This is a genomic window from Peribacillus sp. N1, from assembly GCF_054600815.1.
In genome coordinates this window covers 230,686-288,356 of record NZ_BAAHZO010000005.1, presented here as the reverse complement: position 1 = coordinate 288,356, position 57,671 = coordinate 230,686, and the positions used below count along the sequence as shown (strand labels likewise).

Genomic DNA, 57,671 nt, shown 5'->3' with positions numbered 1-57,671 from the left:
TGTTGTGGAAGTAATGATAGCTCCCATTTGTGCAGTGGATAGCAGTGTACCGACTTCCTGGGTTACGATGGAAATTGTGTTTCCAACAAGTCCTATAATGAAAACCAAAAGCCAGTCTCGTTTTTCAATCCGCCAAGATTGTTTTGTTATAAAACCAATTGTCATCAATGCTAAAATCGCAATTACATATCGTATTAATACTAATTCAAGTGGCGGAACAACATCTACCACAACTTTTACCACAACATACATCCCGCCCCAAATGCTAGCAGCGAGTGATAAATATAAAGAACCTAATATAGTGTTTTTCATTTTGTACCCTCCGTTTTAACTAAACATTTCCAGTCCTTAACGGAGATGCAATTTTTCTGCCGTTAAGGAAGAATAACTGCAGGTACATCATTTTCGAATAGTGGTGACCACATCATCAGCTTTCAGCTCACTTTCAAAAAAAATTTATTTTCAATGTTTTTAGCTAACATCAGTAAGTTACAAAATATACTCATTTAAATATACAAGATTTTAGATTGATAAAACAACAAATAATAGTATTAAAGCTAGCGTATCATTAAGGTAATCCGTCAATCAAGATAGTATACTAAAACATGAAACACATGAAAGAACCCCACCTGATCTATTAGCAACGGGTGGGGTTTCTATTTGGCTTAATGGATTCTATTTGGGATAAAAAGAGGGATTTATAGGGAAGGGAAGCAAATGGTACAGTAATAATGCTGGAAAGAAAAGGTGGATTAAGATTAAAGAGCTCCCTTAAAGAGTTTAATCCTAATCCACCGTTAAGTTAAATTTGGTGCATGACCTTTCCGGAAGCATCACAATCCGTTATATTTTCTTTCAATTTTCCTGAACTCATCTGATAGTTCAAATAGGGTGTGTAATACGGCTGTTTGAATATATAGATTCATATAATTATCATTGCTCTTCTTTTGAAAAGATAAATCATGTTTTTCATTAATTTTCCTAGTAATACATGCATTAATTTCGCTCCACATTTCTTTCGTTCCTTCTTTAATTTTAGTCTCCATAATCTCCCACTCCTTTTTTATTAGTTTATCCAATCTATTACATTCTTATACTTATTTTTTGGCCAATCTGGTAACTTTTTTATCTTAAAGTTAATGTCTACAGTTTTTTTGGGTATCCTTCTTTTTCTTTGCTTCATAAAGAAAGAGTTAGCATAAAGAATAAAGAAAATGATAAAGAGGAAGATGACCACTGAGGCAATCGACACCCCCGTTTGAAAACTCTCCTTATTATTAAGTACATCCAATATATCCTGGTTATACATCAATGATGAGAAGGTGAAATGGACCATCACACCTGTAATCATGGCAAACAGATAAATCGTATAAACACGGAAATTGCGCTGAACGTTCCGGAACGTCATATTCAGTAAGTTCACCTTTGATTCCCTCCCATGGCACTCTGGATGTGAAGGATTCGATCAAAGAAGTCACTTTGACTTTGGTCACCTTTATAAAGCTCGTTTACGATTCCTCCATCACGCAAGAAGATAACTCGTTTACAGAAGCTTGCTGCATAGGAGTCGTGAGTAATCATAAGATCGTTTGAAACGTTTCATTTAAGCTCGATAACTGTTCCAATAATTGTGTTGCTGATCTCGAATCAAGAGCGCCTGTAGGTTCATCTGCAAAGACAATCGCAGGGTTTGTAATAATGGCGCGCGCAGATGAGGCCCGTTGTTTCTGACCGCCTGAAACTTCTGTAGGGTATTTATCCTCGATTTCTTCAATATTCAATGCCTGAATGACTGGTCTCAGCCGTCTTTCCATCTCATCCGTAGAAAATTTTCTTAATGAAAGGGGCAGGAGAATATTCTCTTTAATCGTTAAGGTATCAAGCAAATTGTAATCTTGAAAGATGAACCCCATTCGTTCTTGGCGAAATGTACGCAATGCTTTTTTGTTTAAATCCAACAGGGCCTGTTCTTCAAGCCAGACCTCCCCGCCAGAAAATTTATCAATTGTCGATAGCACATTCATCAGTGTGGTTTTTCCTGAACCGGATGGCCCCATAATAGCAGTAAATTCACCCGAAGTAATGGTAAGGTCAATATTTTTTAAAACCTGTGCCTTTCCATAGGATTTAGATAGGTTTTTAGTTTGTAATACTTTTTTCAACGTAAATCTCCTCCTCATGTTACATACTATAAAATTCATCCCTTATCCCACCATAGATGTAACAGGAAGTAAGATTACAATTTTGTCACATTACAATTTGAATATGTAAAAAAACGTGTGAACAGTGAATGTAATAAATGGAATTCCCTAAATCAATTATGCATTTTCAGCAACTTGGTAGCAACAAGTGGAAATAAAGAGGGATAAGTGGATCTCAGCCAAAGGGAATTAAATTGAAAGATAAGGAATAAAAACAAATTTTCTACAGAGAATACTTCTATTAATTACAAGTTAGGAGTGTATATATGGAACAAACACTTTATGAAAAAGTCGGCGGAGAAGAAGCTATAGCAAAAGTTGTGGACTATTTTTACTCTGAATTGGTTCTTAAGGATGAGACAGTTAATCATTTTTTTGAAAACACGGATATGGAAAAGCAACGCCGTCATCAAACAAAGTTCATTAGTTTTGCATTAGGTGGTCCAAAACAATATTCTGGACAATCCATGGCAAAAGCTCACCAAGGATTGAATCTGCAACCAGACCATTTCAATGCCATTGTAAAACATCTTAACGATGCACTAGCTCACTTTGGAGTGAATGAAGCTGACATAGATACAGCTTTAACTAAAGTTGCTACACTAAGAGATGATATCTTGTATAAATGATTGTTATTGAGCTAGCAGCTCCTTTGCAACCAAATTAATAGTAATAATATTTAATGGATTAGAAAAAAATAGTGTTAGGGAAGGAGGGATTGCGAATGTCTTTGAAAAAGCGGGTAACAGGATTGGTCGTTATGTTTGCAATGGTTGTAGTTGTGACAACTCTAGGCTCACTCGACGTATATGCCGAATCCGGTGTTGTAAATCAGCCTATGGATACGGTGAAATCGATTGAGGTCGAGTTGAACGATGATAACTTTAATCCGAAAGTCATCACTATTCCGAATGGAACAGCCACAACGTTGATATTGAAAAACAAAGGCACAAAAGAGCACACCTTCACAGTGGAAAAGCTCGGAATTGACACCGAGGTCCAACCAGGTAAAGAAAAAACCATTACCGTGCAACCGAAACAGCCCGGTACATATGAACTGATATGCCGGTACCACTTCCAGGAAGGAATGGTTGGAGAAGTAATAGTCAAATAAGAGGCAGGGCCCAATAAGGCCTTGTTTTTTTTATAGGCGATTATGTTTTAGAGAGATTTTTTTTATTAAGCTATTTTTCATTACACAGGAAATTGATGTTTAGATAATTAATAATTGTTCCACCCCTAATAAATGGTAATATAATGTATCGTAACGTATAAACCATTTGGATTGAGGTGGAAAGGTGTATTTTTTTAAACCTATTTCTGATGAGATTCGTTTAGCTCAAATAATATTCAATAAACATAAAAAAACGATGAAGCTCATTTTAGGGTCTATTTTTGCCTGCATTGCTGCTATTCTACAAGCTGCTGCTGGCTTTTTACCAGGTATAGGATATTTTATAAGTCCGCTAGCCACTGCACCTATTCTGTTATGTTCCATGTTTTCCATTCCATATGGTGTGATGACCTACCTTCTGACAATAATGTTGTTATTCATCCTACAGCCAACTGAACTGATTGTTTTTCCTTTTACAACAGGATTGTTAGGACTTGGCATAGGGGCATCTTTTTACTTCTTTAGGAAGAGATTAAGTATTATTGCTGCAGGTGCAATTCTTTTAATGTTAGGGATTATGAGTCTAATGTTTATTTTTCACTTTCCGGTTTTAGGTCCAGCCGTCTCTGTTTCCAATTCATTTCTTATAACTGGCTTTTTATTTGCTTTCATTTATAGCTGGTTATGGGTTGGAATTGCTTTAATCATTTTTAAAAGATTAAAAATGATTATAATTTAGTGATTCTCCATCACTTGGTTTTAATTTCGATTCATGGAACAATTTCAAAAACAGTACCCTGGTTGAAATCAGTCACTTTCATAGAGCCATAAACCCCTAAATATAATCTGCTTTGGTCCAGATTCGTTCCCAAATTAACATAATAAGCTGATTGAGACCCAAAATCATAATCGGTTTGTATCACACTAAAATCATTTTGTTCACCATTTGGTCTAACGGTGGTATAAGCTAGAGCCCCTCTAACCTGAGGTTGAGATTCTTTCCGGGCAAGATCGGTAAACACAACGCTTCCTGTTAAACCAGGGATGCTTTTCCCCATATAGGCTTGCACTCCTGTAAGCGCAGTTCCTCCAAACTTATCGGGTCTGTTATCTTTATGAAAATAACTAGTTAAAGGCTGAAGACGACTCCCTGAAAGTGATACTGCTTCATTGTAATAAGCAATTGTTTTTTCATCCGAATTCTGATTTTCTGTGCAGCCTTTTATAATCGAAGCAGGAAAAGCACCTTCCCAACCTCGCCAGCCAAAGTTAATAACTCCTTCTTTGTCAGGTTCAGAATTCATGAAAGAAGTTTGAATAAGCTGAGTAACCGGAATTGGTTTATAATGAACGAATGAAAAAATCGACTCGACCAAATTCTGGCCGACATTTCCCGCATATTTAATATACTGATTATAAAACCTTTGAAATGAAATGCCTGGTATATTGCGAACTCCTTTGGCCATTACTATGAGCGCTTCCTGAATGGTTGTGGGAAGTTCATTGAAGCGTGTGACAATGGGTGGATCATTGACGTACATATTCTTACCTACATCAATTTCAATTATTTTACCAGCGATTTCTAGATCGTCCTGGCTTAAGTTAAATGGATCATGGCCTGATCCACCATCTCCGGTTGTTAAAACAAGTTTTCCTGTTTCAGGTGAAAAGTTTAAACTATTGAACCCATTATGATTTGAAAATGGTCTTCTTAAGTTAAGTAATGTCCGTCGTTTTTGGGGTTGACCATTCGATTGTAAAATCCATTCTTCAATTGTATCAATATGATCATATTGTGTTTCTCTATTTATCCACCTTAGGTTTAAAGTCTTGGGATCACATGGATCAGGCTTAAAAGATTCAGGAAGAGCACCTGGTCCTTGTGTTCCAGCCGCTGAATAATGAAGATAAAACAGACCGTTATAATAAAAATCGGGATGAAACGCTAGCCCTAGCAATCCCCGTTCATCATATCCGCCACCAGAAGCACCTAATTTCAGGATTCGCGGGCGAATATCCAAAAAAGTCCTTATATCTCCGTTTCCTATGTAAAAGATCTCTCCTACCTGGGTTGCAATAAATAATCTTTCAATTGAGTCACCTGGAAGTATGGTTGTTTTCAAAACAGTAGGTAAATTTATTTTACTTACGATGGGCCGTAAACCAACCTTGACTTTTATCAACTGACTTTGCACCCCTTCTTATTGTTTTCTTTTTATAAGAATATGATTAGAGCTGTCCATTAGTACCAAATTAGGCCGGGGAATCTGATAAGGCATTACACCATTTTCTGCGTAATTAAATGGGTAGAAAAATGGGAGCTTTTTTAAATAAAACTGTATTTATTGCTAGTCAAAATCTTAGCAGATTTCTAAATGTTAAGCCGTATGAGTATTTAAAAAAGCTATGCATGTACTGGGTTAATTTAATAATTATTATATGAAATATAACAAAAAATCACGGTCCCTTTATACGGATATAAAATTCAAGAGTTATTCTTAATTTACATCCAGAGGGAGGGATCGGAAATTGTCAAAATTTCAGGCCATATCTTCTTTGTTCATCTTGGTATTCATCATCATTTTCGTAACTTATAAAATCACAGCATACTCATCCAATCATTCAACGAACCATTCCACATCCAACCACTACATTCAAGTACATTTGTTAGGAGTTAATGATTTTCACGGCCAACTAAACAAATATCAAATGGTTTCAGGAACCATGGCAGGTGGGGCTGAATACTTGTCTGCCCATTTAAAAAAATATAAACAAGAAAACCCAAATACACTACTTGTTCATGCAGGTGATATGGTAGGAGGAAGTCCTCCAATCTCTTCTCAATTTAAAGACGAACCGACGATTGAATTTTTAAACCTTCTGCACTTTGATGTCGGGACACCTGGAAATCATGAATTGGATCAAGGTGTAAATGAAATGAAACGCCTTATTTATGGAGGATTCAATAAAAAAACAGGCTATTTTCAAGGTGCCAATACTTCTTACAGTTCTGCAAATATAATCGATAGAAAGTCGGGTACTCCCTTGTTACCACCGTATGTTATTAAACAAATTGACGGAATTAATATTGGATTTATCGGGGTGGTCACAAAAGAGACCAACCTGTATGTGACACCTGAAAATCGAAAAGAAGTAGAAATTACGGATGAAGTTACAGCTATTAACCGATCCGTTAAGATTTTAAAGGAAAATGGGATTAAAGTGATTGTTGTATTGGCACATGATTCAGCTAAATCAGATAAGGCAGGAGCAAATACCAGTGGAGCTTTAGTGGAGATGGCTCCAAGAATCGATGATGAGGTCGATGTCATTTTTGCGGGTCACAGCCATGAATATGCCAATACCGTTGTAGCCGGTAAACTGATCGTTCAAGCTTATTCTAATGGGAAAGCCTTTTCTCAAGTAAATCTTGAAATTGACCCACATTCTAAAATTATCGTTAAGAAACAAGCAAAGATTATTGTCACTTCACATCATCATATAAAACCGGATAAAGAAACGGTTGCCCTTCTAAATAAATACAGAAAAAGATTGGGGAGCCACTTTAATCAGGTAATAGGACAAATGCCTGAAGAAATCAAACGAAATCAAGATGCAAACGGTGAATCCCCATTAGCGAAAATGATTGCAGAATCTGAGCGGGAAGCCATGGGGGTAGATATAGCTTTTGTCCATCAAGGCGAAATGCGGAAAAGTTTTAAAAAAGGGGAGGTCACTGTAGAAGACCTTTATACAGTCTTGCCTATGGGTCATAGTGTCAGTAAGTTAATCTTAACAGGAGACCAAATAAAACTTGCTTTAGAACAGCAGTGGGCGAAAGATTATGAAAATAGGCTGCAAACGGTTGGTTTAACGTATAATTGGGACCCCGAAGCTCCAATTGGCAACCGCATTGTTGCGCTGAAAGATATGAAGGGTCAAGAGATTCAGGCAAGCAACGAATATGAAGTGGCAGTTAGTAATTATTTAGCTTCAGGCGGTGATAACTTCACTGCATTTGAACAAGGTAGACTCGTAGAATCCGGTCCGCAAGTTGTCACTGCACTAATACGCTATATCCAACAGAAGTACCCCCACGAAATTTTTCACCCTTCATTGAAAGAATGAAGGGAAAATACAAGGACTTGCATAAGTAAGTGAGCCCAAAAAATTATATTTTCGACTATTGTTAAGGTACTCTTTCAAAGGAGTTGCTTCGGCAGCTCTTTTTCTTATGGAATAAAAAGGTGCTGCCCGGTTTGTAAAATTCAGAAAAATAAAAAATATATTATTGACTTATGTCTGAGGTATTATGTATTATGTATACATAACACATATCAGGTTTTAGCCAATCATGTAGATTTAAATTGTTCATAAATATTGTAAAGACTTATCAAAAAGGACGGATTAATATGGCAGGAATTCATTTAAAACCAATCGAAAAGGAAAGAACAACACAAGATAAAGTTTATAATCAAATAAAAAAAGCAATTTTATTTGGTGGTATTACCAGTGATGAAATATTTACTGAAGTTCAATTAGCGGAAAGGTTAGATACTTCGAGAACTCCGGTAAGGGCAGCTATTCAAGATTTGGTGAAGGAAGGATTACTTGTTTCCATACCAAGGAAGGGTTTAACTGTAAGAAAGATTACACCAGAGGAACAGGATGAAATCTTTTTACTAAGAAGTGCAATTGAAGTTGAATCGGTGAAAAAACTAACAAAAGAAATGACATCACCTGAAAAGCTGAGGTTACTTAAATTAATTCTGAAGCAACAAGAAGAAGCGTTGCAAAACGATGATGCTATTAGTTTTATCAGGCTAGACCATGAGTTTCATCTCTCGCTGACAAGGCTAGCAAACTTCACTATAATAGAGCAAGTTTTGAACAATCTTCATAACCTTACTCAGCTTATGGGTTTAAAAGCAGTCAGTAAACTTGGGAGAATGAAAAATGTTTTAATGGAACATACTCAGATTATCCAGGCTTTAGAGGAGAAAAATCCCGAACTGGCTTCACAGGCGATTTTAAACCATTTAGAAAAAACAAAAGAAACATTGATTATGGTTGATAATTCCTGATTTCTATCAAATGCTTGAAGGGGGGTGCTCCTAGTAAAAGGCAGTTTATTAATCTTTAGAAAAAAAGGGTTTAGAATCAACTTCAGACTATGAAGTTGAAGCAAGGTTAAACCGATTCTTTTTTTCACGTGTAGAGCAAAGCCTTGGAGAAATTCTTCCGAATGCTTTTTCCTGGGTTTTTGCTTAGATAGTAAGCCTTATTGTTGAAATAGTAAGAGAACAATCTATAATTCATTGGAAATGAAAGCGTTTACCCATCGATCCCGATGTTAATGTTCATAGGTAAAGAGTTAAGGTATAAAGGAATAATGATCCGATATGGAATGTCATTACCTACCTTAATTACAGATTGGAATTGGCAAAACCTTTAATGTATACACAATACATAATACATAACGCGAAATACAATTAAGGTTCGCCTGTTAAATCGTTTTTGTTTTTAAAACATGTACTTATTCAAACATATAGGAGGAATCAGGTATGGTTAGAACAGGTAAAGAATATTTACAGTCATTGAAAGATGATAGGGCAATCTACATAAATGGGGAACGAGTACAGGATGTGACGACCCACCCAGCTTTTACAGGAATTACACATACCATTGCAGGTTTATACGATTTAGCATGGGATGAATCTCAGAATATGACATACAAAACTGAGGACGGTACACTAGCAAATAAAATTTATATGATTCCAAGGAGTCGGGAAGAACTTAAAGATAGAAGATTGGCGATTTCTAAATGGTCTGAAGCAACATGTGGATTTGTCGGAAGAAGCCCTGATCACGTCGCCAGCTTTTTGGCTGCTTTTGCCAGTTCACCCGATGTGTTTGATCGTGGAGGAGAAGGTTATGGGAATAATGTTTTGAATTTCTATAAACATGTGCGAGATCAGGATCTATATGTAACATACGTTATTATTCCGCCACAAATCGATCGAAGTAAAGCAGCTCATGAACAGGAAGATAAATTTCTTCCAGTTGGAGTGTACGAAGAAAGAGAGGACGGAATTATTGTTCGAGGTTCTCAAATGCTCGGTACTGCATCAGCAGTATCAGATTACTTATTTGTAAGTTGCCTTACACCACTCAGACCTGGTGATGAAGATTATGCTTTGTCTTTTGTACTGCCGATTCATGCAAAAGGATTAAAATTTTATGCGAGGCCTGGTTATGCTGAAAAATCTCCAAGCACATTTGATTACCCATTGTCCTCTCGTTTTGATGAAAGTGATTCATTAGTTGTTTTTGACGATGTATTCATTCCTTGGCAAGATATTTTTGTTTACAAAAATATTGACATCGTGAGAGCTCAGTTCCATGAAACACCAGCTCACGTATTAGGCAATAATCAGGCGCAAATAAGATTTAGCAATAAATTGAAATTTTTGATTGGGGCTGCTCGAAAAGTTTCTGCTATGAATGGAATTGATAAAATCCCTTCAGTCCAAGAGAAGTTAGGGGAACTTGCTTCTATTGCGGCTTCTGTAGAAGGTAATCTCTTAGCTTCTGAATATAATTGTATCATCGACAAAAACGGTGTGGCACGACCGAATCCACGTTTTCTCTATGGTGTAGTAGGTCAACAGGAAACTATATATGCTTCCACTATTAAAATTTTACGGGAGTTATGCGGTGGAGGTGTTTTACAATTACCATCTTCATATAAAGAACTCATCAATCCTGAAACGAAAGATGATATGTATCAATATATACGTTCTACGGGAGTTGGGGCTGAGGAGAAAATTAAACTATTTAAGTTAGTATGGGATATCATTGGTTCAGAATTCGGTGGCAGGCATCAACAGTATGAAATGTTCTATAATGGTGCACCTTTTGTCACGAAAGGCTTTTCATTTAGAAATTACGGCTATGATGAGCCGGTTCAAATGGTGGATGAATTTTTAGGAAGCTATTCACTTCCCACTCAGGTGGAAGAACTAATATAAAAAAATATAAATAAAAGGATGTTGCAGAAATGAAAATTGCATCAATACAATTAGAGATTAAAGATAGCGAATCTAAATCTGCTCGTATAGATCGTGTGGAGTCAATGATTGATGGATTAAAAGGACAAGATTTAATAGTTTTACCAGAAACGTGGGCAACAGGGTACTTTTCTTTTGATCGTTATATTGACGAATCAGAAGAATTGAATGGGGATTTTGTCCAACGATTCTCCTCAAAGGCTAAAGAAGTTAAGTCATATATATTTGCAGGTAGTTTTATAGAAAAAAATAATGGAAAATACTACAACACAAGTGTTCTATTTTCTCCGGATGGGAAACTTATAGGAACCTATCGAAAAATGCATTTATTTCGTTATGGTTCAAGAGAAGGCCAAATATTGACGAGAGGAAATGAAACAACTGTAGTCGATACAGAATTCGGGAAAGTTGGCTTATCAACTTGCTATGATTTGCGATTTCCTGAATTGTATCGTGCTGAAGTGGATTTAGGAGCAGAGTTACTTCTTGTTACATCTGCTTGGCCGCATAGAAGGCTGGAGCATTGGAAATTATTCAATTCAGTTCGAGCATTGGAAAACCAGTGTTTCTTGATTTCGAGTAATTGTGTTGGTAATACTAATGACGTCCTTTTAGCTGGTCATAGTCAAGTGGTTGACCCATGGGGGATTGTTGTGGCTGCTGGAGGAGACGAAGAAACTATTATTAAAACAGAGATTGATCCATCTCAGGTTACTAAGATTCGAGATGTATTCCCTAATTTGAAGCACCGAGTTTTGGATAGAGAGGAGGAATTCAGTTGATAAATATTAATGTTTGTGGAAGAAATATTGTCGCAGACCCTAAACGATTACTTATTGCCGGCTATACGGGAAAAGACCAGGAATCTGTAAAAAAACATATTGATGAATTGAAGGAGATCGGCGTACCGGCTCCTCCACAAGTTCCGATGATTTACGATCTTTCAACAAATCTCATTACGACAAATAACTCAATTTCAGTTATTCAAGAAAGCAGCAGCGGAGAAGCAGAAGTGGTCATCATGAAAATTCAAGGGAAATGGTATTTAGGACTTGGCAGTGATCACACGGACCGCGGGCTTGAAAAAGTGTCTATTCAGAAATCCAAACAAGTATGCAGCAAACCTATTTCAACACAATTTTGGGCTTTGGATGAAGTACAAGATCGATGGGATGACATTGAAATGAGAAGCTGGATGATTGTTGATGGGGTGAAAAAAGAGTACCAAACAGGCAAGCTGGGAGAATTCTTGCATCCTGAAGACTTGCTTAAAATAATCGAGGAACGTGGATATGATAGTGAGGATATGATTGTGTTTTGCGGAACATTACCGATTAAAAATGGTGAATTTATTTATGGGGAAGCATTTTCAGCAGAATTATATGATCGTTTAACGGATAACAAAATTCAAATGTATTATCAAGTTCATATTTTAGTGGATTCGGAGGTAGTTTGAAATGGAAAAATCAAAAATGAAAATTGATAGAAAACCAGAATTAGAATTTGTTGAGTATAAAACCTTTGAGGCTGTTCCTTCAAAAACTGTAAAAGGTGCATCTCAACGAATTATTGCACAGATTCCAGATACTAATGTTGCAACTCGAATTCTTGAACTGGAGGCAGGTACTGATACATCCCCTGATGGAGTCCAAGTCCATGATTTTTGGGAAGAATTATATATTATAGAAGGATCCTTAATTGATTTACGTCTAAATGAGGAATTTACAGCAGGAATGGTTGCATGCCGTCCTCCAGGGATGGAGCATGGTCCATGGAAATCAACTAATGGTTGCAGGATTTTCGAAGTTCGCTATTATGCAGATCAGAAAAAAGAAGAACATGAATTTGTCAATCATAACACTTTTGAAGCGCAGCCTTTTAGTAAGGTTAAGAGCCTTTCTGAAAGAATTATTGCTTCTGACCCTACTACAGGAGTCGCTACAAGAATTCTTCATAACGGTCCAGGGACAGATACTTCTCCTAATGGGGTGCAAGTCCATGATTTTTGGGAAGAATTATATATAATTGAAGGATCTTTAATTGATCTACGTTTAAATGAGGAATTTACAGCAGGAATGGTTGCTTGCCGTCCTCCTGGGATGGAGCATGGCCCATGGAAATCACCGGATGGCTGTAAGATTTTCGAGGTCCGTTACTACTCTAAGGTACAATAAACAGATATGTTTTGAAACGAATAAGCTCCTGCATATACGAATATGGTAATCCATCAAATGGCTTCTCGTGACATTAAACAACGAGGAGCCTTTTATCTCTGATACATTCTTACGCAGGAACCCAATGCTGAATGCTCAAATTGATTATTGGGGTATTTAAGTATCTGAATCTTCTGTGTAAAAGATTATGTATACAGAGTTCATTACGAAGAAACTCTAATCGTTAAACAGTGAGTGAACATTCATGAAAAGTTCAATTGTTGACTTAAAATGTACGTCATTAATGGTTGATGGGTCTACCGTACACCAGTATTACACAAAATAATATCGGCTAAACATTTTAAAAATCATTATCTTGATGACGGAGAAGGTGAAGCAGGTTGGATGTTTTCCATTTAGCACATCCACTAGAGGGATCCCTATATCCAAGGGAGCCTCACGTAATGGCATTAGGTTTTTTTGACGGTGTTCATTTAGGTCATCAATCTCTGTTGAAGCAAACCAAGAGAATAGCCGAAAAGAAAAATCTTAAATTCACGGCGATGACCTTCGATCCACATCCAAATGAAGTAATCAAATTGGAGAAAGATTGGAGATATTTAACTCCCCTAGCTTTAAAGATTGAAAGAATGGCTGCTATTGGAGTGGACAAGCTTTTTGTCATAAAGTTTAATTTAGCATTTGCTTCCCTTCAGCCATCTGAGTTTATTAAACAATATGTTTTAGGTCTTCAAGCTAAACATATAGTGGTAGGATTTGATTTCACCTTTGGAAATAAAGCTCAGGGTACTGTTGATTATATACAAAAAGTGAGTAAAAACAACCTCTTTGATGTAACCGTCATTTCAAAACAGGTACATAATGGCGAAAAAATAAGTTCAACTTTAATTAGAAAAATGGTAAGGGATGGAGATGTCCACCTTGTACCCTACTATTTGGGACATCATTTTGAAATTAATGGGGTCGTTTATAGTGCAAATAGACATAAACATGAGAAAGAGACAAATATGGAAATCTATATTGGGAATAAGTATATCCTGCCAGCACCAGGCTTATATCGTGTAGAAATCAAAAACGAGAACAAATCTTGTCATGGGAAATTCATAAGATATGGGTGCAGCAAGAGAAATGATGAAATAAGCGGTCAAATTATAGAAATGCTGAAGGGAGGTGTTGTGGAAGAATTGACTGTTAAATTCATAAAACAGATTCCTTTCGAATCAATGTCTAAGTATAGTTCAAATTTTAAGGAGGTTATAAAATGATGGATGATAGAAATTTTAGAAATGCGATGGGGAAATTTACAACAGGAGTAACAGTCATTACAACACTTTTAGAAGATGAAGCACACGGTATGACGGCGAATGCTTTTATGTCAGTTTCACTTAATCCAAGAATGGTCTTAATATCCATAGGCGAAAAAGCTAAAATGCTAGATAAAATTAATGAATCTGGAAAATTTGCTGTAAATATATTGTCAGATGCTCAAAAAGAGTTATCCATGCATTTTGCGGGGCAGATTAAAGAAAACCGTCAGATTGAATTTGGCTGGATGAATGAACTGCCAGTAATTAAAAATGCTTTAGCAAATATCGTATGTAAGGTCCATAGTAAACAAATGGCTGGGGACCATACACTCTTTATTGGAGAAGTAACTGAACTCGTCATTAACGAAGGAGCACCACTAGCCTTTTATGAAGGGAAATACGCCAAAATACTCAGCTAATCTGTTTATATCAGGATTTTTGTAAAAGTTTGATCATTAAATTTGAAAACGATGATCCTGTTCCGTATTAGTTAAAAAGACCGTAAAGCAGTCTTGAAAAAGCGCTTTTGTTTTGTTAAGGAGGGGAACTCATGCAAAGCAAAAATAAGACAGCCGTCAGATCAATGGATATCCTTAATCTTTTTTTAAAGCACTCAAAGTTAAGTTTTAATGAAATCGTACATTTTTCAGGGATACCGAAAACATCTGTTTATCGAATGGTAATGTCACTTGAAGAGATGGGTCTTCTCGCTAAAGATAGAGATGGAAAATATTCACTTGGCCTGTTATTTCTTCAGTTTGGCCATTTAGTAGCTGAACGCTTCGATATTCGGCAGGTAGCTTTGCCGATAATGCAAAAACTTCATGATAAGGTAGGGGAAGCCGTTAATCTCATCGTACAAGACGGCAAAGAGGCAATCTGCATCGAAAAACAGGATACAAAACAGCGTGTAAGGCTTAATACGGCAATTGGCCGGAGAACACCGCTGTATGCCGGAGCGTGTTCTCGTGTCATTCTCGCTTTTCTGCCGCAGTATGAGCGGGAACAATATTTAGAGCAAATAGAACTGAAGTCGATTGCATCTGGAACAATTACTGATAAAGGGAGACTTCGTATTCTTCTAGAAGAGTCTCGAAAAATGCAATTTACGATCAGTCACTCGGAACTTGAAAATTATATATCTGCGGTAGCTGCTCCTATTTTTAATTACAAAGGTTATATCATTGCGGGCATTAGTGTTGCTGGTCTTGAAGTGAATTACCAAAACGAGTTGTTGCCTCCATTGGTTGAAAAGGTTAAGAGTGCAGCACTCGATATTTCACGGGAATTTGGGTATAACGATAAACATCTTTGTTTAGGCTAATATATCCACGGTTGATAGACAAATTGCGATTATCGGCTTTTTCACCAGAACGATTAGTGCCTTATTGAAGGTATTTATATAATGTATTGTGGATACACAACACATTATACTGAATACTTATGAGTCTGATTAACTGCATGTTCAAGATTAATATAAGGCACAAAGTAAACAAATAGCAGGAGATCAGACTCTCTTTATCGGGGAAGTAACATAGTACGTTATTAATGTTGGTGCACCATTAACCTATTAATAATCAGCAAGCCATCCACATCCAAGAACCCGCATCCAGGAAGTAACTAAACCGGAGGTGTGTTAAATTGAGTGGGAAAAAGAAACTGGACAAGAAATCACAAAAGATATTATTTGCAAGTTTACTTGGCAGTACCATTGAATTTTTTGATTTCTTTCTTTATGGAACCGTTGCTGCACTTGTATTTAATAAACTGTATTTTCCTAATGATGATCCGTTTGTAAGTTTATTGCTTGCTTATGCATCATTTGGCATTACATTTTTTATACGACCTCTTGGTGGGCTTGTTTTTAGTCATTTGGGAGACAAGTTTGGCAGGAAAAATACTCTTGTGCTTTCACTTTTATTAATGGGAATTTCTACTGTATGTATTGGACTACTTCCAACATATGGAATGATAGGGCTTTGGGCACCAATCCTTCTGGTTTTTTTTCGTCTCGTTCAAGGGATTGGACTTGGCGGGGAATGGGGAGGAGCAATACTCTTAGCGGTTGAATCTGCACCTAAAGAAAGACGTGGCTTTTTTGGAAGCTTTCCTGCAATGGGTATCCCTCTTGGGATGTTACTTGGGACATTCTCCATATCATTAATGAGTTTACTTCCTGAATCACAATTTCTTTCATGGGGATGGAGGGTTCCATTTGTCCTAAGTGCGATTTTAGTAGTTATTGGTATTTGGATAAGGAAAGGGATTGAGGAAACATCGGCCTTCAAGGAAGAGAAAGAAAAAGGAAACGTCGTAAAAATCCCACTATTTGAGACACTGCGATATCATTGGAAAGCTGTTTTAATTTCTTTAGGAGCAAAATGTGTTGAAGTGGGCCCATTCTATTTATTTTCCACATTTTTCATATCCTATGCTACAGAAACGCAGGGTTTTTCAAGGACTACAGCTTTAAATGTAGTTACTGTTGCAACAATCGTTACAGCGATTTGCATGCCATTTATGGGAATGTTATCTGATAAAATTGGCCGTAAACGTGTTTTTCTTATTGGTACTATCGGAATAACGCTTTTTGCCTTTCCATACTTTTATTTATTTTCCTTACAATCCACTCCTTGGTTATACGTTATTTCAATAGTGGGCTTAGGAATTCTATGGCCTCCAATTGCGGCGACTATCGGGACAATGTTTACTGAAATGTTTAGTACGAATGTCGGTTATACAGGAATAACGCTTGGTTATCAAACAGGCTCTGCATTATTTGGTGGAACTGCCCCAATGATTGCGACTATATTAGTAGGCACCTACAATAATTCTTGGATTCCGCTTGCTTCATTTTTAGTATTTCTTTGTATCGCATCTCTTATTTCAGTATTATTTGTCCGAAGTAGTCAAAGTAAAAGTAATCCTTTCTCTGAAAAAAGGACAATAGACGATAAGGATACAGATAATCAAATAAGCGGGTAATGAATAGTCTTTCTAAGAGGGAAAATAGATTGATCTTTAAAAATGGTGACGTTTACACAGTTAATGAAGAGCGAAGTTGTACGAGAGCGGTTGGGATAGGGAAACCTTCCAATATCGCTCTCTTTCAATGAAGTCTCTTTGAAGTGCTTACGGTAGAAGGCACCAAGTAGACTATGTTCGGGCGATGGCATTATGATAACTTTTCCATTTGATTTTTCCTTTATAAATGACTTAATGAATAGATATTTCTTAGATATCGGAAGAGTGCGAGCCGAGGACTGCTAGCTGAAGAAGAAAAGTATTGAATAATGGGTTGCCATATCCCGTCCCTGACGACTGATTATGCAATATTAAATAAATGATGTAGAATTGCATAAACCTATTAATTCATTAAATAATCTGTATATTGCAATTGTTGGCAAAATAACATTAATACCCACTTGGTATGGTATTTGCATATAAATTAATTAATCACGAATAAGGGTGGAGTGATACATGGAGAATGCAAAATTAAGACGTTCGTTAACAGTATTTCCTTTAGTGCTATTTGGATTGGCTTATATGGCACCTACAACAGTTTTTTCTACATATGGGGTTGTTGCGGAGATAACGAAAGGGATGGTACCTGCTGCCTATATCATAGCTTTGGCTGGTATGTTGTTTACAGCCTATAGCTATGGTCAAATGGTTAAGGCCTACCCTGTTGCCGGTTCTGCATATACATTTACTCAAAAGGCTCTTAATCCTCACCTTGGGTTCTTAGTGGGCTGGGTTATCCTATTGGACTATTTATTTTTGCCAATGATCAATGGATTACTGATCGCTATTTACTTAAACGCATATTTTCCATCCGTTCCTTTTTCCTTCTGGTTAATAGCCTTTGTCATTTTAATCACCACTGTAAATATAATTGGAGTGAAAATAGCAACAAAAATAAATGTTTTATTAGTTGCCTGTCAATTTCTTATAATAGTAATATTTTCATTCCTCTCGATTAAAGGGTTACTTAACGGAATGGGTTCAGGAACATTATTCATGAGTTCTCCATTTGTGAACGGAGATATACCACTATCTTTAGTATTAGCGGGATCATCTGTTTTATGTTTATCTTTTTTAGGATTTGATGCTGTTACCACATTTTCAGAGGAGACCATTAATCCGAAAAAAATAATACCAAAAGCCATTTTCCTCGTCGCGTTAATAGGGGGAGGTCTGTTTGTCACCATCTCATACATCAGTCACCTTGTTTACCCAAATTTCCAAGCTTTTAAAGATCCGGATTCCGCTTCCTTGGAAATTGCCATGTACATAGGGGGTAATTTATTTCAATCTATTTTTCTAGCAGGATATATTACCGGGGGGCTGGCATCTGGTTTATCAGCTCATGCAAGTGTTTCGCGACTTTTGTATGCGATGGGGAGAGATGGAGTTCTTCCAAAGAAAATATTTGGTCACATTCATCCAAAATTTCAAACTCCAACACACAACATCATCTTAGTGGGTATTTTTGCTTTATCTGCTTTATTTGTTGATTTAGTGACAGCATCATCCTTTATTAACTTTGGGGCGCTTGTTGCCTTTACTTTTGTTAATCTTTCGGTTATTTCCCATTATTATATTAGAGAAAAACAGCGAAACGGAATGAACACACTAAAATACCTCATATTGCCGCTGATTGGTACTGGTTTCACAATTTGGTTATGGACTAGCCTTGATTCAAAGGCACTTTTACTCGGACTGGGATGGTTTGGAATTGGTTTCATCATGCTGCTTTCAAATACGAAATTGTTTAGTAAGCGGCCGCCTGAGCTTTCTATTGATAATGCGATAGAAAAAGAAATTCAGGCATAAAAGCTATATTCATCAAGGAGGATAAAAATGGTAAGTGCAGACATCATTCTTTCTGGTCAACATGTTTTTACTGGGTTACAAGATGAGCCAATAAAAGCAGCTATCGCCATTAAAGATAATAAAATTATTAAAATCGGTTCTAAAGAAGATATAATGTCATTCCTTGGAGATGAAACAAAAGTCTATGACATGGAAGATGGACTAATTATACCGGGTTTTCATGACTTTCATATGCACATTATGATGGGAAGCATTTTACAGAAGGATAGTGCTAAATTATTTGATGCAGCTTCAGAAGAAGATGCAGCCAAAATAGTAGGTGAATTTGCAGAAACGAGACCAAATGATGAGTGGATATTTGGCGTCGGCTGGGATCATACCAATTGGAAGAACAAAGTGCTGCCACATAGAACAACGCTAGATAAATATATTAGTGATCGCCCTGTTTTATTATTCAATGCAGAAGTGCATTACGCATGGATCAATAGTAAAGCAATGGAAATGATTCAATTAACAAAGGATACCCCAGATCCGGAATATGGGGAAATTGGAAAAGATGAAAATGGGGAACTGACAGGCCTTCTATTTGAACAGGCAATTGGCTATGCATCAGAACATGCATATAAATTACCGAAAGATAAACGTGTAAGCCTATTCCAAGGTTTTCTTAATGAAACAAAAAGATTGGGAATCACATCCGTTAATGATTTATATGGAGCTAAAATTGCGCCAAATCCATTAGACGATCTTGAAATTTTCAAGGAATTTGAGAGAGAAGGGTTACTTACAACCAGAATTCACTTTTCGCCGGAGTTAAAAATTGATTTAGCTGCCGCAAAGGAATTACAAACAAATTATCATTCAGACAAGCTCACCTTTTCTGGATTAAAACAATTTATAGATGGTGTTGTGACAAGTCATACTGCTTTTTTATTGGATCCTTACAAAGACCGTCCAGATACAAAAGGCGGAACAACTTATCCAGCTGAAACAATTAAACAATTAGTAAAAAAGGCAGATGAGGAAAATTTCCAAATTCGTTTCCATGCTATTGGTAACGGTGCAGTCCGCTTAGCTTTGGATGCATTTGAAGAAGCGAGAAACGTAAATGGACAAAGAGATGCTAGACATGTCATTGAACATGTGGAGGTATTGCATCCGGATGATGTTCATCGCTTTAAGGAATTAGATGTAATCGCTTCCTTTCAACCTAAACATATTGAATTAATGGAAAGTGAGGCATACACAGCCAGAATCAGTGAAAAACAACAACCTCTCTATTATCCTATCAAAACACTAGTGGATACTGGTGCTAAAATTGCCTTTGGTACAGATTTTCCTGTAGTGCCCTTAAATCCCATGATGGGTATTTATCAGGCAATCACCAGAAAAGATTTAACCGGGAAGGCGTGGCAAGAGTCGGAAGGAATAACATTAGCTGAAGCGTTAAAATATTACACGGCTACACCGGCATTCGGGTCTTTCAGAGATAAAGAATTAGGCACCTTGGAAGCAGGGAAGATAGCGGATATCGCAGTATTAAATAAAAATTTATTTAGCATATCAACAGAGGAAATTCTTGAAACAGAAGTGAAGATGACGATTATGGATGGAAAGGTCGTATATGAAAACCAGGTCGTCCAAAAGGTATAAGATAAAAAAATATTAAAAGGTAGGTAGTGAGAAAATGTCAAAAGTAAAAGTTGGTCTTATTCAAATTCATTGCGGAGAATTCATTGAGCAAAATATCCAAAAAACGATAGAGAAAATAAAAGAAACAGTAAATAAAGGGGCACAAATCGTTTGCTTACAGGAATTATTTTCTTCGCAATATTTTCCGCAAACGGTCAGTGTGAAAAATTATGATTTAGCTGAAGATGTAAATAGCGGTACATTAGCCGAAATGGGTGAATTAGCAAAGGAATTAGCAATTGTCTTGATTGTCCCTTTTTACGAAAGAGCAGGTGCTGGAATTTATTTTAATAGTGCAGCTGTATTTGATGCTGATGGAGAATGTTTAGGGATTACAAGAAAAAATCATATTCCGGATGGTCCCCAGTATCATGAAAAATATTATTTCGTTCCAGGCAATACAGGCTATCCTGTCTATGAAACGGCTTATGGAAAAATAGGAGTCGGGATTTGTTGGGACGAGTGGTATCCAGAAGTTGCCCGAATTTTGAGCTTACAAGGTGCAGAGATATTATTCTATCCTTCCGCTATTGGTTCAGAGCCAGATCATCCCGAGATATCGACAAGATCATCCTGGGAAAAGGCAATTTCCGCTCATGGCATTTCTAATGGTGTATTCGTTGCTGCGACAAATCGAGTGGGCCAGGAAAAGGACATGAATTTTTACGGCGGTTCATTCATTAGCGATACATTCGGGAATATTCTAGCTTCACTTGATGAAGAAGAAGGAATTATTGTGCAAGAAATTGATTTAAATGAAATAGAAGAAACTAGAAAAATTCTTCAATTCTTTAGAGACCGTCGTGTCGATACATACGGCCCTATATTACAAAAAGAAATACTCCCAACCCCATCCCCTTCAAAAAAGGGAACAAACAAAGCGCTGTTTAGTTAATCATCTAAGAAATGGCAGGTGGAATTACCTGCTCAGACTGTAGACAAATGATTGAGTTTGCCGAATTTGTTATTTTCCGCTCCGGGCACTTCCTTACCGCGGGCAGTCCCCGCTAAATTTTAGGTGGAGTTATTAGTGTTATAACTGAAAACACAGGTGTACCTGGTGTGCTTGCAGCAGTTACAAATAATTACTGACTGCATTGCTTAGATAATCTATAGTTCAAAAGAAAAAAACCAATTTTCCTTTATGGAGAGTTGGTTTTTTATGCTGTTCAAATGGCCGTTAATGTAACAGCATTCTATTTCTTGGTTTAAAGAAATAACGTGTGAATTAGCTTTTGATCGGAGCTGTCGCTAAGGCGGCTTTTCCTTTATAGGACGGTTAGCAAAGAACAATATGGGAAATACTAAAAGAATGAAAATCTTACCGAATTTTCAGAAAAATACATTGACGGGAAATTACAGTTGTTATATATTATTAATAAGTTAAATTTATTGTTATATAACAGAAGGAGGAGTCAGGATGATGAATATTCAGGATAAAGCCTATGAAAGTTATTTAAAGATTTGTGAAAGGTATGAAATCGAGTCGATAAACTTCGATCGCTTCATCAAAAACTTAACTAAAGATCAGTTGGATGAATACAGTAAATTAGCCGTTTAAATGAAAGGACGTGATTGCACAAGATGGACCTCCCGGTTGATGTAGATGTAGAAGCCAGTTAGAAACCCCACCAGTTGCTATTGGGAACAGGTGGGGTTTTGTTATGTGTTTTAAAATCCAGACTGTAATCGATCAAAAAAGAAGCTGCCGGAGAAGGTCTTCTCCGGCAGTTTCTTTTAACTTCCCCGATACACTTGATAGCCCCATGGGGAAACGAGCAGTGGCACATGGTAATGAGAGGATGGGGAAGATAGTCCGAAACGGACGGGTACCTGGTCCAAAAAGGGCGGATCAGGAAGCTCGATGGACTTATTCCGGAAGTAATCCCCGATATGAAAAATGATTTCGTAGTTTCCCATTTTAGTGTTTTCTGCGTTCAGCAGCTGTGCATCGAGCCTCCCGTCTTTATTTGTGACCGCTGATTGGAGCAGCTGCCAGTCAGCGGTTGATGATTCGGAATAGTATAATTCAATCGTCACGTTTTCGGCCGGCTGGCCATGCATTAAATCCAATATATGTGTTGTTATACCAGGCATAAATGCTCCTTAACCGATGTTTTCTTCAGCAGCAGCCAGGATTTTATTATTTTCGAGATTTTCTTTTTTAACGGTGAAGACCTGAAATCCATATGGCGGGCGCGGCTCTGTATATACTTTTCCTTTGGATTCCGGGATTTCGGAAACGACTGTATCCCATGTGTGGTTTTGGGATTCGAATGTAACTTCAAGAAGCTGAGGGAATCTGGTTAAAATACGGCAGCCGATTTCATAAATCAGATTTTGGATCGAAGGAGTCTCCATTTCATGGAAAACGGATGTAGCAATATCGATTACCTGTTCAGCAGCCACGTATTTAGAAGGATCCACACCGAATGCATCCTTTTGATCCTCATAGACCCAGTGGAGATTCAAATAGATGAAAAGTGGACGATTTCCATCTTCGGGAAGCGTCGTATACTCATCACGGACAAAACCGACAAAAGAGTTCCCGCTTACTTTGATTAATTGGAGGTCAAGGATGGAACTGCTTTGCTGAACGATTTCGCTGCCGTTTTCCCTACGGATGATTTCGACGGCTGCCTTGGCCCGTTCGTTGCGGGACTTTTTGAATACAAGGTCACTCGGTTTCAATTGAAGATCCGTCGCTTCAGTCACAGCTTCGAAAGGGATATCCTCGGCAATCAATTTAACCGTATCGATTTGAGGATATTTGTTAAGGAAGGCTTCTGACACATATGAAGCAAATCCTTCTAATGTTGCTCCTTTGAATGTGGCTAAATGCCGTTGGATGAAGTTTTTCATTGAATCTGTCGCGACGACCATGGAATTGTCTCCTTCCGTGAAGGAGGGAAGAAAAGAGGAGCCGCCAACGGAAACTTTTACATTGGTGCCAAAAATGATATGATCTCTGCCTGAAAAAGTGGATTCTGGTATTTGTTTGATTCCGGTTAAAGGCTTTGAATAGGTCCTATAGGCAAAAACATTTCCTTTTCCATAACTTAGTGTTTGTGCGGCTGATTTATTTTTCATTGAATTCTCTCCTTCGATTTTGATTTTATCCTGTAAACGAAATAGGGCAATTTTATGAATTTCAGATAGTGCCTTATCGAACTCTATTGTTTCTGAATGGTGAATCCGTGTTTTCATCGATTGATATATGTCATTTTTATCTTTGCCGCGTACAGCCAGGATAAATGGAAAGCCGAATTTATTCATATATTGCCGGTTCAATGATATGAAACTTTCATATTCTTCGGCAGTAAGATCCTTTAAACCGGCGCCATGCTGTTCCTTAGTCGAATCATCACTCATTTCAACTTTGTCCCCTAGGTTCGGGTGCTTCTTGATTAATGTTAACTTTTCTTCATTTGACGAATTGCTTACAATGTCCACCATGCATTGATGCAGATTGATAATGGATGAAAATGGTCTATTGGCTGCCGCCTTTTCTGCAATCCAAGGTGAATGTTCGAAAGTATCACCAAGGAACATCGTGAACTCCTTTTCGCTAATTGCATTTAGTGACTTAATAGTAATCATTCTAAGGGCTCCTTTTTAAATGCTTTTTGCCATGAACTGATCTGCATCCGCGATGGTTCTATCTGCCGCCTTTTTCTTTCGGGGAGTCAAGATCACATTCAGGATGATGGCTGTCAGGCTTCCTGTGATGATTCCATCACCGACAACGATTCGGATGGTTTCCGGCAGGCTTGAGAATAACTCGGGAACGACGGTTGCGCCCAGTCCGAGTGAGACTGAACAAGCAATGACCAATAAATTGGCATTATCCGAGAAATCGACGTCATTCAACATTTTAATTCCTGATGAAACGACCATTCCGAACATGACGACGGTAGCACCTCCGAGAACGGCAGTGGGAATCAGTGTAGCGAGTGCTGCGATTTTCGGTACAAGTCCAAGCCCGATTAAAATGAAGCCGGCTACAATGGTGATTGTTCTTTTTTTTACACCGGATAATTGTACGAGGCCTACATTCTGGGCGAATGTACTATAAGGAAAGGCATTGAAAATCCCGCCTAAAGTGAAGGCAAGGCCTTCTGCCCGGTAGCCCTTGACAATATCTTTTTCACTCAATTCCCTGCCGGTTATTTTTCCGAGAGCAAGGAATGCGCCAGTGGATTCGACAAGGATGACTGTGCCAACCAACATCATCGTAAGTATGGGTGCTATTTCAAAGCTGGGTGTACCGAAGTACAAAGGAGCGGGGATATGGAACCAAGAAGCCTCGGCAACGGTGGAAAAGTCCATCTTACCAAAAAACGTTGAAGCGATCGTTCCTGCTATGATGCCAATCAGAACGGAAATGGAGCGAATGAATCCAGTGAAGCAGCGATTGATTAACAGAATAACGGCGAGGACTCCTAAAGAAAGCATCAAGTTCTCAGCTGAGCCAAAGTCTTTGCTGCCGGAACCGCCAGCCATATTCTTTATGCCGGTGGGCACTAAGGATAATCCAATGATGATGACGACGGTACCGGTCACGACAGGCGGGAATAATTTAAGCAGTTTACCAAAGATGTTGGAGAAAAATATGATGAATAATCCAGCGGCTATGATTGATCCATAGATAGCGGAAATGCCATAATTGCTGCCGATGGATATCATGGGGGTGACTGCGACGAAAGAAGTTCCCAAAACTATCGGGAGGCCAATTCCAAAGTATTTATTTTTCCAGGATTGCAATAATGTAGCGATCCCGCAGGTCAATAGATCAATGGCAATAAGGTAGGCTAACTGTTGAGAATTGAATCCCAATGCCCCCCCGACGATGATCGGCACCAATATGGCACCAGCATACATGGCAAGAACGTGCTGAAGACCTAACGAGAAGGCCTTGGACTTATTAATTCTGTCATTCATAAAAAAACTCCCTTCTACAATAGCGTGTCATTTTATATCACGTGATTCTGTTATGATTAATATCATAATAAAAAATCAGAAAATTGTCATTAGTTAGATTAGACAATTTTTGGTTGTGGATATAGACAACTTGCATAAAGTGATGGGAGGCTTTTGTTTTATATTTTAAGTAAGGATTTAATGCGAAGGGCAAGTCGTATCTGGAGTGTGGTCTCCGAATCTTTCAGGCTCTTGCCGAGCAGCTCCTCGCATTTCTCGAGTCTGTATACAACTGTGTTTCGGTGTACGAATAACCTTTTGGCAGTTTCGGATATTTGACAATGAGTTTCGAGATAGACGGATAATGTCTGTAATAAGGATTGCTCCTCCTCGGTGAAAACCTTTGAAAATCCCTGTAGTGCATAATGGTGAAAATTCATGAGGTCTTCTTCGGGGATGATCCTCAATAATTCCATAATATCCTTCGTTCGGAATATATGGATGTATTCGATCCTTTTCGAAAGGCCTCCTTCGAGAAGGGAGTCGTTCGCTTCTTTGTAAGAATTCTTGGTCTGTAAAAAACTCTGGCTCAAATGGCTCACTCCGAAAGAAATCGTGCAGCCGAACTGGCTAGCTGTTATCCTTTGCAATGATTTTAGCGAGGTTTCGACAGTTTGGAGAACGTCAGAGACTTCATTCACTTCATATAAAAGAATGCATTTCTTGCCTTTGGTAAAGAGATGAATGGGATTGGGTGATAGGCAAAGTTCATCTTCCAAAAACTCGTATATCGAATCAGCCCGTCGCTGCAGCTGTGTGTAACTTATGTCCGAATCGGATTCATCGATCTTTCCGACTGCGCATATATAGGTTTTTTCATTGTGTAAGGAAAACTCCTTTGCCCGATTTATGATTTCCTCTTGTGAGGAGAAACTGCCATCGAGAAAATGAAGGAAGAAATCATTTCGGATATTCCGATCATGCTGTTTAAGGGCGTGTTCTTTCATCAGGGCAAAAGAAATGACATTAGTTGCCTGTTCTATCGTCAATGTTATGAGGTTATCGCTAGTCTTAATTTCTCCCGATATCGTCAAATAACCAAATTTCTCTTCATTCATATAGATGGGGAAGACGGTATAGGGCTGTTTATTGGAAAGGGATGAAAATGAAAAGAAAGGTGTTTTGGTTTTGTGGAATCGGAATCCCGCTTCGCTCATTTTTTTGATTATTGGAATAATTCCAGGTGTTGAGATTGGTTGGAATATCGGTTTTAGGTACTGGTCAACTAATAAGATGGGGTATCCAATCATATCCGATAAATGATCAAGCAGCTTTTGAATTCCTTTGCCGCGCATGATTAAGTTTGTGAATTGCTTATGTGTTTCCATGGCAAAAGTCAATTCCGTTGCACGTTGATCCAAAATCCCCCGTAATGTATGGTTGATGATTTCCCCGAGTGACAATTCGGCCGGGAGTTCAATGATTGGAAAGGATAAATCATTGGCAAGAACCAGTGCCTCCTCAGGTATTTCCTTTAGGTACCTCCTTGTCTTTATTCCCAGGGCTGCGCAGCCTTGGTTTGCCATCGCTTCGACGAGTGATGACAAGAGATGCGGCTTGTCCTTTATGTGATAAGCCGTCGTTACAAGGAATTCATTTGGTTTTAAAAAGTTGATGATATCCGGAGCGTCCATCATATTGACTGTGAGGACTTCCCGTTCGATCCCTGTTCCTCCGGCAATTAAATGCATGCCGGTTAATGCTGGTAATGTTAAAAGTTCGGCTACCTTCATCTGAAACACCTCATTTTGGAAAATTAGAGTATTGAGTGTAAGTTTATAAATACAGGGGAAATGAATCGGTTTTAAATTAGCGCATGTTGCTTATATTAGTTTGAATCCCTCCGTTTACTAACGTGCTTTGCGGATTTTCATTATCATATCATACAAACACTTTGGCATATCCTACAAATTTCATTGTTTGGATTATCGGATAAATAAAAAATCATTTTTATGTTAGGTTTTATAACATCGTTGGTGACATGTTATTTTAATTTTGTTAATATTTATAAAAAATAACGTGAGGATAAGGGAGACGATAAAATGAGTGAAGGCACAGTTGCTTCCAGTAAGAAAAAAAGAGTAACGCCGTTTCCGAAAGAATGCACATTCAGCAAAGGGGACTGGGATGTATTATCGCAATACTGGTTTCCTGTGGCGGCAGTCGAGGAAATATCGGAAAAACCGATAGGCATTAAACTTCTGGATGTGCACCTTGTCCTTTATCGGGCCAATGGGAAGATTATCGTTGCGAGGGACCTTTGTCTGCATCGTGGTGTGCCATTAAGCATGGGATGGGTGGATGGTGATGATATCGTATGCCCTTACCACGGTTTTAGATATGGCCCGGAAGGGAATTGTACGGGGATACCTGCACATCCCAACGCTAAAATATCCCCGCGTCTTTGCATTAATATTTATCCCGCGGTTGAGCGCTACGGCTTGATTTGGACTTCGATTGCGAGCGATAAAGAGGATATTCCAAAGTTGCCGGCCTGGGATGATGAGGCATATTTGAACATCCTGCCGCCATCCATAGACATTGCCGGTTCAGCCGGTCGGCAGATGGAAGGTTTTTTGGATGTGTCCCACTTTGCTTGGGTTCATTCGGAAAGCTTCGCTGATCGTAACAATCCTATCGTTCCTAGTTATAAGGTGGAAAAAACGGAATATGGCCTCCATGTGGAATACTTAAGTTCCGTCAGTAATTACGGAAAAGGCATGCGGCATTTAGAACCTGCCCACTTTGAGTGGCTGCGTGTTTTTGATATCTATCCACCGCTGGCGGCCAGGCTTACTGTCCATTTCCCGGAGGATGGGAAACTTCACATCTTGAACTGTGCCAGTCCGGTTTCGGCACGAAAGACAAGAATGTTTTCACCGATGGCCCGTAACTTTGATTTAGATGCCCCGGTTGAAGATACTTATGAATTCAACTTGCAGATTTTCAATGAAGATAAGGAAATGGTGGAAAATCAAAAGCCGGAGGAGCTGCCTCTTGATTTGCAAGCGGAAGCACATATCGCGGCAGATAAGACGTCGATCGCTTATCGTCAGCTATTGAGGGAATTGGGCTTAGGCTCGAATTATACAAGTTGATAAAAAGAGGGTGTCCGGTTTAATGGGCGCCCTCTTCTTTTGTTGGCTTGTTTTCAGTTGGTTATTTTGCACAAAAAAACACCGGAATACTAACAGAATTGTCAATGAAGTTAAATGTGAAAGCAAGTAAAATAATAGATAACATAAATTTGTGAATATTCATAACATGAATGGATATTGAGAAGGGAAGCGATGTGATGGGCATTCAAATCGAAAAATTCATAGATGAAAAGGATGATGTTGCGTCGATGATAGAATGGTTGGCATCTTTCGGGGCAACGGAGAGTAATGGGGTGACCCGGTTATTATATTCCAAGGAATGGATGAGCGCTCAGCAGGCAATGAAAGCTGAGATGGAAAAAGAAAACCTCAGTACATATTTTGATAGTGTAGGCAACTTGTTTGGCAGGCTTGAGGGAAGGGATCTCTCAGGTGGAATCATTCTGACCGGTTCTCATATAGACACGGTCAAGGATGGGGGGAAATATGACGGCGCATATGGGGTCATCGCTAGTTTCCTGGCAGTTAAGAGGTTGTATAAAGCCTATGGGGCGCCGCGAAAGACGATTGAAGTCGTTTCCTTTTGTGAGGAGGAAGGAAGCAGATTTCCCTTAACGTTTTGGGGGTCGAGGAATATTAAAGGAGTCTATGGTCTTGAGCATGTCAGGGATTTAAAAGATACAGAAGGAATTCCTTTTTTGGAAGCCATGAAAAAGTCAGGGTTTGAACCTGGAGCCTATAAAACCCCGGTCCGCGATGATATTGAACGGTTCGTCGAAATTCATGTAGAACAGGGGATGGTGCTTGAAAAGAATGAGAATGCAATTGGGGTCGTCAGCCATATTGTCGGGCAGCGCCGTTATACGGTTAAAATCATGGGTGAGAGTGATCATGCGGGCACCACTCCCATGTCATACAGGAAGGATGCTGTCGGTTTTGCTTCGGAATTCATTTCTTTTTTAACGAAAAAAGCGATGGGTATGGACCCGGGTTTAGTTGCGACTGTTGGGAGAATGGATGTTAAACCTAATGTTCCGAATGTCATTGCTGGTGAAGTGGAGCTCAGTCTCGATATCAGGCATCACGAGGAAGAGGTTCTTGAAAGGTTTTGTAAGGAAATCTTTTCGACTTTCGATTCCTTGGCAAAGAAAGCTGAAATGAAGCTGGAGGTTTCACAATGGATGGATGTCAAACCGGTTGCGATGGATCGGGAAATGAATGGCCTTGTCCGAAAGGTAGCTAAAGATAAAAATATACCATACCAAGATATGGTCAGCGGAGCCGGCCATGATGCACAAGTATTTGGTTCGTTTTGTCCGACTTGCTTGCTGTTCGTTCCAAGTAAGGGGGGGATCAGCCATTCGCCTAAGGAGTTTACGAGTGTTGTGGATATGGAAAAGGGAATCGACGTTTTAAGTGAAATACTATATAAATTAGCCTATTAAAGGGGTTGGGGAAAATGGCATATTCAGAATTGAATGCACCGATGAGAACGATCATGACACCAGGACCGGTCGAAGTGGATCCGCGTGTTTTAAGGGCGATGAGCACACCGATATTAGGGCAATTCGATCCTGCATTCACTACAATCATGAATGAAGTGATGGAAATGCTGCGTTTGGTTTTTCAAACGAAAAATAAATGGGCATTCCCTATCGATGGCACCTCAAGATCGGGTAATGAAGCGATTCTATGCAGCATCATTGAGCCGGGAGATAAGGTTCTGGTTCCCATATTCGGTAGATTCGGTCATTTGTTGGTCGAAATCTGTGAGCGATACGGAGCTGAAGTCCATACGATGGAATGTCCTTGGGGAGAGGTGTTCGAACCGCAAGCTGTCATCGCGGAAATCAAGAAAGTCTCCCCAAAAATAACAGCAATCGTTCATGGGGAAACTTCCACAGGTTGTATGCAGCCTTTGAAGGAAATCGGGTTGGCCTGCCGAGAATTGGGTGTCCTGCTTGTGGTGGATGCGGTTGCCTCGATCGGGGGCACCGATGTTAAGGTGGATGAATGGTGTATTGATGGGTTGATAGGAGGGACACAAAAATGCTTGTCAGTTCCTTCAGGTATGGCACCGATTACGTATAATGAGAGAATAGAAGAAATCATCCAGTCCCGCAAAAAGGTGGAACGTGGTATTGCGACGGATGAAGATAACCAAAAGGTTTCGCTCCGCCGTCCGATCACCAGTAATTATTTCGATTTAAGCATGCTGCAGGATTATTGGGGACCGCGCCGCTTGAATCACCATACAGAAGCGACCTCCATGATTTATGCGTTACGTGAAGGGTTGCGCCTTGTGCTTGAAGAAGGTCTGGAAACGCGCTTTGCCCGTCATGAACTCCACGAAGCTGCTCTCGTTGAAGGGATCAAGGCAATGGGGCTAACGTTATTCGGGGATGGGAAAAACAAACTTCCGTGTGTAACTTGCATCGAAATTCCAAACGGAATCGACGGTGAAGCTGTAAGAGCCATGCTGTTGAATGAATTTGGTATCGAAATCGCTTCCTCGTTTGGTCCGCTTCACGGCAAAATCTGGAGGATCGGGACCATGGGATTCAGTTGCAGGAAAGAAAACATCCTCTTTGTATTGGCCTCCTTGGAAGCTGTCCTTTTGCGCCAGGGGTTCCAAGTTAATCGGGGAGAGGCTTTGCAGGCTGCACTGGATGTGTATGTGGGAAAGACGGAGAAAGTGGCTGCATCAAGGGGATCTCTTTGATTATAAAACTATTTTGGGGGAGTGGTCCATATGTCAATATATGATCTTATTATCCGCAATGGATATGTAGTTTTTCCTGATGGAGTGAAGAAAGCTGATCTTGCCATCCAGGATGGGGTGATTGTTAAGATTGGGGATATCCTGGATGGCAATGGTTATGCAGAGTATGAAGCGGATGGCCAGCATATCTTTCCTGGTATGATTGATGTCCATGTGCATTTTAGCGAACCTGGCCGCGCCCATTGGGAGGGCTTTGAAACAGGATCGCAAATGATGGCAGCGGGAGGCTGCACCACATATTTCGATATGCCATTGAATGGAATCCCTTCAACGATTGATCGAAAGGCCCTCCTTGAAAAGGGCAATCTCGGTGAGATGAAGTCGGTTATAGACTTTGGATTATGGGGAGGGCTGGTCCCGGGAAATATCGATGATTTAGAGGATCTCGCCAAATCCGGAGTCATCGGATTTAAGGCATTTCTATCAGCGACGGGAAATGAGGAGTTTGAACGGGCAGATGATTTCACCCTTTTACATGGAATGAAGAAAATAGCGGAATTGGGAAAGGTCTTGGCCCTTCATGCGGAAAGTGATCCGATCACTCAGTGGTTCAAGCGGGAAAAAGAGAAGGATGGACTATTCAGTGCGAATGATTATGCAGCTACAAGACCTGTGCAAGCGGAAGCGGAGGCTGTGGAGCGTGCCATTACATATGCAGAGTTAACGGGCTGTCCGCTGCACTTTGTCCATATTAGCAGTAGTTTGGCCATCGAAAAAATTGAATCGGCCAAACAGAAGGGGCTGGATGTGACGGTCGAGACGTGTCCGCATTATTTATTATTCAATCAGGATGATTTAATAGAAAAAGGCGCGGTTGCAAAATGTGCTCCCCCACTAAGGGAAAGGGAAGAACAAGAAAGATTGATTACCCGTTTAATGGAAGGGAAATTCGATATGATTTCTTCCGACCACTCACCATGCCCTTTTGAGCTGAAAGATCCTGCCATACATAATATTTTTGAAGCGTGGGGCGGAATAAGCGGGGGGCAATTTTCGTTGATGTCGATGATTGAGTTGGCTGTTTTACATGGTATCCCGCTTCATAAGGTCGCTGAGTGGACAGCTTCAGCCCCGGCAAAAAGGTTCGGTCTCTCCTCTAGAAAAGGACAAATCGAGGTAGGGAAGGATGCAGACCTTGCCATCGTTTCCCTTAATGGTACGCATGAAGTTTCGGAAACGAAATTTTTCGCGAAACATAAGCAAAGCGTTTATATGGGCCATACCTTTCCTTGCCAAATCACGGCTACCATGAATAGAGGGAAAATAGTTTACGAGACTGATGTAATCAGTGAAAGGGAGCGTGGGGAGTGGCTAAAAGTGATAGATTCCAGTATTCCGGCCAATAGCTAGGAAGAAGGGTTTTAAAATAAGGGAGGGGGATTCCAAATCGGGAATCCCCTTTTTATTAGTTTAATGTATGTATCATGGGCAAAACAAGGGGAAAATAAACCGGACAAGTTGATTGCTCGTCCGGTTTCAAGTGTTACTTATTCAACTTGGTCGACGAAATATTGATTTTTCCTGTATACCATCGCTTCCATGGTTGCAATCAATTCCCTTTCATTTGACACGTCTATTTTATACCAGGCCAGTTTATGGTTTTTCTTTATTTCTTCCGCTCTGGCAGTTAAAGTCTCACCCCGTTTGCCAGCTGATAAGAAGTTGATGTTGTTTGAAACGCCAACCGCAATTTTGCCATATGAATTACTGGCTGCGGCGAACACGTAATCAGCAAGTGAAAAGATGATGGCACCGTGAACGGTTCCATGGCTATTTAGCATGTGGTCACTTGGAATCAATTCTGCTTCAGCTGTCCCGGGACCGAGTTTCGTCAATTTCATCCCTAGAAAAGAAGCGTATGGTTCGTCGACCAGTACTTGTTTGATTTGATCGTAATGCAATTCGTGAATATCCTGATCTAAATGTGTGGTCATGGAAATCCTCCTTCTTAATGGTCTTTTGCTGAACTTATCCCATATCCGGTGTTTGATTTGAACAGTACTTCAGCAAAACCGTTTTCTTCATCTTTTGCTTTTGACAGTATTGTACCTAAATAAGCTCCAATAAAGCCGAGCGGTACGGTGAAAATGGTCGGGTTGCTCATCGAGAAGAGGGGATCACCAGTGAAAATCCCCATCCCAGGTTCCGGATTCCATACATTGGGACTGAGCATGACCAGTATGATGGAGCTGAGTAACCCGAATGACATTCCGGTGATCGCTCCGGTTGCGTTGAAGCGTTTCCAATATATTGTGCAAAGAATGATCGGTAAATTGGCACTGGCAGCAATTCCAAGCGCAAGGACTGAAAGAAAAGCGACATTCATTGATTGAGCAAATAAAGCAAGTAAAATCGAAATGACCGCTACTCCGACAGAAGCCATTCGGGCAACGAGTATTTGCTGTTTTTCCGTAATATTTCCTTCCTTGATGATTTCACCGTATACATCATGTGCAAAAGCCGATGCCGACGTTAAAACAAGGCCGGATACAACCGCTAAAATCGTGGCAAATGCCACAGCAGAAACGAATGCGAATAAAAATTCCCCGCCCATGGTTAATGCAAGAAGGGGCGCGGCCATGTTTCCAGCCGAGTTTGCTTCGATGATCCGCTCAAACCCGACGAAAGATGCAGCGCCGAAACCAAGGAAAATCGTCATGATGAAAAATACCCCTATAAACCATGTGGAATATACGACGGATTTCCTTGCAGTAGCTGCGTCCTTTACTGTAAAGAAGCGGACGAGTAAATGCGGAAGGCCTGCTGCTCCAAGGACAAGCGACATATTAAATGAAATCATGTCGAGTCCATCGGTGTATTTATTTCCTGGATTCAAAAATTCCTTTCCGAGCGGTGTTGCAGTTTGTACATGTTGGAACATCTCTGAAATGTTGAAATTAAAACGGGAAAAAACGATGAACGTCAATACAGCGGAACCGCCTAGCAATAGAACCGCTTTCGTGATCTGCACCCAACTTGTCGCTCTCATCCCGCCGAAAATCACATAAATCGTCATCAGTACACCGACAAGAAGAACTGATAGCCAATAATCGATGCCGAGCAAGAGTTTAATTAATCCTCCTGCACCTACAAGTTGGGCAATCATGTAAAAGATTGAAATGACAAGTGTGTTAGCAGCAGCTATCCCTCGCACTTTTTTTGATTTGAAGCGTGCTGAAATCATGTCTGCCAGCGTAAACTTACCTAGATTGCGAAGTGGTTCCGATACAAGATACAATAAGACAAGAAAGGCCACAAGGTTCCCGATGCTCATATAAAAGCCATCAAAACCAATCAGTGCGATTGCACCCGTAATTCCCAGGAAGGATGCGGCTGACATAAAGTCACCTGCTACGGCCAATCCATTCTGCCATGCTGTCAATCCGCCGCCGGCCGTATAAAAATCGCTGGCATTTTTCGTCTTCTTAGAAGAGTAATAGGTTATTGTAAGCGTTAACAAGATGATGCCCAAAAAAAGCGTGAGGGATAAAATGCTCATTCGCCAAGCTCCTTCTCATATTTATTCAAGATATTTTTAGCCATCTTGTCGTATTTCTCTGCTTTTTTGATATAGACAATTCCCCCTAACCATACGACAGCGAATTGGAGAAGTGCATATACCCAAGCCCAAGTAATATTAAAAAAAGCTTCACCCTTCAACACTTCGCTATAAGCGGCTAAAATAGGCAGAACAAAATAAAAAGCAAGAAAGAAGAGAGTGACAGGTAGGATGAAAGCTTTTTTCTTTTGAAGCAAATACTTGAATTCTTCCGTTTCAATTAATTGACGATACTTATTTCCGTTGTCATGTCCTGATGGTGAATGGCCGTTTTTAGCCTGTGATTCCATAGTAAGCCCCCTTTTTGTGTAGTACGTTTTTAAAACGATTGTTTGATAAAATGATATATCATTGTTAAAATTAACATAGTCTGAAAATTTAGTAAATTAGTATTTTGTCTATTCGGTCATTTTATCTGAATTATAAAAACATTATTGACAACGTAGAAATGACGTATTAATCTTGAAATAAATCATAACAATAATTTAATATCCGTTTTATAACCGTTATGTATGTTAGGTGGGACAATAGTAAAATTGAGGGGGACTGAAACAATGTACAATCCGGAAGTTGAAACGGCTTCACGTGCTGAAATGGAAAGTTTACAAATGGCACGCCTTAAAAAAACGATTAGCCATGTATATGAAAATGTACCTTATTACAGAGAAAAGTTTAGAGAGATGGGCCTGGAACCAGAAGATATTCAAACTCTAAACGATGTGATAAAGCTTCCATTTACAAAAAAACAGACGCTTCGTGATCAGTATCCATTCGGTTTATTTGCCGTTCCGATGGAGGATGTAACACGCATTCATGGTTCATCCGGAACGAGCGGAAAGCCTACAATTGTCGGGTATACGAAAAATGATTTGGAAAATTGGGCAACAATCGTCGCACGTGGAATTGTAGCTGCAGGAGGTCGCAAGTCAGATATTTTCCATAACGCATATGGATATGGTCTGTTTACAGGGGGCCTGGGCTTGCATTGCGGGGCAGAAAAGCTGGGAGTTGCGACAGTACCCATTTCAGGGGGGAATACCGATAGGCAGATTACGATCATCAATGACTTTAAACCGCGAGGCATTTGCGGAACCCCTACTTATATTTTGAATATCGCTGAAAAGATGGAAGAGATGGGAATTGATCCTGCTGATAATGGGCTTGAGTATGGGATTTTCGGAGCTGAGCCATGGTCGGAGGCAATGAGGGCAACACTTGAGAGGAAACTGAAATTGAAAGCCATCGATATTTACGGATTAAGTGAAATCATGGGGCCGGGAGTTGCGATTGAATGTCATGAAGCACAGGATGGACTGCATATCGCAGAAGACCATTTCCTTGTCGAGGTCATTAACCCGGACACGCTTGAACCGGTTAAGGACGGCGAAGATGGGGAACTTGTCTTTACCAGCCTTACAAAGGAAGCGCTGCCAATCATTCGTTACCGTACAGGTGATATCGCCTCAATTACACATGAACCGTGTAAATGCGGGCGTACGACAACTAGAATGTCCCGTGTTAAGGGCAGAACGGATGATATGATCATAGTCAGGGGAGTGAATGTGTTTCCATCTGAAATAGAGCGTGTGCTATTCCAAATGGAGGGAATTGTGCCACACTATCAGATTCATCTCGTTAAGAAGGGAAATATGGACGGTGTTGAACTGCACATTGAAATTGAAAGCGGTTTCTACAGGGAGATTGAAGAAGACTTAACGCATGGGAATGTAGAGATATTAAGGAAAACGATACAGCATCATTTGAAATCCGCATGTCTTGTAACGATGGATATTGTTGTCAACATCCCAAAAAGCATTCCCCGTTCAGAAGGAAAAGCGATTCGTGTCGTTGATAAGCGGAAGGATGAAGTCATTCGTTTATAAATTCCATGCTCATGAATATGGATGTTGAAACCGGACGATTCTATCGTTCAGTTCTTTCCTGCTAAATTACCGTACGATTGGAATAAGTGAGCTGAAGAAATCGAACAAGTAAACGCGATACATAAAGCGGATGCAATCGTGGTTAAATATGGGTTTATCTCTTAATGGAAGAGAAGATGGAGCCAATCATGAAATGGAGAAGGAGGAGGGCCTCTTGTCAAAATATACAGTTGTGGATCAAGAAACTTGCATTGCTTGCGGTGCATGCGGTGCGGCTGCACCTGAAATCTTTGATTACAATGATGAGGGAGTGGCATTTGTCATCCTGGATGAAAATGAAGGAACTGCAGAGGTCGCGGAAGGTTTATTTGATGATCTGGATGATGCAGTGGAAGGTTGTCCGACAGATTCAATCAAAGTGGAAACCTCGCCCTTTAAAGTTTTAGTGGATTAAAAGATTCAAAGAAACCCAGATAATTTCCTTTTATTTCGAAAAAAGACAGAATAGTCTTGCATTAAATATAACAGTAAAATATAATAACGTTATATAAACGTTATATTATAAAAAGAGGTGATTTGGATGAACGTTCTTTTAAATGATATGGCAGGAGAAGAAAAGCTAAATCAATTCATTGCCAGAATAGAAGCGGGAGAAAAGATAGAGGCGGATGATTGGATGCCGGAAGAATACCGGGGCACTTTAATCAAGTTAATATCGATGCATGGAATCAGTGAAATCATGGGGGCGCTTCCAGAAAAGGAATGGGTACCTAAAGCCCCGACCTTAAATAGAAAACTTGGAATCATGGCAAAGGTGCAGGATGAAATGGGGCATGGGCAATTATTGCTTCGAGTCGCCGAGGATCTGCTAAGGCCTTACAGTAAAAAACGGGATGACCTAATGCAAGATTTGTTTAAAGGAGATTTAAAGTTTCATAATGTTTTCCATATGGAAGCCAAATCCTGGGGCGATGCTGGATTGATTGGCTGGCTTGTTGATGGTGCAGCCATCATTTCCCAGACGAACATGCTTGGCGCCTCATACGGACCTTATGCCAGGGCATTACAGAGGATTTGCGCGGAAGAAGTTTTTCACGCCCAGCATGGTGAAGCGATAATCATGGCTTTGGCTGAGGGGACGGAAGAACAAAGGAAATTGGTTCAAGACTCCATCAATTATTGGTGGGAATCTTTATTACTTTTCTTTGGACCTCCCAGTAAGAATGAAGTGGGCACATCCAAACAGGATATAACGATTAAGTACAGAATCAGAACCAGTACGAATGAACAACTTCGACAAGCCTTTTTTTCTAAATATGTGAAGCGGATCCTTTCACTTGGCTTCAGCATTCCAGATGAAACACTTAGGTTTGACAAAGCATCCGAAACCTGGATTTACCAACAACCCGATTGGGGGAAATTGAAGGTGTTCGCAAGGAATGAAGGTCCCCGTTCGCAGGATCGCTTAAGTCTTCGAAGAATTTCTTATGAAAATAATAAATGGGTACGTGAGGCATTGGCGCCCAAGGTCATCTAAGGGAGGGGGAAGGACGATATGGAAACTAGGCAAGGGAATTACTTTGAAGAATTTGAAGTATTTAGCCGTAAAACGCAATCATCACCCGTTCAATATCACTTCAGCCTGCTGGCCCCGAATGAGGATATCGCCATCATGATGGCACAAGAAAACTTCATGAGACGTGAAGCGGTTGATGATATCTGGGTCGTGAAAAGACAGAATATACGGAAAATGACGGCCGAGGAAAAGAAAACGCTTCAACGTATCGATAATAAAGACTACAGGACCACAAAAGGATACGGGTATTTAAAGAAAAAATGGCGGAAGTATGAGCAGGGAATGCTCGATGAAAAAGAGATAATGTCTTGGGCTGGAGGTGTGAAAAATGAAGAATGAATCATTGAAGGGCATCGCAATCAAGGAATTGCTGCTTCAACTGGCTGACGATGACTTCATCCATTCATACCGTGGTGCAGAATGGTTGGGACTTGCACCGCATATCGAGGAAGATGTTGCATCCGCTTCGATATCTCAAGACACGATGGGGCATGCCGCAATATATTATAAATTACTTGAAGAACTCGGTGAAGGGGATGCTGATAAGCTTGCTCATGACCGTCCCGCCAAGGAACGGCGCAACGCGATCATTCTCGAATTGGTCAATGGTCCTGGTTACTATATGAAAGACCCGGATTATGATTGGGCGTTTGCGGTAGTGCGAAATTATTTTTATACCCAAGCCAAAGCGATTAAGGTTCAATCCCTTCATTCAAGTTCATATGAACCGCTTGCTGAAGTGGCACAAAAGGTACAGATGGAACTTTACTATCATTTGATGCACTGGAAAACATGGTTCGTCCAATTGCTGGGATCTGGTCACTTGGAAGCGGTTTCGAGAATGAAAGCGGCAATCGGGAAAACAATGCCCGATTTTGCTGGCGTATTTTCACTTGGACAATATGGAGAGGAAATGGTTGAGCTCGGCTTGATAGAGGGCGAAGCTGTTTTACAGAAAAAATGGATCGAGGTCATCACACCAATTTTTGAAAGTGTCGGCTTGGCAACAACGATTCAAATAGGGATGGCAAGAGGTGATGGTCGTAATGGCCAGCATACGGAAGATTTGGAAAAGGCGCTAGAAACGTTAAGCGAAGTATACGCAAGCGATAAAGCAGCTTCATGGTGAATCAATAGAAAGGGGAGGGGTACCATGGCGACCGTACAGTTAAACACAGAAGAAATATATAGGCTCCTGGAAGACGTTAAAGATCCCGAAATCGATACAGTAAGTATTCTGGATTTAGGGATGGTCGAAGACGTGACGGTTTCGGGCCAGGACGTTTCGGTAAAAATGCTGCCAACTTTTCTTGGGTGCCCGGCATTGTCGATCATTCAAAAAAATGTGGAAACAGCCCTTCGACAGCTGCCTGCCGTAAAAAATGTAAGTGTGGAATTTTTACGTTCCCCTTCCTGGACATCTGATCGAATTACGGAAAAGGGGAAAGCGGGATTGAAGGTTTTCGGAATCTCCCCTCCTCCCCGACAAATGAAAAGTGATGGATCATGGCATGTGGATTGCCCATATTGTGAATCGACATATGTCACGATGGAAAATATCTTCGGTCCAACGGCCTGCCGCAGCATTTTATATTGTAAGGCATGTAAAAATCCGTTCGAAGCGATGAAACCGATGATAAAAATAATCTAATAAAATGGAGGTTTTCTAAAATGGTAAAACTAATCGCCCTTTATAAACAACCTGAAAACAAGGAAGAATTCGATGAGCACTACTTCAATGTACATGGTCCGATAACGGAAAAAATTCCTGGTCTTCAAAAAATGGAGGTCACTAAAATAGTCGGGACACCGATGGGCAAAGACTCTGAGTATCACATTCTATGTGAAATGTATTATGAAGACCATGATGCACTGCAAAAAGGAATGCGTTCTCCTGAGGGCAAAGCATCAGGGAAAGACTTAATGGGCTTTGCGGGGAAACTTGTAACGATGATGATCGGCGAAGAAATAAAATGAATGCGCTTCAATTCATTGAAACGTCAATCGCGGATGGCATTGGTTATATCTCTTTAAATCGGCCGCAGCAACTGAATGCCCTTAACAGGAAAATGGTGAGGGAAATAGTTTTAACCATGGAAGAATTCGACCGGGACCCGCAAGTGAAGGTGATCTTGCTATCGGGTAATGGAAAAGCATTTTCCGCTGGAGCTGATATTGACGAGATGGTGAACGACAATCCAATCAGTATGGAGTTAACGAACCAATTTGCCGATTGGGACCGAATAAGCCTAGTCAAAAAGCCTGTGATTGGTGCGGTGAAAAGTTTTGTATTCGGCGGTGGTTTTGAACTTGCTTTATCCTGTGATTTCCTGATTGCCGCCAGCGATACCCAGTTTTCCTTTCCAGAAGTGACACTAGGGGTCATGCCTGGTGCGGGAGGAACCCAAAGATTGACGAAATTGGTAGGCAAGACAAAGGCACTTGAATGGATGTTGACGGCTGAAAGGATAAAGGCAAAGACAGCTCTGCAATATGGTTTCATCAATAAGATCGTGGCACCTGAATTGTTAATGGAAGAAACGGTTGATTTTGCCAGGAAGATAGCAAAGCAACCCCCGTTAGCTGTAAGGCTGATTAAAGAATCCGTCAATAAAGCCGTTGATTACACCTTATATGAGGGCATGCAATTTGAACGGAAGAACTTCTATATTCTTTTTGCATCAGAGGACCAAAAAGAAGGAATGAAAGCATTTGTAGAAAAAAGAGAGCCGGATTTTACAGGCGGATAAGGGGTGCTCTATGTACGAAACCATCAAATATAGGGTTGGAAATGGAGTGGCATGGCTTACTTTGAACCGTCCTGAAAAACTAAATGCCTTTACGTCCCAAATGAATAAGGAAATACAGAAAGCGATCAAAATATCTGCGGGGTCAGATGAAGTGCGGGCCATTATCATTACTGGGGAAGGCAGGGCCTTTTGTTCGGGTCAGGATTTATCGGATGTTGATGAGGGCATGAATTTAGGCCAAAAGCTGCGCGAAGACTACGGTCCGATGATGCAGCAAATAGCAAACTGTGAAAAACCGATCATTGCCGCAGTCAATGGAGTGGCTGCAGGTGCTGGCTTCAGCCTGGCGCTGGCATGCGATTTTCGGCTTGTTTCTGAAAAAGCCAGCTTTTTAAATGCTTTTGTCAATATCGGGTTGATTCCTGATTCGGGGAATCTGTATTACCTTTCGCGGATCGTTGGTCATGCGAAAGCCTTGGAATTATCTTTATTGGGGGAAAAGGTTACGGCTAGCGAGGCGAAAAATATCGGACTCGCTACAAAAGTGATCGTTTTGGAGGAATGGAACGAGGAATTGAAAGCCTTTGCAGAGAATATCGCAAACAAACCAACGAAAGCGATCGGTTTAATCAAAAGATACTTAGAGGCGTCCTATCACCTTTCATTGGAAGAATACTTAAAAGAAGAAGCGGAGGGGCAGCGAATTGCTGGCTTAACGAAAGATTATGCAGAAGGTGTGGCAGCATTCACTGAAAAAAGGAAAGCTCAATTCATAGGCAAGTAATATAGAAAAGGGAGTGGGATTACATGGTTAGAGTACAAGAGGCGGCATTTGAAAAAGCGGAAATGAAGCGTGATTATTATCATCTGATCATTAATGGAGAAAGAGTGGAAAGCTCGGATGGTTCCACGATTGATGCGTATAATCCTGCAACAGGTGAAATCATTGCCAAGGTTGCAAAGGCGACCAAGGAAGATGCAGAAAAGGCTGTTCAAGCAGCACGTGAAGCATTTGATAACGGGAAATGGAAGAGGACACCGATTAACAAACGGTCTCGTGTTTTGAACAAAATTGCAGCGATCATGCGTTCACGCTTTAATGAATTGGTTGAATTGGAGGTCCTGAACAGCGGCAAATCCATCTCTGCAGCTCAAGGCCAAGTCATGCAGGCAATTGAAGATTTCGAGTTTTATGCAGGAGCTTTAGTTGCACATCGCGGATCGGTCAATAATGTTCCTGGTCAATTCCATAATTATACGGAAAAGGAGCCAGTAGGGGTTTGTGCTCAAATCATCCCTTGGAATTACCCTATGATGATGGCTGCGTGGAAAATTGCACCTGCAATCGCAGTCGGCTGTTCGGTCATTGTTAAGCCAGCTTCGTTAACGCCGCTGACTGCCATTGTATTAGGTGAAATCTGTTTAGAAGCTGGTGTTCCTTCCGGCGTGGTCAACATCATTCCAGGACCTGGATCTGACGTAGGGAATTACCTTGTCGAACATCCGAAAGTGAATAAGGTAGCCTTCACGGGTTCTACGCCAATCGGCAGGGATCTCATGGGCAAAGCTTCACAGACATTAAAGAGGGTGACATTGGAGCTTGGCGGTAAGTCCCCTAATATTGTTTTTGAGGATGCAGACCTTGAAGCGGCTATCGATGGATCATTATATGGCATTTTCTACAATACTGGGCAGTCTTGCGAAGCCAGATCCCGTTTATACGTTCACGAAGACATATATGATGAGTTCGTTGCCAGATTCGTAGAAAAAACGAAAAAATTGAAATTGGGCAATCCGCTCGATAAAGAAACACACGTCGGTGCAGTCATAGATCAAGGGCAATTGGATGTCATCGACAATTATGTACAATCTGCCATTACTGATGGAGCGAAAATCCTTACAGGAGGAAAGCCAGCGGTCATCGAAGGCTTCGAAAACGGTTATTGGTATGAACCGACGGTCATTGCGAATGTCAATCATGATATGGATGTTGTGAAAGAGGAAATATTCGGGCCGGTCGTTGTCATAATGAAATTCAAAGATGAAAAAGAAGCCGTGAGACTCGCGAATGATACGGAATTCGGTTTGGGTTCAGCCCTCTGGACAAAAGACGGCGGGCGTGCGACTAGAGTCGCCAATCAAATAGAAGCGGGAATCGTCATGGTGAATTGCCCATTCTCCGCATTTCCTGGAACACCTTTCGGAGGGTATAAGCAATCAGGATTCGGCAGGGAACTTTGTATTGAGACACTTGATCTTTATACAGAAACGAAAAGCATCATTTCCTATCATGGAAGCCGTCCCTTAAATCCCTTTGGAATTTAATAAAACATAAAATAGGCGGCTGGCTGAACGGTATGTCGGAAAAGTAATTCAGGTATGGATGAATGCTGATCTGATTCATCCGCAGCCAGCCCTATTTATTTTTGAAGGAGGAATGAACGAATGATTAGAAATCTAGTGATTGTCGGATCTGGTGTCATGGGCAGGGGAATAGCTTATGTAGGAGCAACAGGGGGCTTTAATGTAGTGCTGGTGGATGTGAATCAGGATGCTTTGGAAAGTGCAAGAAACGAGATAGATGCCATTTTTGAGAAGGGTGTGCGCTATCAAAAAATCACTCAGGAAGAAGCGGCAGCTGCAAAAAGCAGATTTTCCTATTCTTCCAATTTGAAAGAATCAGCAGCATATGCCGACTTGATCATAGAGGCAGTTCCTGAAAAGGCGGAAATTAAGAGGGCAGTCTTTGAAACGATTGAAGTCCATGCAAAAGAAGACTGTTATTTTGCAACCAATACGTCCACGATGAGCCCGACGGAAATTGGTTCTTATGGAAAACGTCCCGAAAAAACGATTGCCATGCATTTTTTCAATCCTGTACAAAAGATGCCGCTCGTTGAAATTGTACGTGGACTTGAAACCAGCGATGAAACGGCAGCCGTAATAAAAGAGGTAGCCGGAAAAATGGGAAAAGAAACAGTGGTCATAAATGAATTCCCTGGGTTTGTAACCAGCAGGATCAGCTGTTTGGTAGGAAATGAAGCCTTCTTTATGCTTCAAGAAGGTTTAGGCACACCAGAGGAAATCGATAAGGCAATAAAGTTAGGGCTGAATTACCCAATGGGTCCATTTGAGCTAGGTGATTTGGTGGGACTGGATGCCCGATTGAATAATTTAAAATACTTACATAGTAAGCTTGGTGAGAAATACCGCCCGGCTCCCCTCCTTGAACAGTATGTTAAAGCTGGCAGGCTCGGCCGTAAATCAGGTAAAGGTGTGTACGATTATACAAAAGACGGCGAGCTGGTGAGGAAATGAAGGATGTTGTGATCATTGATGCTGTGAGAACACCAATCGGAAGATATAAAGGCGCATTGAAAAGCGTTCGACCGGATGACCTAGGTGCAATTGTAATCAAGGCGCTGACCGATCGCAATCCAGAGCTGCCGCCAGATCAAATTGAGGATGTCATCTTCGGGAATGCAAATCAAGCCGGAGAGGATAATCGCGATGTGGCCCGGATGTCCGCCCTTTTAGCTGGTCTTCCGGTAAATGTAGGTGGAACGACAATAAATCGCTTATGTGGATCCGGATTGGATGCCGTCATGTATGCTGCACGCTCCATTGCAGTTGGTGAAGGCGATATTTATATCGCAGGCGGTACTGAAAGCATGACAAGGGCGCCGTACGTCATGGCCAAACCTGAGAGTGAATTTCCTCGGGGTTCAATGGAGCTTCAGGATACAACGATCGGATGGCGTTTCACGAATGAGAAACTTAAAGAAATGTATGGTGCGGATTCCATGCCTCAAACGGCTGAAAACGTCGCCCTGCGTTTTTCGGTTTCAAGGGAGGACCAAGATCAATTCGCATATCAAAGCCAGCAAAGAGCGAAAAAAGCAGTGGAAAATGAGCGTTTCATTACTGAAATCGTACCTGTTCGATATACGGATCGTAAAGGGAATGAGGTCATTATCGAGAAGGATGAACACCCTCGTCCTGACACGACCATCGAAAAGTTGGAAAAACTCAAACCGATCTTTAAAGGCGGCACCGTAACGGCCGGTAATGCTTCAGGTGTAAATGATGGAGCCTCGGCATTACTTTTGATGAGTGCAGAAAAAGCACGGGAGCTTGGATTGAAGCCTCTGGCCAAATATGTTGTAGGGGCGGTAGCGGGCTTAGAACCGTCCATTATGGGCCTTGGTCCGATTCATGCCACTAAAAAGGCATTGGAGAGGGCAAGCTTGACGATTGAAGACATCGGGCTAGTGGAATTGAATGAAGCATTCGCTTCCCAATCCTTGGAGTGCATCCGCCAGTTGAAATTGGATCAGGAGAAAGTGAATGTCAATGGCGGGGCAATAGCGTTTGGCCATCCCCTCGGTGCAAGCGGGGCGCGTATTTTAACAACACTTGTCCACGAAATGAAAAAGCGGAAAGTACGCTATGGTCTTGCGACGATGTGTGTAGGCGTTGGCCAAGGCATATCGGCAATTATAGAAAATATCGAGACAAATTAAGGGGAGGTGCCTCATGTCCAAGGTTATTTATGAAGTGATAAATCAAATCGGCTATATAACAGTCAATCGGCCCGACGTATTGAACTGCTTCGACTATGGGACACTTTGTGAACTTCAGGAAGTCATCGATGCAGTTTATTATGACGGCAATATCCGTGTCGTCATTTTCACCGGTGCTGGGGAAAAAGCATTCAGCGCGGGTGCGGATTTGAAAGAAAGAAAGTCTTTGAATGATGCGGAAGTAAGAAGGAACGTGAAAGCGATTCGTGATGTTTTTAATAGTATCGCAGGGCTTCCGCAGCCAACGATAGCCGCCGTCAATGGATATGCATTGGGGGGAGGATTTGAATGGATGCTTTCATGTGACTTTGCAATTGCAGCCGAAGGTGTTTCTATGGGGCTCACTGAAACTAGCTGGGCCATTATTCCTGGGGCAGGCGGTACACAGCGGCTGCCGAGATTGATTGGGGAAATGAAAGCGAAGGAATTGATTTTCACTGCTAAAAAATTGACTGCAGAAGAGGCATGTCAATTAGGGATCCTTTTGAAGGTCGTGCCAAGGGATCAACTAATGTCAGCTTGTGGAGAATTGGCAGCCAATATCATGAAAAACGGGCCGATTGCAGTCAAACAAGCCAAATATGCGATTGACCAAGGAATGAATACGGACTTGCAAACCGGAATGGCCATAGAAGGTAAAGCCTATGAATTGACTATCCCGACTCAAGACAGATCGGAAGCGCTGCTGGCATTTAGTGAACGGAGAAAAGCACGGTTTACTGGTGAATGATATTGCGCTTTCATTTTAAAAAGATATAATAATTATTATGTCTTCCGTGTGAAAACAGTAACAATGTTAGGACGAGGTGAGAAGGATAGGTACTAATACACAATCCATGATTTTTACGATATACGGCGATTATATCCGTAACTATGGAAGTAAGATCTGGATAGGCAGTTTAATTCGTTTGTTAAAGGAATTCGGCCATAATGAGCAGGGTGTTCGTGTAGCCGTTTCACGAATGGTCAAGCAAGGGTGGATTCAGTCGGAGAAGCAGGGAAATAAAAGCTATTACTTTTTGACTGATCGCGGTGTGCAGAGAATGGATGAAGCGGCCAACCGCATATATAAGATGAAACCGAATGAATGGGACGGTAAATGGCGTATCTTAATGTACACGATCCCTGAAGATAAGCGGCAATTACGAGATGATCTCCGTAAAGAATTATTATGGAGCGGGTTTGGCAGTTTTTCAAGTGGTTGCTGGATTTCCCCTAATGATTTGGAGAAACAAATCAATCGCTTGATCGAGAAATATGACATAGATGAATATGTTGATTTTTTCATTTCGGAGTACAAAGGTCCAAAGGAAAACCAATCGCTTGTCGAGAAGAGCTGGCATTTAGAAGAGATTGAAAATAAATATGAAGAATTCATCGAGAAATACAGCAAACAATTCATCGTTCATCAAAGCATCATTAGCAGGGGCGAAATGTCCGATGCTGATTGTTTTGTGGAACGAACGAACTTGGTGCATGAATACCGTAAATTTTTATTTATCGATCCGGGCCTGCCAAAGGAACTTCTGCCTTCAAAGTGGAATGGCAATCATGCTGCTCTTTTATTTAGCCAGTATTATCAAGTCTTGGCTGAACCAGCAAGCCGTTTTTTTGAAAGCGTATTTCAGGAAAACAATGATTTATGCCGGAAAGATGAAACCTATGATGCCAAGGACCATCCACTGATCATTAAGTGAAAAAGAGCTTCAGCCAGTCGTTAACTACGACTTGCCGAGGCTCTTTTCACATTATCATTTTCGACTCTTGCTTTTAATTAATCAAGTATCCCTTTGAAGTCTTTTCCTTTTTGAACATATGTATCGATTGAAAGTTGGATCAATTCAAGATCTTTATCATTCAATCTGCGAACCACTTTCCCCGGGGAACCAATAACCAGTGAACGTGGAGGTATGATTTTGCCAGAGGAAATCAATGTGTTCGCTCCGACGATGCATTCTTCGCCAATCTCTACATTATCCAATATCGTTGATCCCATACCGATAATGGAGCGTTTGCCTATTTTACAGCCATGCAGGATGACATTGTGACCAACCGTCACTTCGTCTTCAATGACAACTGGGCATCCTTCGAATAAATGAATGGTGGAATTATCTTGTATACTGCATTTTTCTCCTATTGTAATTGAATCTTCATCACCGCGCAGTACGGAATTAAACCAAATGGTCGAGTCTTTCCCAATCGAAACATCACCGATTAAATGAGCGCCGGGTGCCACGAAAACAGTATCATCAATGGATGGTTTTTTATTATTGTACGGAATAATCATAGTCTCGCTCCTTTTTGAAAAGTCAGAATTGTTTTTCTAATGAATATAGTATAACATTAAATTGACAGGGAGGGATGAAAGTGAAATATATTTGTGAACTTTTTGCGATAAAATATCCCATTATACAAGGCGGCATGGGGAATATAAGCAATGCAAGTCTTGCGGCTGCAGTATCCAATGCAGGAGGACTTGGGACAATAGGGTGCGGTACCATGAATCCTGAACAGGTGGAAGACATCATTCTCGAAACCAAAGATAAAACCAATAACAATTTCGCGTTGAACATTCCAATAAATGTTAGTCCATATACAGATGAGTTAGTGAATCTTGTCCTGAAGCATGAAATACCTGTAGTTTCCTTATCTGCAGGAAATCCTGCCCCTTTCATTCCGCTATTGCAAAAAAAGAATATAAAAGTGATTGCCATCGTTGCGTCGGTCAAGCACGCGCAAAAAGCGCAAGCAGCAGGGGCTGATGTGTTGGTCGCAGAAGGGTTTGAGGCTGCCGGCATCAATTCGAACCTGGAAATGACGACCTTTACACTCATTCCGCAAATCAGCAAGCATGTGACGCTCCCGGTTTTGGCAGCTGGCGGAATAGGCAATGGACAGGGTTTGGCAGCGGCATTGATGCTGGGGGCTTCAGGAGTCCAATTGGGAACCAGGCTGATCGCTACACAAGAGGCACCGTTCCATCCGTCATATAAACAGAAACTAATCGAAGCGATGGGCAATGATACGGTAATTTTGGGCAGAACGTTTGGCCAGGTCAGAAGGGTATTGAAGGATCCATATACCGAGAAAGTCCTTGATTTGGAAAAACAGGGGCTGTCTCCTGTGAATTATCGTGAAATGACCTCTGAGGTCCATCATATTAATGGCGCGATGAACGGGGATGTTAACAATGGTTTTATGAACAGCGGCCAGGTTGCCGGATTGATTGACGATATACCCACGGTAAAGGAATTACTTGATGGCATGATGAAAGATGCAAAAAAACAAATGGAAGATGGATTGAGGAGGCTCTCTGCCCCTTTTATGATTTGAGAGGGGTACCGATCTTGTCATGGGTACATCTCTACCCATTTAGAGGCTATTCACTTGATTAACTATAACGAATGCTTGAGGTCAATTCGTCCTCAAGTTTTTTTCGTTTCGGGACATCTGATATTCTATTATCCTTCTTTTTACAAGCGTAGGTCTATAGTGAATAGCCCGATAACAAAACCTGGACTCCATAAGAACACTGTTTTAGGATAACATTATAGAAAAATGCGGGTTAACTTGTGATACAATGGACAATGTCCTTTTTGACATCATGGGTGCCCGCATTCATCTTGGAGCACCCCTTTTTATATGTAATAAAAGTTAGAAAAGGGGAAACCTCAATGGAAACTTTAATAATGGATATGATTGAAGCGTTTAAATCTTTATCTTATTTCGGTGTTTTGCTAGCTTTGACTTTTGAATTCATTCCTGCTGAAATAGTTTTGCCACTGGCAGGATACTGGGTTTATCAAGGTGATATGAATTTATACTTGACTATCCTTGCCGGTTCGCTTGGCGGGGTAACGGGCCCATTGACGCTTTATGCCTTAGGCAAGTATGGCGGGAGACCGCTTGTATTAAAGTTCGGAAAATACTTTTTGATCAAAGATGAGCAGCTGAACAAAGCTGACCGCTTCTTTGAAAGGTATGGTGGGGGAATTGCCTTCTTTGGACGGTTTGTACCAGGTATACGTACCGCCGTGTCGCTGCCATGCGGAATATTGAAAATGAATATTTGGAAATTCATATTATATACTTATATGGCGATGCTTCCTGTTACAAGCGTTTATGTTTATTTAGGGTTTAAGTTAGGACCTAGATGGGAGCAGGCGGGAGCCATCTTTTCACAATATGCGAATTTCTTGCTTATCCCTATTGCACTTATTGTCATTTGGTTCATTATGAAGACTCGAAAACAAAAGCAAAGAGAAAAAATAAAAGTCAATTCATAACAAAGAAGGCGCCATGCTCAGGCGCCTTTTTGATTTAGTATATTAGCAGCATCCACCGAAGCCGCCGCCGCCGAATCCCCAACTGCATCCGATGATGATCAACAAGATGAATAATACGATCAGCAATGCAAATCCGTTATCGAAACCGCCGCAGCCGCCACCGCCGCCACAACATTCGTTACCATTTCCACCCATTTGATTTCCTCCTCATACATATTATGAATTACATACCTAGCAAAACATCTTTACCGGGAATACTTCATACTATGTATTCTAGGCCGAAGTGTTTGCTTATTCATAAAAAATGGGCGTGGGCAAAATCAAGGGAATAAGCCCGAATATTTTTTTGATTTTGTTTTAAATGTTATAATATACCATGTGGATTGTGGGGGAAGGGAGCTGAACTAACTCATGAAAGTTGCCATTATTACGGATGTGCATGGTAATGCTTCAGCGTTGAAAGCCGTTCTTAGGGATATTGATCAAAGGGAAGATATAGATCGTCTCTATTGTTTGGGAGATATGGTCGGGATTGGCCCGGATACTAATGAAGTCCTTGAACTTTTATTTTCAAGAAATGATGTATCGATGATAACTGGAAATCATGATGAAGCTGTCCTGGCCATCATTAACGGGGAGCCGCATCCGGACGGTCATATTCATGTTAAGGAGCATCATGAATGGATAGCTGAAAGGATGCATAGGAAATTCATAAATGAATTGGAAAAATTGCCTCGGACCATACATCATATCATTAATGATCACTCCGTTTACTTCACCCATTATCACATGGAATCGAAGAAATTGGATGAGCACATAAGCCAAAATCCATTTAGTAAAATCGTTGAACCGAGTTTAAGTAACTTAGAAACGCTTTTCAAAGATCAGCATCACGATCTAATCGGATTTGGACATCATCATCCCATCCACCTTTTTAAAAATGACCGAACGATATTCCTGAACCCTGGTTCTCTTGGCTGTAATGGTGAACCAGTTGCCCCTTATGCGATTGTTGCGATTGAAAATACCGGTATTCAGGTAAATCTTGAAAAAGTCGCCTATGATAATACATCGTTCCTGTCATCGTATCAAAGCTTACAAGTCCCAGAGCATGAATTCATTATTCGTGCCTTCCATGGCGGCCAGCAGGTCTAGGACGTTTAAAAAAGATGAAGTATGGGGAAATGTTGAGCATAAAGGTACATGCCTGTGGATACGATAATAGGCAAACTCAACGAAGCTGGAGGTATGTCATGAAGGAAAAGGAACGGGTAGTAAATCAAGAGCAGGAAGAGATGGAAGGGCACAGTTTTGTTTGTAATGATGAATTGTTTAATAAGGATCTGTACGCCATTGTCGATGATACGATGAAAGAGGAAGGATAAACGGGAAAAACGCTGCAGGTAATGTCTGTAGCGTTTATTTTTACTTTGAAATGGCTGAAGCCAGAATTTAGGGTTTTCGTAAAAGATCACGTCCTCCTGATTCCATCACTCTTTTTACCGCCAGTGAATCCCGGAAGTGAATCATTTGAAACCATTCTGGATTTATCCCATACTATATATAAGTTTCAAATCCGAGAGGAGGGATGGCATGGGACATCATCATGGTCACTCCCATGATCATGGGCACGGACACCACCACCATTCTAATAATAAAAAAGCCTTGTTGGCATCTTTCTTATTAATCTCCACATTCATGATCGTCGAGGTCATTGGCGGATTCTTGACAAATAGTCTGGCTTTACTGTCGGATGCAGGTCACATGCTTAGCGATGCAGCAGCTTTAGGGCTTAGTTATACAGCTATAAGGTTGGGGGAAAGGAAAGCGACATCGTCCAAATCGTTTGGATATAAACGGTTTGAAATCATTGCTGCTTGTTTGAATGGATTGACCTTGATCGTCATATCCGTATTCATTTTCGTAGAGGCAATTAAGAGGTTCCTGGATCCCCCTGAGGTGCAAAGCTTGGGAATGCTAATGATTTCAATCATCGGCTTACTTGTTAATATCATTGCGGCCTGGATTTTAATGAGCGGAGATAAGGAAGACAATCTGAATGTACGGAGTGCTTTTTTACATGTTATTGGTGATATGCTTGGATCTGTGGGTGCCATAGCGGCCGCACTTTTGATTTATTTTTTCGATTGGGGAATTGCAGATCCGATTGCGAGCGTCATAGTCGCGATTTTAATCATTATCAGCGGTTTTAGGGTAGTGAGGGATTCTTTCCATATCTTGATGGAGGGCACACCAGACCAAGTCGATATGGATGCAGTGAAAGCATCCTTGATGGAATTGGATGGTGTATCAGATGTCCATGATCTTCATATCTGGACGATCACCTCTGGCTTTTTGACAATGAGCTGCCATGCTGTCATAGATGAGAGCGGTAATCACGATTCCGTTTTAGCAGAAGCGCAAAAACTACTTCATGATCAGTTTGGAATTGAACATAGCACGATCCAAGTGGAAAGACAGGAAGCGGGTTGTCCGAATCCACACGAGACATGTAATTGAAAAGGGCTGGCTCAGTTTAGAGCCAGCCTCTTAAGAGTGTATTTTCTGGATGATCATTACGACCATGCAGAAGCATTCCTGTTAAAATGAATCGAGATCACTTACAAAAGGTTATTATGTGAAAACATCGGCTAATTTTACTGCGAACATAATCCTGACACATAAAAATGGTAAGATTGAGGGAAAATGCTTGGTCTTTTTAATAGTTAGCATATATAAAATGATTCCACTATAATTCAGGAAGGAGGAATCCGTCAATGAAGAAAATTCTTGTAGTAGAAGATGAAATTGCCATATCGATGGTGTTGAAAGCATATTTGGAGCGGGAAGGTTTTGATGTAGTCCAAGTTTACGATGGGCTAAAGGCCATTCCGGTGTTTGAAGAAACGAAGCCAGACCTTGTCCTGCTTGATGTCATGCTTCCTGGTAAGGAAGGCTGGGATATACTGAAGGAAATTCGGGAGGAAGATACTTGTCCGGTTATCATGTTGACTGCACTGACAGATGTCGATTACAGATTATCGGGATTTAAGTCAGGTGCGGATGATTACATCTCCAAACCCTTTGTTGCCGAAGAAGTCGTGGCCCGGGTGCATGCCGTTTTAAGAAGATCATCATCGGTTGTTACGGAAGATGGTCATGTACATCAATTTGGGAGTTTAACCATCGATGATCTGTCTTATAAGGTGCATTTGAATGGGGAAGAGATAAACTTGACGCCGCGTGATTTGTCGCTGCTCGTTTTTTTCGCTAAGCACCCTAATCAAATTTTCACGAGAGAACAGCTGCTTGACCAAGTGTGGGGCATAGATTATGACGGCAGTGACCGTGCGGTGGACCTGGCGATCAAACGAATCAGGAAGGCGATAGATGCATGGCCTGTGACTGAGGGGGAAATAAAAACATTGCGTGGATTGGGGTATCAATTGAGTGTCTATGAAAACTAAAAAAAGAACCACTTTACAACGCTATTGGACAAAGAGATACGTATTGACCTTGATTTCAGGTTTGATATTATTGTCTGTTTTTTCCTTATGGTGGATGGAAAAAACAGCTTTGGAATATAGGCTCAGCCTTCTTAAATACTTAGCTGATGAAACATCCGATCGCGCGATTAAGGAAAATGGCCAGATTGTCGTTGGTCCGATCCTTTCGGAAATTGTTGAGGAAAGGGAGAAAATCCTCCATCTGAACCAACAGCCAATCATCTATATCGTCGATCCCGATGCCACCATCATATATACGATGCCACAATTGTATATCGATCCGGATGAAAATAAACTCCCGGACGTCATCATGAAAAATACGGAGTTAGTCCAGAAGGTCAAGATTTCAGACAACAAAGTATATGTCGTCAAATCCCCCATTACGTTTAACGATGAGACGAGAGGCTGGGTGGTCATTGCCCAGGAAGAAGGGGCATTGAAGGAAATCAACCAAGACCATGGCTTGTTGGCGATCATGATTGGAGGCCTTCTGATTCTGGGGACGGGAGTCATTTATTTTCTTTCCAGGCAAATTTCGCGCCCCATCCAAGACGTAGCTAACGCCGCTGTCCAGGTTCGTGAAGGCAACTATGATATCCATTTCAAAGAGGAAGAGGAAATCAAGGAAGAAGAAATTTATGAACTGATAGAATCATTTAAGGAAATGACCAATCGATTGAAGGTCATGGAGAAGTTGCGGGCGGAATTGCTTGCAGGCGTAACCCATGATTTGAAAACGCCAGTCACTTCCATTAGCGGACTGATACAAGCGGTTAAGGACGATGTCGTTAAGGGAGAGCAAAGTAAGGAATTCCTCGATATTTCCTTAAAGGAAACTCAGCGATTACAAGGTATGATAGAGGATTTACTCAATTATAATGCCATATCGGCAGGCGCTTTTAAAATCCGGGTACAAAAAGAGAATATCAATATATTCATCAAGGAAATCGCCTATCGCTGGCAGGTGACCCAGGATGATGATCAAGCGTTCGCTTTTGAGATAAAAGTTCCTGATGAACCGGTCTTTGGTCAAATTGATTCATTGCGGATGCAGCAAATCGTCATTAACCTTTTGAATAATGCCAGACATGCACTTGACGGCAAAGGGAAAATAGCGATTCACCTTTATGAAAAGGATGAAGAACGGATCTGCATTGATGTACTGGACAGCGGGCGGGGGATTCCGAAACATGAACAGCAATATGTGTTCGAACCATTTTATCGAGGTGAAAACAAAAAGCTGAAGGTACGTGGGTTAGGTTTGGGACTGCCATTCAGTAAGATGCTCGCAAAAGCGCAAAAGGGAGATCTTGTGCTTAAGGATAGCGATGAACAAGGCACCACCTTCACGATTGTCATAGAGAAAGCGGATAAGATATAAAAAAGGGTTGTCCATGTAATGGACAACCCTCTTATTATGCAGAATGTTAACTGATTAAGCCAATTGGCTGATTGCACGCCATAATTGTACATGACGGACCTTCCTTGGAAGGAAGCGTCCCATTTCTTCTTCATTATATCCTGCATGCAAGTTCTTATGGTCGAAAATGATTGGCCGGCGAAGTAAATCCGGGTTATCTTGAATAAGCTTGCAAAGATCATTAAGTGGTGTATTATTTATATCGATATTCAGGCTTTTGAATTTTTTGGAACGGGTTGAGATGATTTCATCTGTCCCGCCTTCCGTTTTACGTAAAATCTCTTTTATTTCTTCTATAGAAAGTGGTTGGGAATATAGGTTACGTTCATTAAAGGAAATTTCGTTCTTCTTAAGCCAAGCTTTTGCTTTACGACAGGCTAAACTGCTTGGGGTAGTATAAATTGTTACCATTAAAATCGACTCCTTCAAAGTTTTCAAGTTTATTGGAATGAAATTATTTTTATATTTGTGATACTCTTACTTTAACGTTCCTTTGTGTCAGCAAGATGTCAAGAAAAATAAACTTAAATGTTATTTTAAAAAGAAAGGGAGAAAATGAAATGGAATCTGCCTTTAATGAAAAAGAAACGGTTTGGGTAATGGTGCCGAAAAAGGACCTGCATAGGCCGTTATTTAACAGTGATGTGCGGATGGTATCATGACAGGGGATTTTTGGTCACCAGTCAGGCTATCGATACAAGTAGCGGGACTATCGGGTATCCTTGTTTTCGTTTTAGGAATTATCCTAGCGCGAATGATGGCTAAAAAGAAATTCAAGGGAAGAGTCCTGTTGGAAACAGCGTTTTTATTGCCGCTTGTTTTGCCGCCTTCCGTCGTGGGGTTTTTATTGATTGTGATTTTTGGCAAGAGTGGAATGCCGGGACAATTGATTGAAAGGGTTTTTGATCAGCCACTGATGTTCACGTGGTGGGCGGCGGTCATTGCATCTACCGTGGTAGCGTTTCCGCTTATGTACCAATCCGCTAAAACGGGCTTTGAAGGTATAGATGAAGAAATCGAAAATGCAGCAAGGGTTGACGGGGCCGGCGAGTGGAGATTATTCCTGAATGTATCCCTTCCATTGGCGGTCAAATCCATCGTCACTGGTGCCATCTTGAGTTCAGCGCGTGCATTGGGGGAATTCGGGGCCACACTCATGTTTGCCGGAAACATTCCCGGACAGACACAAACCATACCGACGGCGATTTATATCGCCATGGACTCCGGGAATATGACATTAGCCTGGCTATGGGTTGCCGTAATCATTGTCATTTCATTCATTATGCTTTTTATCGTGACATACATAAAATGAATGCTGTTTCTCGAATATGCTTATGAAAAAGAAAGGTGCGGCTTCTACGTCCTCTTTATGGGTGAATCCGTTTTTTTCGTAAAGGTTCCGTGCAGGCAGGTTCATTTTACCGGTCGAAACGGATATCTTTTCCCAGTCGCCGGGTAATTGAAGAGCATGCAGCAGTGCATCCGCGATACCCTGCCGAAAATAATCAGGATGGACGACCATCCGGCAAATCAGTATTTGACCATTTTCTTTTGTATAAGATATTGCACCCGCTAAGGTACCACCCTTTAAAAAGCATAGAAACGTTTCATGACAATGAATGAATTGTTCATATGTTTCCAATAATGGAGGGATATCAGCAAAGCCGATCATTTCCGCTTCCACCTTATAGGCTTCTTTCTGAAGTTTAAAAAGCTGCCGGCCATAAGCGGAGTCCAGGTCCCGAATTGTCATGAGCAATCAAATCACTCCCTTTCATTACATTATAATGGAAGAGGGGGATTATTGTTTCTAATCAGTCTATGTTATAATCGACAAACAATATGAACTAATGAAATGAGGAAGAAATTTGTTAACATTTGAAGAAAAATTGAGCATTATTGAAACTTTTCCGGAATTACAGCGAAAAGACGTTTCATTGGGACGTGTGAACTTCCATTATCCAGATAGCGTCCAAGAGAAAAAAATCGTCGTTCAGCACTTGCATCCCAATGGAAATGGATTCGTTTACGCTGGGCATATGAGAAAAAAAGACACTGACCGTAAAGGGTTTATCAATATACGTGACTATGATGAAGCGGATTTGAAAGAATTGATTCAAAAAAGCGTGGATTACCTATCAAAACCTCCGGTAGAATTCGAAGAAGAGGAAAACGAGTTCGCTAGGTTGGAAGGGGCATGGATTGGCCCTGAAAAGCAAGAGCTTACACTTGAAAGGGAAGACCTGCTTTGGAATGTTTATTCAGGGTCGAATCTTGAGGAATGTTTCGAGAGTCCGGTAGAGGCGGAGCGTTACTTATTGGACGAAGGCTTCCGACAAAGCAAGAAGAGAAATATGTAGAATTTTAGGATAATTTGTCGGTTGATTTACTGCGATAATCTTGTTTTTTTAGGATTTCCCATGATATAATATGAGTAATTATTTTTGTTCGGAAAAGTTTGATAGAAGGATTTACTGTAATAGGATTCCTCTTGAAACATTATCCAGAACCAAAAATAGTAATAAAATGGATTTTTCCAAACACAGGAGGAACTATCATGGTACAAGGTAAAGTAAAATGGTTTAACGCAGAAAAAGGTTTCGGTTTCATCGAAGTTGAAGGCCAAGACGATGTATTCGTACATTTCTCAGCTATCCAAGGAGAAGGCTTCAAAACGCTTGAAGAAGGCCAAGAAGTTTCTTTCGAAATCGAGCAAGGCGCTCGTGGACCACAAGCAGCTAACGTTCAAAAATAATTGAACGCATATAAAAAAAAGACTCCGATTTTGGAGTCTTTTTATTTTTCTTTTATTTCGGCGATTTCCTTTAATGCTTTGTCCAATTTTTCTTCGATC

The 57,671-nt window shown here is 40.6% G+C and carries 61 protein-coding genes and 1 pseudogene (2 of these 62 only partly in view); 45 read left to right on the top strand and 17 right to left on the bottom strand.

From position 1 onward, the window contains the following. The 4 genes and pseudogenes from ACYP5M_RS19915 to ACYP5M_RS19900 all read right to left on the bottom strand — a co-directional run. Window positions 1-312, bottom strand: the beginning of a protein-coding gene (locus tag ACYP5M_RS19915; protein ID WP_434168747.1) for a DMT family transporter. The gene continues 561 nt to the left of window position 1, outside the view; the window shows 312 of its 873 coding nt (coding positions 1-312); it begins with the start codon at window positions 310-312; its stop codon lies off the left edge, out of view. A gap of 521 nt (window positions 313-833) precedes the next feature. Then, a complete protein-coding gene (locus tag ACYP5M_RS19910; RefSeq protein ID WP_101224302.1) occupies window positions 834-1,046 on the bottom strand; it encodes a hypothetical protein in 213 nt (70 codons plus the stop codon). A 20-nt stretch (window positions 1,047-1,066) separates the two neighbouring features. Continuing rightward, the gene (locus tag ACYP5M_RS19905) at window positions 1,067-1,423 is read right to left on the bottom strand and encodes a hypothetical protein (protein ID WP_459735436.1); all 357 of its coding nucleotides are present in this window, start codon (window positions 1,421-1,423) and stop codon (window positions 1,067-1,069) included. Further along, window positions 1,420-2,162: pseudogene (locus ACYP5M_RS19900) on the bottom strand (ABC transporter ATP-binding protein). The gene ACYP5M_RS19905 and the pseudogene ACYP5M_RS19900 overlap by 4 nt, the downstream one beginning before the upstream one ends. A 305-nt stretch (window positions 2,163-2,467) precedes the next feature. Here ACYP5M_RS19900 and ACYP5M_RS19895 point away from each other — a divergent pair. The 3 genes from ACYP5M_RS19895 (at window position 2,468) to ACYP5M_RS19885 (ending at window position 4,054) form a co-directional block, all read left to right on the top strand. Continuing rightward, entirely contained in the window at window positions 2,468-2,830 is a 363-nt protein-coding gene (locus ACYP5M_RS19895) for a group I truncated hemoglobin (protein ID WP_459735435.1), read from the top strand. A 95-nt stretch (window positions 2,831-2,925) separates the two neighbouring features. Further along, window positions 2,926-3,315, top strand: coding sequence for a cupredoxin domain-containing protein (locus ACYP5M_RS19890; RefSeq protein ID WP_459735434.1), 390 nt, complete (start codon window positions 2,926-2,928; stop codon window positions 3,313-3,315). A 184-nt stretch (window positions 3,316-3,499) separates the two neighbouring features. Next, on the top strand, window positions 3,500-4,054 hold the full coding sequence (locus ACYP5M_RS19885; protein WP_459735433.1) for a hypothetical protein: 555 nt from the start codon (window positions 3,500-3,502) through the stop codon (window positions 4,052-4,054). A gap of 31 nt (window positions 4,055-4,085) precedes the next feature. On the opposite strand, the gene ACYP5M_RS19880 is transcribed toward ACYP5M_RS19885, so the two are convergent. Then, on the bottom strand, window positions 4,086-5,498 hold the full coding sequence (locus ACYP5M_RS19880; RefSeq protein ID WP_459735432.1) for a PQQ-dependent sugar dehydrogenase: 1,413 nt from the start codon (window positions 5,496-5,498) through the stop codon (window positions 4,086-4,088). A gap of 346 nt (window positions 5,499-5,844) precedes the next feature. Between ACYP5M_RS19880 and ACYP5M_RS19875 the strand changes: the two genes are divergently transcribed. From ACYP5M_RS19875 to ACYP5M_RS19810, 14 genes are all read left to right on the top strand, one after another. Next, the gene (locus ACYP5M_RS19875) at window positions 5,845-7,443 is read left to right on the top strand and encodes a bifunctional metallophosphatase/5'-nucleotidase (protein ID WP_459735431.1); all 1,599 of its coding nucleotides are present in this window, start codon (window positions 5,845-5,847) and stop codon (window positions 7,441-7,443) included. A gap of 284 nt (window positions 7,444-7,727) precedes the next feature. Then, the gene (locus ACYP5M_RS19870) at window positions 7,728-8,399 is read left to right on the top strand and encodes a GntR family transcriptional regulator (protein ID WP_260356824.1); all 672 of its coding nucleotides are present in this window, start codon (window positions 7,728-7,730) and stop codon (window positions 8,397-8,399) included. 480 nt (window positions 8,400-8,879) lie between these two features. Beyond that, on the top strand, window positions 8,880-10,346 hold the full coding sequence (locus ACYP5M_RS19865) for a 4-hydroxyphenylacetate 3-hydroxylase family protein (RefSeq protein ID WP_434168755.1): 1,467 nt from the start codon (window positions 8,880-8,882) through the stop codon (window positions 10,344-10,346). A gap of 29 nt (window positions 10,347-10,375) precedes the next feature. Next, on the top strand, window positions 10,376-11,167 hold the full coding sequence (locus ACYP5M_RS19860; RefSeq protein WP_434168756.1) for a carbon-nitrogen family hydrolase: 792 nt from the start codon (window positions 10,376-10,378) through the stop codon (window positions 11,165-11,167). After that, window positions 11,164-11,841, top strand: coding sequence for a DUF2848 family protein (locus ACYP5M_RS19855; protein WP_434168757.1), 678 nt, complete (start codon window positions 11,164-11,166; stop codon window positions 11,839-11,841). The genes ACYP5M_RS19860 and ACYP5M_RS19855 overlap by 4 nt, the downstream gene beginning before the upstream one ends. Window position 11,842: 1 nt before the next feature. After that, the gene (locus tag ACYP5M_RS19850; protein ID WP_434168758.1) at window positions 11,843-12,559 is read left to right on the top strand and encodes a cupin domain-containing protein; all 717 of its coding nucleotides are present in this window, start codon (window positions 11,843-11,845) and stop codon (window positions 12,557-12,559) included. Between the two features lie 380 nt (window positions 12,560-12,939). Then, complete coding sequence (locus ACYP5M_RS19845) at window positions 12,940-13,824, top strand: adenylyltransferase/cytidyltransferase family protein (RefSeq protein ID WP_459735430.1); 885 nt, start codon at window positions 12,940-12,942, stop codon at window positions 13,822-13,824. Beyond that, window positions 13,824-14,285, top strand: a complete 462-nt coding sequence (locus tag ACYP5M_RS19840; protein ID WP_459735481.1) for a flavin reductase family protein — start codon at window positions 13,824-13,826, stop codon at window positions 14,283-14,285. Before ACYP5M_RS19845 ends, ACYP5M_RS19840 begins: the two co-directional genes overlap by 1 nt. A gap of 131 nt (window positions 14,286-14,416) precedes the next feature. Beyond that, the gene (locus ACYP5M_RS19835; protein ID WP_459735429.1) at window positions 14,417-15,190 is read left to right on the top strand and encodes an IclR family transcriptional regulator; all 774 of its coding nucleotides are present in this window, start codon (window positions 14,417-14,419) and stop codon (window positions 15,188-15,190) included. A 317-nt stretch (window positions 15,191-15,507) separates the two neighbouring features. Further along, the gene (locus ACYP5M_RS19830) at window positions 15,508-16,851 is read left to right on the top strand and encodes an MFS transporter (RefSeq protein WP_232782977.1); all 1,344 of its coding nucleotides are present in this window, start codon (window positions 15,508-15,510) and stop codon (window positions 16,849-16,851) included. 495 nt (window positions 16,852-17,346) lie between these two features. Next, window positions 17,347-18,702 (top strand): APC family permease, encoded by a 1,356-nt coding sequence (locus ACYP5M_RS19825; RefSeq protein ID WP_101224289.1) that lies wholly within the window; start codon window positions 17,347-17,349, stop codon window positions 18,700-18,702. Between the two features lie 27 nt (window positions 18,703-18,729). After that, a complete protein-coding gene (locus ACYP5M_RS19820) occupies window positions 18,730-20,355 on the top strand; it encodes an amidohydrolase (RefSeq protein WP_459735428.1) in 1,626 nt (541 codons plus the stop codon). Window positions 20,356-20,389: 34 nt separating this feature from the next. Beyond that, window positions 20,390-21,289, top strand: a complete 900-nt coding sequence (locus ACYP5M_RS19815; protein WP_101224287.1) for a carbon-nitrogen hydrolase — start codon at window positions 20,390-20,392, stop codon at window positions 21,287-21,289. A gap of 525 nt (window positions 21,290-21,814) precedes the next feature. Continuing rightward, window positions 21,815-21,955: a hypothetical protein gene (locus ACYP5M_RS19810; protein WP_157831099.1), complete on the top strand. Its 141-nt coding sequence runs from the start codon at window positions 21,815-21,817 to the stop codon at window positions 21,953-21,955. Window positions 21,956-22,131: 176 nt separating this feature from the next. Here ACYP5M_RS19810 and uraH read toward each other — a convergent pair whose 3' ends face one another. From uraH to ACYP5M_RS19790, 4 genes are all read right to left on the bottom strand, one after another. Beyond that, window positions 22,132-22,491, bottom strand: a complete 360-nt coding sequence (uraH, locus tag ACYP5M_RS19805) for a hydroxyisourate hydrolase (RefSeq protein ID WP_459735427.1) — start codon at window positions 22,489-22,491, stop codon at window positions 22,132-22,134. A 9-nt stretch (window positions 22,492-22,500) separates the two neighbouring features. Next, a complete protein-coding gene (gene pucL, locus ACYP5M_RS19800; RefSeq protein WP_459735426.1) occupies window positions 22,501-23,994 on the bottom strand; it encodes a factor-independent urate hydroxylase in 1,494 nt (497 codons plus the stop codon). Between the two features lie 15 nt (window positions 23,995-24,009). After that, window positions 24,010-25,335: a nucleobase:cation symporter-2 family protein gene (locus tag ACYP5M_RS19795; RefSeq protein ID WP_101224284.1), complete on the bottom strand. Its 1,326-nt coding sequence runs from the start codon at window positions 25,333-25,335 to the stop codon at window positions 24,010-24,012. Window positions 25,336-25,493: 158 nt separating this feature from the next. Then, entirely contained in the window at window positions 25,494-27,107 is a 1,614-nt protein-coding gene (locus tag ACYP5M_RS19790; protein WP_459735425.1) for a PucR family transcriptional regulator, read from the bottom strand. 309 nt (window positions 27,108-27,416) lie between these two features. Here ACYP5M_RS19790 and ACYP5M_RS19785 point away from each other — a divergent pair, with 309 nt between their 5' ends. The 4 genes from ACYP5M_RS19785 (at window position 27,417) to ACYP5M_RS19770 (ending at window position 32,604) form a co-directional block, all read left to right on the top strand. Next, window positions 27,417-28,472, top strand: a complete 1,056-nt coding sequence (locus ACYP5M_RS19785; protein WP_434168767.1) for a Rieske 2Fe-2S domain-containing protein — start codon at window positions 27,417-27,419, stop codon at window positions 28,470-28,472. A 197-nt stretch (window positions 28,473-28,669) separates the two neighbouring features. Then, entirely contained in the window at window positions 28,670-29,917 is a 1,248-nt protein-coding gene (gene allC / locus ACYP5M_RS19780; protein WP_434168768.1) for an allantoate deiminase, read from the top strand. Between the two features lie 14 nt (window positions 29,918-29,931). Continuing rightward, entirely contained in the window at window positions 29,932-31,194 is a 1,263-nt protein-coding gene (locus tag ACYP5M_RS19775; protein ID WP_101224280.1) for a pyridoxal-phosphate-dependent aminotransferase family protein, read from the top strand. A gap of 30 nt (window positions 31,195-31,224) precedes the next feature. Beyond that, window positions 31,225-32,604, top strand: a complete 1,380-nt coding sequence (locus ACYP5M_RS19770; RefSeq protein WP_459735424.1) for an allantoinase — start codon at window positions 31,225-31,227, stop codon at window positions 32,602-32,604. A gap of 137 nt (window positions 32,605-32,741) precedes the next feature. Here the strand turns inward: ACYP5M_RS19770 and ACYP5M_RS19765 are convergent, their stop codons facing one another. The 3 genes from ACYP5M_RS19765 to ACYP5M_RS19755 are packed head-to-tail and all read right to left on the bottom strand — an operon-like array spanning window position 32,742 to window position 35,103. Then, entirely contained in the window at window positions 32,742-33,188 is a 447-nt protein-coding gene (locus ACYP5M_RS19765; RefSeq protein WP_101224278.1) for a PaaI family thioesterase, read from the bottom strand. 14 nt (window positions 33,189-33,202) lie between these two features. Beyond that, window positions 33,203-34,753, bottom strand: a complete 1,551-nt coding sequence (locus ACYP5M_RS19760; protein ID WP_459735423.1) for a solute symporter family protein — start codon at window positions 34,751-34,753, stop codon at window positions 33,203-33,205. Beyond that, a complete protein-coding gene (locus ACYP5M_RS19755; protein ID WP_434168770.1) occupies window positions 34,750-35,103 on the bottom strand; it encodes a DUF485 domain-containing protein in 354 nt (117 codons plus the stop codon). Before ACYP5M_RS19755 ends, ACYP5M_RS19760 begins: the two co-directional genes overlap by 4 nt. A 264-nt stretch (window positions 35,104-35,367) precedes the next feature. On the opposite strand from ACYP5M_RS19755, the gene ACYP5M_RS19750 reads away from it, so the two are divergent. From ACYP5M_RS19750 to paaX, 14 genes are all read left to right on the top strand, one after another. Further along, on the top strand, window positions 35,368-36,696 hold the full coding sequence (locus ACYP5M_RS19750; RefSeq protein WP_260356840.1) for a phenylacetate--CoA ligase family protein: 1,329 nt from the start codon (window positions 35,368-35,370) through the stop codon (window positions 36,694-36,696). Between the two features lie 214 nt (window positions 36,697-36,910). Next, window positions 36,911-37,150, top strand: a complete 240-nt coding sequence (locus ACYP5M_RS19745) for a ferredoxin (protein ID WP_048678740.1) — start codon at window positions 36,911-36,913, stop codon at window positions 37,148-37,150. Window positions 37,151-37,276: 126 nt separating this feature from the next. Beyond that, window positions 37,277-38,233 carry a 1,2-phenylacetyl-CoA epoxidase subunit PaaA gene (gene paaA / locus ACYP5M_RS19740; RefSeq protein ID WP_101224274.1) on the top strand — a complete coding sequence of 319 codons (957 nt, stop codon included), beginning with the start codon at window positions 37,277-37,279 and terminating at the stop codon, window positions 38,231-38,233. 18 nt (window positions 38,234-38,251) lie between these two features. Further along, complete coding sequence (paaB, locus tag ACYP5M_RS19735; RefSeq protein WP_101224273.1) at window positions 38,252-38,611, top strand: 1,2-phenylacetyl-CoA epoxidase subunit PaaB; 360 nt, start codon at window positions 38,252-38,254, stop codon at window positions 38,609-38,611. Further along, window positions 38,601-39,401 (top strand): 1,2-phenylacetyl-CoA epoxidase subunit PaaC, encoded by an 801-nt coding sequence (gene paaC, locus ACYP5M_RS19730; protein WP_434168771.1) that lies wholly within the window; start codon window positions 38,601-38,603, stop codon window positions 39,399-39,401. Before paaB ends, paaC begins: the two co-directional genes overlap by 11 nt. A gap of 24 nt (window positions 39,402-39,425) precedes the next feature. Beyond that, complete coding sequence (gene paaD / locus ACYP5M_RS19725) at window positions 39,426-39,923, top strand: 1,2-phenylacetyl-CoA epoxidase subunit PaaD (RefSeq protein WP_101224271.1); 498 nt, start codon at window positions 39,426-39,428, stop codon at window positions 39,921-39,923. Window positions 39,924-39,943: 20 nt separating this feature from the next. Then, complete coding sequence (locus ACYP5M_RS19720; RefSeq protein WP_098372584.1) at window positions 39,944-40,249, top strand: EthD family reductase; 306 nt, start codon at window positions 39,944-39,946, stop codon at window positions 40,247-40,249. After that, a complete protein-coding gene (locus ACYP5M_RS19715; RefSeq protein WP_260356843.1) occupies window positions 40,246-41,022 on the top strand; it encodes an enoyl-CoA hydratase/isomerase family protein in 777 nt (258 codons plus the stop codon). Before ACYP5M_RS19720 ends, ACYP5M_RS19715 begins: the two co-directional genes overlap by 4 nt. Window positions 41,023-41,032: 10 nt before the next feature. Then, a complete protein-coding gene (locus tag ACYP5M_RS19710) occupies window positions 41,033-41,806 on the top strand; it encodes an enoyl-CoA hydratase-related protein (protein ID WP_459735422.1) in 774 nt (257 codons plus the stop codon). A 23-nt stretch (window positions 41,807-41,829) separates the two neighbouring features. Continuing rightward, on the top strand, window positions 41,830-43,347 hold the full coding sequence (locus ACYP5M_RS19705) for an aldehyde dehydrogenase family protein (protein WP_230177277.1): 1,518 nt from the start codon (window positions 41,830-41,832) through the stop codon (window positions 43,345-43,347). Window positions 43,348-43,467: 120 nt separating this feature from the next. After that, window positions 43,468-44,340, top strand: a complete 873-nt coding sequence (locus ACYP5M_RS19700; protein ID WP_230177278.1) for a 3-hydroxyacyl-CoA dehydrogenase — start codon at window positions 43,468-43,470, stop codon at window positions 44,338-44,340. Beyond that, window positions 44,337-45,545 carry an acetyl-CoA C-acyltransferase gene (locus ACYP5M_RS19695; protein ID WP_101224266.1) on the top strand — a complete coding sequence of 403 codons (1,209 nt, stop codon included), beginning with the start codon at window positions 44,337-44,339 and terminating at the stop codon, window positions 45,543-45,545. Before ACYP5M_RS19700 ends, ACYP5M_RS19695 begins: the two co-directional genes overlap by 4 nt. 13 nt (window positions 45,546-45,558) lie before the next feature. Beyond that, a complete protein-coding gene (locus ACYP5M_RS19690; protein WP_230177282.1) occupies window positions 45,559-46,335 on the top strand; it encodes an enoyl-CoA hydratase-related protein in 777 nt (258 codons plus the stop codon). Window positions 46,336-46,420: 85 nt separating this feature from the next. Continuing rightward, window positions 46,421-47,302 (top strand): phenylacetic acid degradation operon negative regulatory protein PaaX, encoded by an 882-nt coding sequence (gene paaX / locus ACYP5M_RS19685; protein WP_096339984.1) that lies wholly within the window; start codon window positions 46,421-46,423, stop codon window positions 47,300-47,302. Window positions 47,303-47,379: 77 nt separating this feature from the next. Here paaX and ACYP5M_RS19680 read toward each other — a convergent pair whose 3' ends face one another. Further along, window positions 47,380-47,892 (bottom strand): gamma carbonic anhydrase family protein, encoded by a 513-nt coding sequence (locus tag ACYP5M_RS19680; RefSeq protein ID WP_034314889.1) that lies wholly within the window; start codon window positions 47,890-47,892, stop codon window positions 47,380-47,382. 80 nt (window positions 47,893-47,972) lie between these two features. On the opposite strand from ACYP5M_RS19680, the gene ACYP5M_RS19675 reads away from it, so the two are divergent. Further along, entirely contained in the window at window positions 47,973-48,938 is a 966-nt protein-coding gene (locus ACYP5M_RS19675) for an NAD(P)H-dependent flavin oxidoreductase (RefSeq protein ID WP_459735421.1), read from the top strand. 341 nt (window positions 48,939-49,279) lie between these two features. Next, entirely contained in the window at window positions 49,280-49,891 is a 612-nt protein-coding gene (locus ACYP5M_RS19670) for a DedA family protein (protein WP_230177286.1), read from the top strand. A gap of 42 nt (window positions 49,892-49,933) precedes the next feature. On the opposite strand, the gene ACYP5M_RS19665 is transcribed toward ACYP5M_RS19670, so the two are convergent. Continuing rightward, entirely contained in the window at window positions 49,934-50,086 is a 153-nt protein-coding gene (locus ACYP5M_RS19665) for a YjcZ family sporulation protein (protein ID WP_214743454.1), read from the bottom strand. 216 nt (window positions 50,087-50,302) lie between these two features. Between ACYP5M_RS19665 and ACYP5M_RS19660 the strand changes: the two genes are divergently transcribed. The 5 genes from ACYP5M_RS19660 (at window position 50,303) to ACYP5M_RS19640 (ending at window position 54,778) form a co-directional block, all read left to right on the top strand. Next, window positions 50,303-51,046: a metallophosphoesterase family protein gene (locus ACYP5M_RS19660; protein WP_101224261.1), complete on the top strand. Its 744-nt coding sequence runs from the start codon at window positions 50,303-50,305 to the stop codon at window positions 51,044-51,046. 98 nt (window positions 51,047-51,144) lie between these two features. After that, window positions 51,145-51,276, top strand: a complete 132-nt coding sequence (locus ACYP5M_RS19655) for a hypothetical protein (RefSeq protein WP_260356845.1) — start codon at window positions 51,145-51,147, stop codon at window positions 51,274-51,276. A gap of 208 nt (window positions 51,277-51,484) precedes the next feature. Continuing rightward, window positions 51,485-52,411, top strand: coding sequence for a cation diffusion facilitator family transporter (locus tag ACYP5M_RS19650; RefSeq protein ID WP_459735420.1), 927 nt, complete (start codon window positions 51,485-51,487; stop codon window positions 52,409-52,411). Window positions 52,412-52,668: 257 nt separating this feature from the next. After that, complete coding sequence (locus ACYP5M_RS19645; protein WP_101224259.1) at window positions 52,669-53,358, top strand: response regulator transcription factor; 690 nt, start codon at window positions 52,669-52,671, stop codon at window positions 53,356-53,358. Then, complete coding sequence (locus ACYP5M_RS19640; protein ID WP_230177435.1) at window positions 53,348-54,778, top strand: HAMP domain-containing sensor histidine kinase; 1,431 nt, start codon at window positions 53,348-53,350, stop codon at window positions 54,776-54,778. The genes ACYP5M_RS19645 and ACYP5M_RS19640 overlap by 11 nt, the downstream gene beginning before the upstream one ends. Window positions 54,779-54,832: 54 nt before the next feature. Here ACYP5M_RS19640 and spx read toward each other — a convergent pair whose 3' ends face one another. Further along, the gene (gene spx, locus ACYP5M_RS19635) at window positions 54,833-55,228 is read right to left on the bottom strand and encodes a transcriptional regulator Spx (RefSeq protein WP_034314875.1); all 396 of its coding nucleotides are present in this window, start codon (window positions 55,226-55,228) and stop codon (window positions 54,833-54,835) included. 247 nt (window positions 55,229-55,475) lie between these two features. Here spx and modB point away from each other — a divergent pair, with 247 nt between their 5' ends. Further along, window positions 55,476-56,129 carry a molybdate ABC transporter permease subunit gene (gene modB / locus ACYP5M_RS19630; protein WP_101224257.1) on the top strand — a complete coding sequence of 218 codons (654 nt, stop codon included), beginning with the start codon at window positions 55,476-55,478 and terminating at the stop codon, window positions 56,127-56,129. Here modB and ACYP5M_RS19625 read toward each other — a convergent pair. After that, window positions 56,091-56,570, bottom strand: coding sequence for a GNAT family N-acetyltransferase (locus ACYP5M_RS19625; RefSeq protein WP_434169618.1), 480 nt, complete (start codon window positions 56,568-56,570; stop codon window positions 56,091-56,093). The two genes, modB and ACYP5M_RS19625, sit on opposite strands and share 39 nt — an antisense overlap. A gap of 115 nt (window positions 56,571-56,685) precedes the next feature. On the opposite strand from ACYP5M_RS19625, the gene ACYP5M_RS19620 reads away from it, so the two are divergent. Continuing rightward, window positions 56,686-57,177 (top strand): hypothetical protein, encoded by a 492-nt coding sequence (locus tag ACYP5M_RS19620; RefSeq protein WP_434168778.1) that lies wholly within the window; start codon window positions 56,686-56,688, stop codon window positions 57,175-57,177. Between the two features lie 197 nt (window positions 57,178-57,374). After that, window positions 57,375-57,572 (top strand): cold-shock protein, encoded by a 198-nt coding sequence (locus ACYP5M_RS19615; protein ID WP_028393295.1) that lies wholly within the window; start codon window positions 57,375-57,377, stop codon window positions 57,570-57,572. Between the two features lie 41 nt (window positions 57,573-57,613). Here the strand turns inward: ACYP5M_RS19615 and ACYP5M_RS19610 are convergent, their stop codons facing one another. After that, window positions 57,614-57,671 carry the end of a hypothetical protein gene (locus tag ACYP5M_RS19610; protein WP_402941076.1) on the bottom strand. The gene runs 110 nt beyond the window's last position, so only the last 58 of its 168 coding nucleotides appear in the window; its start codon lies beyond the right edge, outside the window; the stop codon is at window positions 57,614-57,616.

Coding starts and splice junctions, on each gene's coding strand:
- paaD (WP_101224271.1), top strand. CDS start 39,426: ATGGCGACCGTACAGTTAAACACAGAAGAAATATATAGGCTCCTGGAA.
- pucL (WP_459735426.1), bottom strand. CDS start 23,994: ATGATTACTATTAAGTCACTAAATGCAATTAGCGAAAAGGAGTTCACG.
- paaB (WP_101224273.1), top strand. CDS start 38,252: ATGGAAACTAGGCAAGGGAATTACTTTGAAGAATTTGAAGTATTTAGC.
- uraH (WP_459735427.1), bottom strand. CDS start 22,491: ATGCCTGGTATAACAACACATATATTGGATTTAATGCATGGCCAGCCG.
- paaA (WP_101224274.1), top strand. CDS start 37,277: ATGAACGTTCTTTTAAATGATATGGCAGGAGAAGAAAAGCTAAATCAA.
- ACYP5M_RS19690 (WP_230177282.1), top strand. CDS start 45,559: ATGTCCAAGGTTATTTATGAAGTGATAAATCAAATCGGCTATATAACA.
- ACYP5M_RS19870 (WP_260356824.1), top strand. CDS start 7,728: ATGGCAGGAATTCATTTAAAACCAATCGAAAAGGAAAGAACAACACAA.
- ACYP5M_RS19750 (WP_260356840.1), top strand. CDS start 35,368: ATGTACAATCCGGAAGTTGAAACGGCTTCACGTGCTGAAATGGAAAGT.
- ACYP5M_RS19650 (WP_459735420.1), top strand. CDS start 51,485: ATGGGACATCATCATGGTCACTCCCATGATCATGGGCACGGACACCAC.
- ACYP5M_RS19670 (WP_230177286.1), top strand. CDS start 49,280: ATGGAAACTTTAATAATGGATATGATTGAAGCGTTTAAATCTTTATCT.
- ACYP5M_RS19890 (WP_459735434.1), top strand. CDS start 2,926: ATGTCTTTGAAAAAGCGGGTAACAGGATTGGTCGTTATGTTTGCAATG.
- ACYP5M_RS19810 (WP_157831099.1), top strand. CDS start 21,815: ATGATGAATATTCAGGATAAAGCCTATGAAAGTTATTTAAAGATTTGT.
- ACYP5M_RS19615 (WP_028393295.1), top strand. CDS start 57,375: ATGGTACAAGGTAAAGTAAAATGGTTTAACGCAGAAAAAGGTTTCGGT.
- ACYP5M_RS19840 (WP_459735481.1), top strand. CDS start 13,824: ATGGATGATAGAAATTTTAGAAATGCGATGGGGAAATTTACAACAGGA.
- ACYP5M_RS19715 (WP_260356843.1), top strand. CDS start 40,246: ATGAATGCGCTTCAATTCATTGAAACGTCAATCGCGGATGGCATTGGT.
- ACYP5M_RS19785 (WP_434168767.1), top strand. CDS start 27,417: ATGAGTGAAGGCACAGTTGCTTCCAGTAAGAAAAAAAGAGTAACGCCG.
- ACYP5M_RS19860 (WP_434168756.1), top strand. CDS start 10,376: ATGAAAATTGCATCAATACAATTAGAGATTAAAGATAGCGAATCTAAA.
- ACYP5M_RS19700 (WP_230177278.1), top strand. CDS start 43,468: ATGATTAGAAATCTAGTGATTGTCGGATCTGGTGTCATGGGCAGGGGA.
- ACYP5M_RS19765 (WP_101224278.1), bottom strand. CDS start 33,188: ATGACCACACATTTAGATCAGGATATTCACGAATTGCATTACGATCAA.
- ACYP5M_RS19895 (WP_459735435.1), top strand. CDS start 2,468: ATGGAACAAACACTTTATGAAAAAGTCGGCGGAGAAGAAGCTATAGCA.
- ACYP5M_RS19655 (WP_260356845.1), top strand. CDS start 51,145: ATGAAGGAAAAGGAACGGGTAGTAAATCAAGAGCAGGAAGAGATGGAA.
- ACYP5M_RS19775 (WP_101224280.1), top strand. CDS start 29,932: ATGGCATATTCAGAATTGAATGCACCGATGAGAACGATCATGACACCA.
- ACYP5M_RS19640 (WP_230177435.1), top strand. CDS start 53,348: ATGAAAACTAAAAAAAGAACCACTTTACAACGCTATTGGACAAAGAGA.
- ACYP5M_RS19645 (WP_101224259.1), top strand. CDS start 52,669: ATGAAGAAAATTCTTGTAGTAGAAGATGAAATTGCCATATCGATGGTG.
- ACYP5M_RS19695 (WP_101224266.1), top strand. CDS start 44,337: ATGAAGGATGTTGTGATCATTGATGCTGTGAGAACACCAATCGGAAGA.
- ACYP5M_RS19720 (WP_098372584.1), top strand. CDS start 39,944: ATGGTAAAACTAATCGCCCTTTATAAACAACCTGAAAACAAGGAAGAA.
- ACYP5M_RS19865 (WP_434168755.1), top strand. CDS start 8,880: ATGGTTAGAACAGGTAAAGAATATTTACAGTCATTGAAAGATGATAGG.
- ACYP5M_RS19760 (WP_459735423.1), bottom strand. CDS start 34,753: ATGAGCATTTTATCCCTCACGCTTTTTTTGGGCATCATCTTGTTAACG.
- spx (WP_034314875.1), bottom strand. CDS start 55,228: ATGGTAACAATTTATACTACCCCAAGCAGTTTAGCCTGTCGTAAAGCA.
- ACYP5M_RS19770 (WP_459735424.1), top strand. CDS start 31,225: ATGTCAATATATGATCTTATTATCCGCAATGGATATGTAGTTTTTCCT.
- ACYP5M_RS19835 (WP_459735429.1), top strand. CDS start 14,417: ATGCAAAGCAAAAATAAGACAGCCGTCAGATCAATGGATATCCTTAAT.
- ACYP5M_RS19790 (WP_459735425.1), bottom strand. CDS start 27,107: ATGAAGGTAGCCGAACTTTTAACATTACCAGCATTAACCGGCATGCAT.
- ACYP5M_RS19665 (WP_214743454.1), bottom strand. CDS start 50,086: ATGGGTGGAAATGGTAACGAATGTTGTGGCGGCGGTGGCGGCTGCGGC.
- ACYP5M_RS19815 (WP_101224287.1), top strand. CDS start 20,390: ATGTCAAAAGTAAAAGTTGGTCTTATTCAAATTCATTGCGGAGAATTC.
- ACYP5M_RS19710 (WP_459735422.1), top strand. CDS start 41,033: ATGTACGAAACCATCAAATATAGGGTTGGAAATGGAGTGGCATGGCTT.
- ACYP5M_RS19795 (WP_101224284.1), bottom strand. CDS start 25,335: ATGAATGACAGAATTAATAAGTCCAAGGCCTTCTCGTTAGGTCTTCAG.
- ACYP5M_RS19660 (WP_101224261.1), top strand. CDS start 50,303: ATGAAAGTTGCCATTATTACGGATGTGCATGGTAATGCTTCAGCGTTG.
- ACYP5M_RS19850 (WP_434168758.1), top strand. CDS start 11,843: ATGGAAAAATCAAAAATGAAAATTGATAGAAAACCAGAATTAGAATTT.
- ACYP5M_RS19820 (WP_459735428.1), top strand. CDS start 18,730: ATGGTAAGTGCAGACATCATTCTTTCTGGTCAACATGTTTTTACTGGG.
- allC (WP_434168768.1), top strand. CDS start 28,670: ATGGGCATTCAAATCGAAAAATTCATAGATGAAAAGGATGATGTTGCG.
- modB (WP_101224257.1), top strand. CDS start 55,476: ATGACAGGGGATTTTTGGTCACCAGTCAGGCTATCGATACAAGTAGCG.
- ACYP5M_RS19825 (WP_101224289.1), top strand. CDS start 17,347: ATGGAGAATGCAAAATTAAGACGTTCGTTAACAGTATTTCCTTTAGTG.
- ACYP5M_RS19625 (WP_434169618.1), bottom strand. CDS start 56,570: ATGACAATTCGGGACCTGGACTCCGCTTATGGCCGGCAGCTTTTTAAA.
- ACYP5M_RS19705 (WP_230177277.1), top strand. CDS start 41,830: ATGGTTAGAGTACAAGAGGCGGCATTTGAAAAAGCGGAAATGAAGCGT.
- ACYP5M_RS19755 (WP_434168770.1), bottom strand. CDS start 35,103: ATGGAATCACAGGCTAAAAACGGCCATTCACCATCAGGACATGACAAC.
- ACYP5M_RS19910 (WP_101224302.1), bottom strand. CDS start 1,046: ATGGAGACTAAAATTAAAGAAGGAACGAAAGAAATGTGGAGCGAAATT.
- ACYP5M_RS19680 (WP_034314889.1), bottom strand. CDS start 47,892: ATGATTATTCCGTACAATAATAAAAAACCATCCATTGATGATACTGTT.
- paaC (WP_434168771.1), top strand. CDS start 38,601: ATGAAGAATGAATCATTGAAGGGCATCGCAATCAAGGAATTGCTGCTT.